At 48.1% G+C, this 57671-nt stretch carries 56 protein-coding genes (3 of these 56 only partly in view); 49 read left to right on the top strand and 7 right to left on the bottom strand.

Annotation, left to right across the window (positions count from 1 at the left end):
* Both I2H39_RS07395 and I2H39_RS07400 read right to left on the bottom strand, forming a co-directional pair.
* Positions 1 to 930, bottom strand: partial view of an argininosuccinate lyase gene (locus I2H39_RS07395; protein ID WP_195626146.1) — the beginning only. 948 nt of this gene lie to the left of the window's left edge; the window shows 930 of its 1878 coding nt (coding positions 1-930); it begins with the start codon at positions 928 to 930; its stop codon lies off the left edge, out of view.
* A 231-nt stretch (positions 931 to 1161) separates the two neighbouring features.
* The gene (locus I2H39_RS07400; protein WP_138307693.1) at positions 1162 to 2055 is read right to left on the bottom strand and encodes a LysR family transcriptional regulator; all 894 of its coding nucleotides are present in this window, start codon (positions 2053 to 2055) and stop codon (positions 1162 to 1164) included.
* Positions 2056 to 2271: 216 nt separating this feature from the next.
* On the opposite strand from I2H39_RS07400, the gene I2H39_RS07405 reads away from it, so the two are divergent.
* The 12 genes from I2H39_RS07405 to I2H39_RS07460 all read left to right on the top strand — a co-directional run bounded on the left by I2H39_RS07405 (position 2272) and on the right by I2H39_RS07460 (position 12960).
* Positions 2272 to 3360, top strand: coding sequence for a DctP family TRAP transporter solute-binding subunit (locus I2H39_RS07405; protein WP_195626147.1), 1089 nt, complete (start codon positions 2272 to 2274; stop codon positions 3358 to 3360).
* A 14-nt stretch (positions 3361 to 3374) separates the two neighbouring features.
* Entirely contained in the window at positions 3375 to 3866 is a 492-nt protein-coding gene (locus I2H39_RS07410) for a TRAP transporter small permease (protein WP_178332239.1), read from the top strand.
* A gap of 1 nt (position 3867) precedes the next feature.
* On the top strand, positions 3868 to 5154 hold the full coding sequence (locus I2H39_RS07415; protein ID WP_178332240.1) for a TRAP transporter large permease: 1287 nt from the start codon (positions 3868 to 3870) through the stop codon (positions 5152 to 5154).
* A 74-nt stretch (positions 5155 to 5228) separates the two neighbouring features.
* On the top strand, positions 5229 to 5672 hold the full coding sequence (locus tag I2H39_RS07420; protein WP_178332241.1) for an OsmC family protein: 444 nt from the start codon (positions 5229 to 5231) through the stop codon (positions 5670 to 5672).
* Between the two features lie 35 nt (positions 5673 to 5707).
* Complete coding sequence (locus tag I2H39_RS07425; RefSeq protein ID WP_178332242.1) at positions 5708 to 6088, top strand: cupin domain-containing protein; 381 nt, start codon at positions 5708 to 5710, stop codon at positions 6086 to 6088.
* A complete protein-coding gene (gcvH, locus tag I2H39_RS07430; protein ID WP_178332243.1) occupies positions 6088 to 6492 on the top strand; it encodes a glycine cleavage system protein GcvH in 405 nt (134 codons plus the stop codon). The genes I2H39_RS07425 and gcvH overlap by 1 nt, the downstream gene beginning before the upstream one ends.
* Before the next feature lie 100 nt (positions 6493 to 6592).
* Positions 6593 to 7972, top strand: a complete 1380-nt coding sequence (gene lpdA / locus I2H39_RS07435; protein ID WP_178332244.1) for a dihydrolipoyl dehydrogenase — start codon at positions 6593 to 6595, stop codon at positions 7970 to 7972.
* Between the two features lie 292 nt (positions 7973 to 8264).
* Positions 8265 to 8810 (top strand): nitroreductase family protein, encoded by a 546-nt coding sequence (locus I2H39_RS07440; protein WP_178332245.1) that lies wholly within the window; start codon positions 8265 to 8267, stop codon positions 8808 to 8810.
* Between the two features lie 111 nt (positions 8811 to 8921).
* Entirely contained in the window at positions 8922 to 9425 is a 504-nt protein-coding gene (locus I2H39_RS07445) for an effector binding domain-containing protein (protein ID WP_195626149.1), read from the top strand.
* A gap of 52 nt (positions 9426 to 9477) precedes the next feature.
* Complete coding sequence (locus I2H39_RS07450) at positions 9478 to 10302, top strand: helix-turn-helix domain-containing protein (protein WP_195626150.1); 825 nt, start codon at positions 9478 to 9480, stop codon at positions 10300 to 10302.
* 60 nt (positions 10303 to 10362) lie between these two features.
* Positions 10363 to 10869, top strand: a complete 507-nt coding sequence (locus I2H39_RS29130; RefSeq protein ID WP_227146931.1) for a pyridoxamine 5'-phosphate oxidase family protein — start codon at positions 10363 to 10365, stop codon at positions 10867 to 10869.
* A 609-nt stretch (positions 10870 to 11478) separates the two neighbouring features.
* Positions 11479 to 12960, top strand: coding sequence for a L,D-transpeptidase family protein (locus tag I2H39_RS07460; RefSeq protein WP_195626152.1), 1482 nt, complete (start codon positions 11479 to 11481; stop codon positions 12958 to 12960).
* A gap of 150 nt (positions 12961 to 13110) precedes the next feature.
* On the opposite strand, the gene I2H39_RS07465 is transcribed toward I2H39_RS07460, so the two are convergent.
* Positions 13111 to 14736: a diguanylate cyclase gene (locus I2H39_RS07465; RefSeq protein ID WP_195626153.1), complete on the bottom strand. Its 1626-nt coding sequence runs from the start codon at positions 14734 to 14736 to the stop codon at positions 13111 to 13113.
* Between the two features lie 244 nt (positions 14737 to 14980).
* Between I2H39_RS07465 and I2H39_RS07470 the strand changes: the two genes are divergently transcribed.
* From I2H39_RS07470 to I2H39_RS07520, 11 genes are all read left to right on the top strand, one after another.
* Entirely contained in the window at positions 14981 to 15526 is a 546-nt protein-coding gene (locus I2H39_RS07470) for an extracellular solute-binding protein (RefSeq protein ID WP_195626154.1), read from the top strand.
* A 289-nt stretch (positions 15527 to 15815) separates the two neighbouring features.
* On the top strand, positions 15816 to 16412 hold the full coding sequence (locus I2H39_RS07475; RefSeq protein ID WP_195626155.1) for a sugar O-acetyltransferase: 597 nt from the start codon (positions 15816 to 15818) through the stop codon (positions 16410 to 16412).
* Between the two features lie 136 nt (positions 16413 to 16548).
* Positions 16549 to 16767 (top strand): DUF4318 domain-containing protein, encoded by a 219-nt coding sequence (locus I2H39_RS07480; protein WP_195626156.1) that lies wholly within the window; start codon positions 16549 to 16551, stop codon positions 16765 to 16767.
* Positions 16768 to 17052: 285 nt separating this feature from the next.
* Positions 17053 to 17358 carry a hypothetical protein gene (locus I2H39_RS07485; protein WP_195626157.1) on the top strand — a complete coding sequence of 102 codons (306 nt, stop codon included), beginning with the start codon at positions 17053 to 17055 and terminating at the stop codon, positions 17356 to 17358.
* A 203-nt stretch (positions 17359 to 17561) separates the two neighbouring features.
* Positions 17562 to 18404 carry an HAD family hydrolase gene (locus I2H39_RS07490; protein WP_195626158.1) on the top strand — a complete coding sequence of 281 codons (843 nt, stop codon included), beginning with the start codon at positions 17562 to 17564 and terminating at the stop codon, positions 18402 to 18404.
* Between the two features lie 593 nt (positions 18405 to 18997).
* Positions 18998 to 20062 carry a TRAP transporter substrate-binding protein gene (locus tag I2H39_RS07495; protein WP_243281788.1) on the top strand — a complete coding sequence of 355 codons (1065 nt, stop codon included), beginning with the start codon at positions 18998 to 19000 and terminating at the stop codon, positions 20060 to 20062.
* A gap of 35 nt (positions 20063 to 20097) precedes the next feature.
* Complete coding sequence (locus I2H39_RS07500) at positions 20098 to 20613, top strand: TRAP transporter small permease (RefSeq protein WP_195626160.1); 516 nt, start codon at positions 20098 to 20100, stop codon at positions 20611 to 20613.
* Positions 20613 to 21896: a TRAP transporter large permease gene (locus I2H39_RS07505; protein WP_195626161.1), complete on the top strand. Its 1284-nt coding sequence runs from the start codon at positions 20613 to 20615 to the stop codon at positions 21894 to 21896. The genes I2H39_RS07500 and I2H39_RS07505 overlap by 1 nt, the downstream gene beginning before the upstream one ends.
* Before the next feature lie 18 nt (positions 21897 to 21914).
* The gene (locus tag I2H39_RS07510) at positions 21915 to 23195 is read left to right on the top strand and encodes an ester cyclase (RefSeq protein WP_195626162.1); all 1281 of its coding nucleotides are present in this window, start codon (positions 21915 to 21917) and stop codon (positions 23193 to 23195) included.
* A 103-nt stretch (positions 23196 to 23298) separates the two neighbouring features.
* Entirely contained in the window at positions 23299 to 24435 is a 1137-nt protein-coding gene (locus tag I2H39_RS07515; protein WP_195626163.1) for a cysteine desulfurase family protein, read from the top strand.
* Positions 24432 to 25868: a hypothetical protein gene (locus I2H39_RS07520; protein WP_195626164.1), complete on the top strand. Its 1437-nt coding sequence runs from the start codon at positions 24432 to 24434 to the stop codon at positions 25866 to 25868. The genes I2H39_RS07515 and I2H39_RS07520 overlap by 4 nt, the downstream gene beginning before the upstream one ends.
* A 115-nt stretch (positions 25869 to 25983) precedes the next feature.
* On the opposite strand, the gene I2H39_RS07525 is transcribed toward I2H39_RS07520, so the two are convergent.
* On the bottom strand, positions 25984 to 27030 hold the full coding sequence (locus I2H39_RS07525) for a LacI family DNA-binding transcriptional regulator (protein WP_195626165.1): 1047 nt from the start codon (positions 27028 to 27030) through the stop codon (positions 25984 to 25986).
* Between the two features lie 414 nt (positions 27031 to 27444).
* On the opposite strand from I2H39_RS07525, the gene I2H39_RS07530 reads away from it, so the two are divergent.
* From I2H39_RS07530 to I2H39_RS07560, 7 genes are read left to right on the top strand one after another with little or no spacing between them, the layout of a single operon-like run.
* Positions 27445 to 28512: an Ldh family oxidoreductase gene (locus I2H39_RS07530; protein ID WP_195626166.1), complete on the top strand. Its 1068-nt coding sequence runs from the start codon at positions 27445 to 27447 to the stop codon at positions 28510 to 28512.
* 28 nt (positions 28513 to 28540) lie between these two features.
* Positions 28541 to 29368 (top strand): SDR family oxidoreductase, encoded by an 828-nt coding sequence (locus I2H39_RS07535; RefSeq protein ID WP_138307719.1) that lies wholly within the window; start codon positions 28541 to 28543, stop codon positions 29366 to 29368.
* A 23-nt stretch (positions 29369 to 29391) separates the two neighbouring features.
* The gene (locus I2H39_RS07540) at positions 29392 to 30816 is read left to right on the top strand and encodes an L-fucose isomerase (RefSeq protein WP_207746782.1); all 1425 of its coding nucleotides are present in this window, start codon (positions 29392 to 29394) and stop codon (positions 30814 to 30816) included.
* 17 nt (positions 30817 to 30833) lie between these two features.
* A complete protein-coding gene (locus I2H39_RS07545; RefSeq protein WP_138307723.1) occupies positions 30834 to 31742 on the top strand; it encodes an SMP-30/gluconolactonase/LRE family protein in 909 nt (302 codons plus the stop codon).
* Between the two features lies 1 nt (position 31743).
* Positions 31744 to 32517 carry an aldolase/citrate lyase family protein gene (locus I2H39_RS07550; protein ID WP_138307725.1) on the top strand — a complete coding sequence of 258 codons (774 nt, stop codon included), beginning with the start codon at positions 31744 to 31746 and terminating at the stop codon, positions 32515 to 32517.
* 23 nt (positions 32518 to 32540) lie between these two features.
* Positions 32541 to 33455, top strand: coding sequence for a creatininase family protein (locus I2H39_RS07555; RefSeq protein ID WP_138307727.1), 915 nt, complete (start codon positions 32541 to 32543; stop codon positions 33453 to 33455).
* A gap of 40 nt (positions 33456 to 33495) precedes the next feature.
* Positions 33496 to 34935: a four-carbon acid sugar kinase family protein gene (locus I2H39_RS07560; RefSeq protein WP_195626168.1), complete on the top strand. Its 1440-nt coding sequence runs from the start codon at positions 33496 to 33498 to the stop codon at positions 34933 to 34935.
* A 72-nt stretch (positions 34936 to 35007) separates the two neighbouring features.
* Here I2H39_RS07560 and I2H39_RS07565 read toward each other — a convergent pair whose 3' ends face one another.
* The gene (locus I2H39_RS07565) at positions 35008 to 36090 is read right to left on the bottom strand and encodes a LacI family DNA-binding transcriptional regulator (protein WP_138307731.1); all 1083 of its coding nucleotides are present in this window, start codon (positions 36088 to 36090) and stop codon (positions 35008 to 35010) included.
* 341 nt (positions 36091 to 36431) lie between these two features.
* Here I2H39_RS07565 and I2H39_RS07570 point away from each other — a divergent pair, with 341 nt between their 5' ends.
* From I2H39_RS07570 to I2H39_RS07600, 7 genes are all read left to right on the top strand, one after another.
* Positions 36432 to 37211: an SDR family oxidoreductase gene (locus I2H39_RS07570; RefSeq protein ID WP_138307733.1), complete on the top strand. Its 780-nt coding sequence runs from the start codon at positions 36432 to 36434 to the stop codon at positions 37209 to 37211.
* Positions 37212 to 37229: 18 nt separating this feature from the next.
* Positions 37230 to 38048, top strand: coding sequence for a transketolase (locus tag I2H39_RS07575; protein ID WP_138307735.1), 819 nt, complete (start codon positions 37230 to 37232; stop codon positions 38046 to 38048).
* Complete coding sequence (locus I2H39_RS07580; RefSeq protein ID WP_195626169.1) at positions 38045 to 38980, top strand: transketolase C-terminal domain-containing protein; 936 nt, start codon at positions 38045 to 38047, stop codon at positions 38978 to 38980. The genes I2H39_RS07575 and I2H39_RS07580 overlap by 4 nt, the downstream gene beginning before the upstream one ends.
* A gap of 4 nt (positions 38981 to 38984) precedes the next feature.
* The gene (locus tag I2H39_RS07585; protein ID WP_195626170.1) at positions 38985 to 40445 is read left to right on the top strand and encodes a glycerol kinase; all 1461 of its coding nucleotides are present in this window, start codon (positions 38985 to 38987) and stop codon (positions 40443 to 40445) included.
* A gap of 34 nt (positions 40446 to 40479) precedes the next feature.
* The gene (locus I2H39_RS07590) at positions 40480 to 41877 is read left to right on the top strand and encodes a glycoside-pentoside-hexuronide (GPH):cation symporter (protein WP_138307741.1); all 1398 of its coding nucleotides are present in this window, start codon (positions 40480 to 40482) and stop codon (positions 41875 to 41877) included.
* A 380-nt stretch (positions 41878 to 42257) separates the two neighbouring features.
* Positions 42258 to 42728 (top strand): hypothetical protein, encoded by a 471-nt coding sequence (locus I2H39_RS07595; RefSeq protein ID WP_227146943.1) that lies wholly within the window; start codon positions 42258 to 42260, stop codon positions 42726 to 42728.
* A gap of 133 nt (positions 42729 to 42861) precedes the next feature.
* Positions 42862 to 44346 carry an AAA family ATPase gene (locus I2H39_RS07600; protein WP_138307743.1) on the top strand — a complete coding sequence of 495 codons (1485 nt, stop codon included), beginning with the start codon at positions 42862 to 42864 and terminating at the stop codon, positions 44344 to 44346.
* A gap of 38 nt (positions 44347 to 44384) precedes the next feature.
* Here I2H39_RS07600 and I2H39_RS07605 read toward each other — a convergent pair whose 3' ends face one another.
* Positions 44385 to 45269 (bottom strand): LysR family transcriptional regulator, encoded by an 885-nt coding sequence (locus I2H39_RS07605; RefSeq protein ID WP_171042578.1) that lies wholly within the window; start codon positions 45267 to 45269, stop codon positions 44385 to 44387.
* Between the two features lie 503 nt (positions 45270 to 45772).
* Between I2H39_RS07605 and I2H39_RS07610 the strand changes: the two genes are divergently transcribed.
* From I2H39_RS07610 to I2H39_RS07655, 10 genes are all read left to right on the top strand, one after another.
* Positions 45773 to 46984, top strand: coding sequence for a DUF401 family protein (locus I2H39_RS07610; RefSeq protein ID WP_171042579.1), 1212 nt, complete (start codon positions 45773 to 45775; stop codon positions 46982 to 46984).
* A 44-nt stretch (positions 46985 to 47028) separates the two neighbouring features.
* Positions 47029 to 47544, top strand: coding sequence for a C-GCAxxG-C-C family protein (locus tag I2H39_RS07615; RefSeq protein WP_138307749.1), 516 nt, complete (start codon positions 47029 to 47031; stop codon positions 47542 to 47544).
* Between the two features lie 35 nt (positions 47545 to 47579).
* Complete coding sequence (locus tag I2H39_RS07620) at positions 47580 to 49286, top strand: FAD-dependent oxidoreductase (protein WP_195626172.1); 1707 nt, start codon at positions 47580 to 47582, stop codon at positions 49284 to 49286.
* Between the two features lie 39 nt (positions 49287 to 49325).
* On the top strand, positions 49326 to 50567 hold the full coding sequence (locus I2H39_RS07625) for a Zn-dependent hydrolase (RefSeq protein WP_207671114.1): 1242 nt from the start codon (positions 49326 to 49328) through the stop codon (positions 50565 to 50567).
* 22 nt (positions 50568 to 50589) lie between these two features.
* Complete coding sequence (gene hydA, locus I2H39_RS07630) at positions 50590 to 51984, top strand: dihydropyrimidinase (RefSeq protein ID WP_195626173.1); 1395 nt, start codon at positions 50590 to 50592, stop codon at positions 51982 to 51984.
* A 135-nt stretch (positions 51985 to 52119) separates the two neighbouring features.
* Entirely contained in the window at positions 52120 to 53505 is a 1386-nt protein-coding gene (locus I2H39_RS07635) for a sigma 54-interacting transcriptional regulator (protein ID WP_171042580.1), read from the top strand.
* A 138-nt stretch (positions 53506 to 53643) separates the two neighbouring features.
* Positions 53644 to 54024 (top strand): cyclase family protein, encoded by a 381-nt coding sequence (locus I2H39_RS07640; protein WP_195626174.1) that lies wholly within the window; start codon positions 53644 to 53646, stop codon positions 54022 to 54024.
* A 33-nt stretch (positions 54025 to 54057) separates the two neighbouring features.
* Positions 54058 to 54240, top strand: coding sequence for a hypothetical protein (locus tag I2H39_RS07645; RefSeq protein ID WP_171042581.1), 183 nt, complete (start codon positions 54058 to 54060; stop codon positions 54238 to 54240).
* A gap of 106 nt (positions 54241 to 54346) precedes the next feature.
* Positions 54347 to 55042 (top strand): GntR family transcriptional regulator, encoded by a 696-nt coding sequence (locus I2H39_RS07650; protein WP_195626175.1) that lies wholly within the window; start codon positions 54347 to 54349, stop codon positions 55040 to 55042.
* Between the two features lie 51 nt (positions 55043 to 55093).
* Positions 55094 to 55633, top strand: a complete 540-nt coding sequence (locus tag I2H39_RS07655) for a methylated-DNA--[protein]-cysteine S-methyltransferase (protein ID WP_195626176.1) — start codon at positions 55094 to 55096, stop codon at positions 55631 to 55633.
* A gap of 147 nt (positions 55634 to 55780) precedes the next feature.
* On the opposite strand, the gene I2H39_RS07660 is transcribed toward I2H39_RS07655, so the two are convergent.
* On the bottom strand, positions 55781 to 56692 hold the full coding sequence (locus I2H39_RS07660) for a LysR family transcriptional regulator (RefSeq protein WP_138307761.1): 912 nt from the start codon (positions 56690 to 56692) through the stop codon (positions 55781 to 55783).
* 218 nt (positions 56693 to 56910) lie between these two features.
* On the opposite strand from I2H39_RS07660, the gene I2H39_RS07665 reads away from it, so the two are divergent.
* Positions 56911 to 57671: the 5' portion of an ABC transporter permease gene (locus I2H39_RS07665; RefSeq protein WP_138307763.1), read on the top strand. 13 nt of this gene lie beyond the right edge of the window; 761 of the gene's 774 nt are visible here — the first part of the coding sequence; its start codon is at positions 56911 to 56913; the stop codon falls past the right edge of the window.
* A protein-coding gene (locus I2H39_RS07670) for an ABC transporter ATP-binding protein (protein WP_138307765.1) crosses the window boundary here: on the top strand, positions 57654 to 57671 show its start. The gene runs 774 nt beyond the window's last position; only the first 18 of its 792 coding nucleotides appear in the window; the start codon lies at positions 57654 to 57656; its stop codon lies off the right edge, out of view. The genes I2H39_RS07665 and I2H39_RS07670 overlap by 31 nt, the downstream gene beginning before the upstream one ends.

A 57671-nucleotide genomic window follows, 5' to 3' on the forward strand; every position in this document is an offset into this window, starting at 1 on the left:
CTCAACGCTGTTGAAATACTTCCATGACTTTGAATATTTGTAATCAGCCGCCCTGCCCGTAATCACATCACTGTCGCTTACCTTTGAAATTGGATTATTCAAAAGAGATTGATAGGAGGCAACATGAGTGCCCAAATCGCCTTCATCCAGGGACCACTCCGCCACCATGGCGCCGTTCGCATCAAAGGCGTACTTTCTGCCGTTGATTGTTTTCTCCCTGGTACGCTCATCGTTATCCGAGTACACCTTCTTGCCGTTGCTTTTGAAATAGAACCAGCGTGTCTGGTTTTCATCATCATTAAAAGCCGCCGCCGTGTACTTATAATCATCCTCTGTTGCTTCGCTGTAAGTAACATCCATCTGCAGCCAGCCGACGGTCATAACACCGTCATCAGCCCCGCCGAAGTAGTAATCTCCATCCTTGAAGCCCTCGCCGCCGCTGTTGTCTACACGTTCTGCGCTTTCTGCATTGACCCAGCCGAAAAACATCCGGCCTTCTTCATCAAAGGCATACTTCCTGCCATTGACTGTTTTAATGGCGACTTTATCATTGTTTCCGTTGGTAAGAGCCTTTCCGTTAGATTGGAAATAATACCAGTAATGGTCCGGCTCGTCATCGGTACCGGCATCCTCGTTGTCAATTGCCACCCACTGATTAACAGCCATAAGACCATTGGCATCTACATAATAATAGTTATCGCCATCCTGGATTAACCGGTCCGCTGCCATCTGGCCGTCACTGTCAAGATAGAACCAGTTATCACCGTATTTCTTCCACTGGTTTGACGCCCTTGTGCCGTCGCTGTTGTAGTACACCCAGATTCCCTCTTCCTCAGCCCAGCCTGTAGACGCCAGGGAGATTGTGGATGCCCCCATAACCAACGCTGCTGCGGTCATTAATACAACCCCTGATTTTGTCAGCTTTCTCAAATTATGTACCCCCTTTTTTCGTTTGGAACTCATGTGTTTTCCGCCCTGGCCCTTTCCGCGATACGGTGAAGGGCCTGTTCCTCTTTCCTTAAAAACGCCGGACATCGGTCCCGGCCTTTCTGTTCTGATTGGATACTTACTCCTTTACCATAGCGGAAAAACGGGCAGTTTACAAGAGGGTGGCTTCAAACGGCAATTTTTGGCCGCAAAAAGACATATGGACAGCCCTTTTTAGTCATTTTCGTTCTGAAGCCAGTTTTCAAAAAACTCCAGGAAATGCCTGGCGGCCGGGGGCAGGTTTCGCTTTTTTAAATACATCAGGTTTACGTTGATGATAGGGGAGGTATCAATATCTGCCAGACAGATATCAGGGGACTGAATCCGCCGTGCAACGCTTTTAAGCATGACGGCAATTCCCAGCCCCTGTTTGACAAAGTCTATGACAGCGCTGATTGGCAGAGAGGTAAGCTGAGGCGTAAAAAGACATTTTTGGCACAAGCCCACAAAGAGCTTTTGCTCTACAGAGCTGTTGTCCTGTATGATGATAGTCTCGTTCTGCAACTTTTCCACCGGGATGCTTGAAAGGCTGCCGAAAGGATGGGAGGACGGAAGGACGGCGGTCAGTGAATCTCTCTCATATAATAGACGGGAAAATTCACTTTCCTTGAATTCATCCGATGTTTCACCAATCCAGACAAAGTCGGCAACACAGTCATATAACAGCTTCTTAAGATTGCTGTGGGATTCCACAATAACATTTAAGGTGCAGTCCAGGTTCTGACCCTTATAATGGGCCAGTGCATCGGTAATCCCGTAGTAGACCATCTGGGAGGTAGAGGCAATGGAGACAGAATTGCGTTTTTTGATGGAAACAGCTGCGGCTGCACGGTTGTAGTCGTTCATCAGCAGTGTAATTTGTTCTGCATAATGAAGGAGGAGATTGCCGTCAGCACTGAGCTTTACACGTCGTGTGGAGCGGTCAAAAAGAATGACTCCCAATTCCCGTTCTATGGACTGGATGTGCTTTGACAGGGATGATTGGGAAATGTAAAGGATGTCCGCTGCTTCCATATAGTTTTTGGTTTTAGCCAGAGTAACAAATTCGGAAAGATACTTGATTTCCATAGACCCTCCATGTTGGTATTTATTCCATTGGGGATAATTTATAAGACGCCGGATGATTTATTCTGTTATGGAATAAATGGTGGATTTATTCGAATTGCTTATGAATATTTCACAATGGTATAATACATGTATCAAATGAAAATGTCAAGTTGCTGCAGCAATAGTCATATAACAATGAAAAGGTGTATAAAAACAACTAAAAAGGAGCAAAATGCTATGAAAAAAATGTGGAAAAGCGCCATATCAATAATGGCGGCTGTAAGCATGTGCGCAGGGCTTAGCGCATGTGGCGGTTCCGGCGGAACGTCCACAACTGCTAAGATGCCGGCTGATTCTAGTGCTGAAAACAAGACATCTGAAACGTCTTCAGGCGGCGGCAAAGTAAAGATTAAGCTGAATACCAGCTGGGGTGAGAACAGTTCTGTCCAGGAGGGGGCGCTAAAGTTTAAGGAACTGGTGGAAGAGGCCTCCGGAGGGCGGATAGAAGTGGCGGTTTATCCCAGCAACCAGCTGGCCTCCGGCAACCAGCAGACAGCAGTTGAGATGGTCCAGAATGGCGATATCGAAGCAGCCCTTTTTGGAATGACAATCTTATCCTTCCTGGATGACAGGCTGGCGGTAGTAAACATGCCGTTTCTGATTCCGTCCCAGGAGGCCGCGGATGCCCTTATTTTTGATGAAAATGCTGAGAGCCGGAAAATTCTGGATAATGTGATTGGGGACAATGGTATGGTTTCCCTGTCATTTGGTGAAGCCGGTTTCCGCCAGATTAGTAATAATAAACGGGAGATAAAGTCACCGGAGGATATGAAGGGGCTTAAATTCCGCGTCCTCAGTACATGCCCTATGTTCTTTGACCTGTATAATGCATTGGGGGCCAATCCGACCGCCATCAACATGAGCGAGGTGTTTACATCTTTACAGCAGGGCGTGGTTGACGGACAGGAAAATGCGGTTGACACCTTCATGTCCTACAATTTAAACGAAGTGCAGTCCTATATTACCTGCTGGAACGGCGTGTATGACGCGGTGGCTTTTGTTGCAAGTCCCCAGTTTATGAGCGGGTTAAGTGAGGATGACCAAAAGCTGGTAAGAGATTGTGCGAAACAGGCCATGGATTTCCAGAGGGAGATATCACGGGCAGGTGAACAGGAAATTCTGACCAGAATGGGGGAGACTATGACGGTGACCTATCTCAGTGACGAAGAGATTGGGGTATTCAGGGACGCGGCTGCCGGTGTTTATGACCAGTGGTATGATGCAATCGGCGCTGATATCATGACTGCATTTGGTTATGAGAAATAAAAGGAGCAAACGCTATGAGTAAGATACTTGACCATATCGAAGAAATCATTCTGGTGCCTGGCTTTGCCCTCATGCTGATTATCAACTTTGGAAATGTGGTATCACGTTATATCCTGCGTTCCTCCTGGGCATTCACAGAAGAATTGTGTGTCATGATGTTTGTATACATAACATTTTTCGGGGCGGCGGTAGCGGTAAAGCGGCGCCAGCATCTGGGATTTACTTTGATTCTTGACAAGCTTACGCCGGTTTGGCGGATGATATTTGATACATTCATAACCATATGTACGGTTATCTTTGTGGTACTTATGATAAAGTACGGAATTCTTGTCTGTCAGAATCAGATGAAATTCAACTCCATGACAGCAGCTCTGCGCATTCCCACGGCTTATGCAGGCGCATGCATTCCCATAGGCGGTATTTTCATTCTGTTCCGGACTGCGGAGGTTTATTTTCTGGATATGAGGAGTCATCTGAGGGATTATTGCGGGAAGAAAGGAAACTGATATGATACTTTTTGCAGTGTTTTTTGCGCTGGTTTTTACCGGCATGCCCATTGCCTACTGTCTGGGTATCTCATCTATATTTTCCTTGATGAAGGACGGGTTTAACCTGACTACATTTGCAAGTACCATGTACAGCGGCACTGCCAAATTCAGTCTGCTTGCGATTCCGTTTTTCATTCTTACAGGCGTCATCATGGAAAAGGCTGGTATATCAAGACGGCTGGTTGAGTTTGCCAAGGTCATGGTAGGCCATATATTTGGCGGACTGGCTATTGTTACAGTTATTGTGTGCTGTTTCTTTGCGGCCATATCCGGTTCTGGTCCGGCTACCGTAGCGGCTCTGGCCCCCATCCTTTTACCGGCCATGGTAGATGCGGGATATGACCGGGAATGGTCGGCGGCTCTTATTGCCAATGGCGGGAACGTAGGAATCATCATTCCGCCCAGCGTGGTGTTTGTTATATACGGTGTCATTGCCGAGGTTTCCATCGGAAAACTGTTCCTGGCAGGTATTATTCCCGGTATCCTCTTTGGCGGCGGCCTTATAGCGGCAGCCCTCATATCCCTGAAACGTCAGGAAAAGAAGAGGCAGAGACTGACCCGTCTTCCAATGGCAGGCCGTGAGGAACGCATGGCGGCCTTTAAGGATGCTGTCTGGGGTATTGTTACTCCGGTTATCATCCTGGGCGGCATATACTCCGGCGTATTCACAGCTACAGAATCAGCAGGAGTCGCTGCCGTGTACGGACTTTTTGTGGGTATCTTTATCTATAAACAGATTAAGCTTAAAGATCTTTGGAATATATTTGTGGAAGCAGCTGTGTCGACCGCAGTGGTCATGTTTATCATTGCAACGGCGAGCGTATTTGCCTATGTTCTGACCACCAACGGTGTTCCGCAGATGCTGTCGGGCGCCATTATTTCCATGACAGCCAATAAAATCCTGCTTCTGCTTTTAATGAACATTATCCTGTTGTTTGCAGGCTGTTTTCTGGACAGCGGCTCCTGTATGTACATTTTTATTCCCATCCTGCTCCCTATTGTCAAGTTTATCGGCTATGACCCGGTGGTGTTTGGTGTTGTTGCCACGGTAAACCTGGCAATCGGTATGGCTACGCCGCCTGTAGGGCTGGATTTATATGTGGCCTGCAATGCCTCAGGCGTAACACTGAAGAGTATTTCCGTGCAGACACTGCGGTTTGTGGCGGCAAGCCTGGTGGTGCTGGTTCTTTTGACCTATCTGCCCCAGATTACTACTTTTCTGCCATCTATACTGAACATCAAGTAAGATAAATGTCCCTTCAGGGATACACGTGATAAAACATCATTAAAAATCGAAAACATATGAATGGAGATGAAGATATGCCGGATGTTACACATAGGGCGTCAGCCCGAAAGGGCAGGGACGAATTTGTCAAGGTTACTGCCCGGAACCATACGATTACCATTGACGAACCGATTGAAAAAGGGGGAACGGATACTGGCATGAACCCGGTGGAGATGCTGCTGGGAAGTATTGCCGCCTGCCTCACCCTGACAATCAGCATATATGCTGAGGCCATGGGAGTAAATGTGGAGGATATTCGGGTGGATGTGGAGGGAGACCTGAATTCCGCCGGAATGAAGGGAAGCGCCCGGGTGCGCCCTGGCTTTAACAGGATACGTCCCCACATTACCGTAAAGACGGATGTGGCCCCTGAGATGTTTCAGCAGGTCATTGACCTTGCAGTTCTGCGGTGTCCTGTGGAGGATTCCGTATCCAAGGGCGTGGAATTTGACGAGCCCTGCGTTACCATAGAAAAATAATATAAAAAAGAATGAAAATAATGGAGGAAATTATCATGACAAACAAACCTTTACATGGCTCAATCGTTGATTTACCGGATGCACCAGGTGTCTTTTTTCCGGGTGCCACAAAGAAAGTCGTATTCGGCCCAACTCATTTCTGGCCGGATTATGTGATGCGCTGCTGGATTCTGGACCCCAGCGGCGGTGAGGCTGATACCCACCATCATCCGTGGCCTCATTGGGTGGTATGTATAGACGGCCAGTGTGTCAATGTCATTGATGACGAGACTTTTGACATGAAGGCCGGTGACTGGATGTTTGTTCCGGGCGGTTCGGAACACCTGTTCCGCAATAAATCCGACAAGGAGAAATGCAGCGTACTGTGTATTGTTCCTCCGGAAGGAGATATTCCCATTGACGGAAAGGGGTGCTGATGCCGGTGGAGAGCCTAGTCATACCGGAGGGGTATTACTACACAAAGGGAGATACCTGGGTGTGCCGGAAAGAGGATGGATGCATACGGTTTGGGATTACGGACTATGCCCAGAAAAAGCTTAAGAAGATTGAGTATCTGAATCTGCCTGATGCTGAAAGTGAAGTGGTGCAAAACGAATCACTGGGTGAGGTGGAATCTCTAAAGGCGGTTTCTGAGATGGTTTCGCCCTTAAGCGGAAAGGTAATGTCAGTAAACAGTGAAGCAGTTGACAATCCGGAATTGCTGAATGAGGACCCATATGTGGGAGGCTGGATTCTGGAGATTGACTGCAGGGATTATGAACATCAGGTGGAGCGGCTTATGAATGCCGCCCAGTATGAGATGTATCTGAATGGAAGATAAAATCATTGGTTTCCTGAAATTGAAATGAAACAAATAAAATGACAAGCAAGGAGCGCAGTAGGCATTATTACTGCGCTCTAACTATACAAGGAGGATTGTGATGAATGATTATCAACTGCTTATAATCGGCGCGGGGCCCGGCGGCTATGAAGCCGCCATCCGGGCAGCGGAACTGGGAATGAAGACAGCTGTCATCGAGAAGGCTGAGATAGGAGGAACCTGCTTAAACCGTGGCTGTGTACCGACGAAAACCCTTTTACATACAGCAGAATTGCTTCAATCAGCCAGATATGCATCCAGGTATGGGATTCGCATACAGGAATCAGAACCGGATATGAGGGCTGTTTTCAGCAGAAAGGATGAGGTGGGGAAGAGTCTTAGAGATGGCCTTGAAAGTTTGCTGGAGAGCAAGGGGATAGTTATTATAGAAGGCACAGGAACAATCTGCGCAGAACACAGTGTGTCTGTGACAACAGGAGAAGGTGAAAGCATTGTCACGGGAGATGCTGTTCTCATTGCCAGCGGCAGTGTACCGGCAAGGCCTCCTATTCCAGGTCTTGATTTGGATGGTGTGATGACCTCAGATGATATTCTTAAGGGGACAGGTGAGCTGTACGAGTCCCTTGTAATCATGGGGGGAGGCGTCATCGGAGTGGAGCTGGCCACATTTTACAGCCGCCTTGGCACCAAGGTTACCATCCTGGAGGGAATGGGCCGGCTTTTGCCCAACATGGACAAGGAACTGGGACAAAACCTGTCTGCCATTCTGAAAAAGCAGGGCGTGGATGTATTGACCCAATCCATGGTGACACGCATTACAAAAGAAAGGGGGCTTATGAGTGTGGAGTATGACCGGAGCGGCGGGACCGGTGTAGTACAGGGAGAGAGGGTACTCTGCGCAATCGGGCGTATTCCTAACCTGGAGGGGGTTCTCGGTAAAGGGATAGAGCTGGATATGGAACGCCGCAGAATCAAAGTGGACAGCAGGTTTGAGACGAGTATGCCCGGAGTTTATGCCATAGGGGATGTATCCTCCCGGATACAGCTGGCTCATGTGGCTTCTGCCCAGGGACGTGCCTGCGTGGAGATGATGGCCGGCCTGGTGCCCTCCACAGACCTTAAGACGGTTCCGGGGTGTGTCTACTGCCAGCCGGAGATAGCCAGTGCAGGGCTGACGGAGGAAGAAGCAAAAGCCCGGGGAATATGGGCTGTCAGCGGTAAATATGTTATGTTTTCCAACAGCCGGACCGTGATTCGTGAGGCGCCCCGCTCCTTCATGAAAATTGTGGCAGACAGGGAAAACCACAGGATATTAGGCGCCCATCTTATGTGTGAACATGCCACGGACATGATTTCAGAGCTGACATCGGCCATAGCAAATGGTATGACCGCAGAGGCGCTGCTGACAGTTATGCGCCCGCATCCCACCTTTGAGGAGGGAGTCACGGATGCGTTAAGGGCTCTGTGCAAAAAGTTGTAGTCCTCCTGAAGGAGAATATTCATATTACAACGCCCGCTGTAATTTTCTCAAAGTCAGTATGGAAAATTTGTTGACTGGCAGGATGATAACCATAAAGATTGGACGGCAATGCAATTTACAGGTTTTATCTTGGTATATGAGTTGAGGTTTGTACAGAATCATAATATAATTATATACAGAGAACGGAAGCCAGAATTTTATAAAGGGTTTTAATACATAAAGCATGTTCCATTCGTTGCTGCCCAACAAAAAATACAGATAAATACAATAAAATGTTAAAGGAGAAAAGGATATGAAATTTGAGGATTTACAGTTGGCGAGAGAAAGCTGCAGGATTTACAGCGACAAAAAGGTTTCAAGGGAGACATTAACCCATTTGGTTGATGTTGCACGAATGGCTCCAAGCGGCTGTAATTCGCAGCCCTGGCATTTTATTGTTGTGGATGAGCCGGAGGCGCATGCAAAGGTAGTGGAAGCCTTTGACGATAATGGCCTGACCGGTTGCCCGTGGGGAGAAAATGTGCCTGCATTTATTATGATTTGCGAGGAAGAAGGACATTTGAAACCTGGAGTTGCAGAACATTATGGTTCTCAGCATTTCGCGCAGATGGATATCGGAATGGCAGCAATGGGCGTGTGTTATGAAGCCACATCGCTGGGATTAGGAACATGCATTATCGGCACAATGAATCAGGAAAAACTGCATAAGGCATTTGGGATTCCAAAAGAAAGGGCAGTACGTTTAATTATTACCGTAGGATATCCGGCCAAACAAAGCGGGCCCCGCAGAAAGATAAGAAAAAATTTGGACGAGGTATTAAGTTATAACCATTGGTAATGCGGAAATAAACAGCATCCGGCGGGCGTCGTTTTTTTTCAATACAAAATGGTACTCTGGGTTTATAATAATACCATTTATCTGTAAAGCATAATGAGCAGGAGGACAAAAATGGACATGCCATTTCGCATTGAAAACAAGGAGAGCTTTCGCATAGCCGGCTACTCAATACAGACAACAAACAAGAGGGGGGAGGGAAAAAAAGCAATTCCGTCATTCTGGACTAAGTTTAAGACCGGCAATCTTGAAAAACCGCTGCTGGAAGCGGCGAACCGGGAAGCCCGGGGATTGTTCGGCATCTGCATTTACAATACGGACCAGACAGACGCACGAAGGTTTGAGTATATGATTGGGATTTTATGTGACTGCGATGCACAGGGGGATTTGAAGGTATACACTGTACCCGCCATGACATGGGCAGTATTTCCCTGTACAAAGGAAACCATAGGAAAAACGGAGGTTCAGGCAATCACAAAATGGCTGCCCAAATCAAAATACAGACCGTTAAATAAAGGCTACATCACCGGCAGGATGAAATCAGGTGCGCCGGATATTGAATTTTATGGGAAGGACGGGCATATTGAGGTCTGGGTTGCGGTGAAGGAAAAAGGCTGAAGCCGTGGCGTTGTAAGCGGAATTTTAGAATCATTGGAGAGGGGAGGATACCATGCTTAAATTCCACAGGTATTACCATCCCCTGACCTCCCGCCCGTACCTTTCAGATTCCATCTACACGGAGTATCAGCCGTGCGAGGCGTTGAGACCATACATTGCCTGTTTTTGGGAGTCGGAGATACGTAAGGAGAAATGCGGGGAAAGGCAGGTATTAGTTATTCCTGATACCTGCACGGATATCATCATAGAGATAAATCATACCAGACATAAGATTACCGGGCGGGTGTGCGGTCTTTACGACCAGCCTGTTGTGGTAAATCAGGAACGTATGGAGGATGTGACCAGCTTCGCCATACGTTTTCATTTTTGGGCATTTCATCTATTCTTTCATGTGGATATGAAAGAGATATATAATCGGGTATGGGATATGGAGCTGATAGATGCAGGCATTGGCCGGAGCTGGGAGCCGCTTTTTTATATGGAATCTGCGGAGGAACGGATGGCCTGGATGGAGGGATATCTGTTTGAAAAGCTGGATAAGGGCCGGTACAGCCCTGAATTATACAATGCAATTGGTCTCATCATCGGGCAGGCAGGACGTTCACGTTTGAGGGACATTTGCGAATATAGCTGCGTGAGCCAGCGGCAGTTGGAACGCCTGTTCAATGAACGGATTGGTATGTCCGCCAAACGTATGTCCTGCCTGGTGCGGTATCAGAATGTATGGGGGGATATGGCAGGCAGCAGGGCGTTTTCCGTGCAGGAGGCTGTATACCGCTATGGATATGCGGACCAGGCCCATTTGCTCAATGAATTCAAGCGTTTCCACGGAGTGACGCCGGGGGAGGCCATGCGAATCGCTATGGATAACCGCTGATAGTTTGTCCGGGACATGGAAGAACGGCCGCTGGGGAGGAGTGACGAAGGAGGAATGATAATGGATAAAGTATCGCAGTTTTATGATATAATTAAGAAGAATATGGGGGTTACGCTTGCCACTGCGTCCAATCAAAATGTTTCAATGCGGACAGTCAGTCCTGTATATTATGAGGGAAATATTCTGATTTTTACCGACCCAAATTCCCGGAAATACCAGCAGCTTAAGGACAATCCCAATTGCTGCATTGCTGCCGGGGATTTTTTTGCAGAAGCCAAAGCAGAATGTTTAGGAGCCACCATGTCAGACGGCAATGAAAAACTGCGGCAGGTCTATTGCGGCAAGTTCCCGGGCGCTTTTGACGAAGGCATGGCTATGGGCGGAAGGGATGCGGAATTTATACTGCTGAAACCTGTTAAGTTAAAAGGCTGGGCTTTTGAAAATGACATACCGGGCCCGGATGGCATACCTGCAATTCCGTTTGAAATCAACATGGAGCCGGGGGATAATTGCAATGATTGGCTGGCTTCTGTTGAAAAAGAACTGGGGCAGAGGTTATGCAACTGAGATGACACACGCATTGATGGATTATTGCTTTGATGTGCTGAGTGTGCACAGAGTCTGCGCCTTGTGTCATCCTGATAATATTGGTTCATGGAGCGTATTGGAACAATGCGGTATGCGCAGGGAAGCGCATTTTATGCAGAGCTGCAGATATGTGAAGCATGGCAGTATTATGTGGGAGGATGAATTGGAATATGCCATATTAAAATCTGACCGGACAGGAAAGGGCTAAGATAAAAATTGCAGGAGTAGGGGTAAAGGATGGAACTGTCTCCAATGCCATTGTATAAAAAGGCTGGTAAAAGAGGTGTGAAAGCACTTACTTTTACCAGCCTTTTCTGCCTGCCGGCAAATCAAGCCGGGATATGTTCCTAAGCCGGTTCATGCATATTTTTATTACAGGCATTCGCGGGGCATATTACAATGCAGCTGGCTGTGCCGCCCGGCGGGGAGGGCACAAGTTAAGGAGTCAGCTGCACAGGAAATATGTAGGCCATACAATTCTCCGCTTTCCGTACAATGAGGGGATTGCTATAATACAGGCAGAAACCAATGCATGGAAAACATGGCGTGATAAATTAGATAGATAAGTGAAGGAATGGTGTTATCTGGATGGATGCAAGAGGGAAAAGCAGGAGAAGGGCGCTTCGAAAGAGGAGACAGAAAAGATGGGCAGCAGGTGTACTGGTAATGCTGACTATGCTGTCTGCCGGATGTTCCGCCGTCAGTTTGAAATACATGGCTGTGTCCCGGTTGGATACAGCGGCAGGCAAAATCCCGGGGGCCGGGATGGCGGCGGAGGAAGTCAGGAAGGATATACGCACAGGACTTGAGAGCTATGCCCAAGACCCGGAGGTGACTTTGCAGGAGAATAAGAGGCTTCTGGAACAGAAGGCAAAGCGGGAGAAGTATGCAAAGGTGAGGGTAACGTATTGTTTTGGCAGCCGGACAGAGGTGGTGGACGGCGGTATGATTTGCAGCTGGCTGGCTGAAGATGGGACCGGGGCAGTTACGATTGACCGGACTAAGGTGGCGGCATATGTGAAAGGGCTTGCAAAAAAGTATAATACTGCTTACTGTACAAAGGAGCTGAAGACCTCTTACGGTCCCACTGTGAAAATTACCCAGGGACATTACGGCTGGCTCATGGACCAAAAAACAGAGACGGATAATCTGATACGGATGATTGAATCCGGCCAGAGCCAGGAACGTGAGCCTGCTTATCTTCAGACCGCAGCCAGCCATGACGGTCCTGATTACGGCGATACGTATGTGGAGATGAATCTGACGGCGCAGCATTTATTTTACTTCAAGGACGGGAAACTGCTGGTTGAGTCGGATTTCGTATCCGGCAACAAGGCAAAGGGATGGAGTACCCCGGCAGGAGCCTATGAACTGACTTATAAGCAGAAGGACGCTACGTTAAAGGGCGCCAACTACAAAACCCCGGTTACTTACTGGATGCCGTTTAATGGGAATATCGGAATGCATGACGGATACTGGCGCACCAGTTTTGGAGGGACCATATATAAAAAGAACGGTTCCCATGGCTGTGTGAATCTGCCCCCGGCAGTTGCAAAGACTATTTTTGATAATATAGAGAAAGGAACGCCGGTTCTCTGCTACCATCTGGAAGGGACCGAAACTGATAAGACTACGAAGGATGCCTCCGGCAAGGCAGGAATATCAAATGGAAAAGAAAAGGAGACAGGTACAGCCCGGCCTGGGGAAACTGGTCCCGCAGAGAATGTGCCATCTGCAGCTGACCCCGCAGAAACTGCGCCATCTGCAGCTGCCCCTGCGGAAACTGCGCCATCTGCAGCTGCCCCTGCAGAGACTGCCCCTTCAGCAGCCATTCCCGCAGAAACCTTTCCTGCAGCGGCTCCGCCAGAGGCTTCGTCTGCGGCGCCGGGGAATGGGGGAGGTCAGACACAGGCGGCAGAATCTGTAACGGTAGAAGTGTTCCCGTCAGATTCCATACCAACGCCGGAGCAGGGAACAGGGGCAGCTGGTATGGCGCCGGAAACAGAGGTCATGCAGCTGGGACCGGGAGAGGATGCAGGCCGGATTATCATTCCCATACCGCCTGCGTAAAGGAGTTTTGTACATGGTGTGAGAGATGGATGGCGTATTCTCTGGACTGTAGGCTGGTATTGTTTTAACCGGGCCAGATTTGTCTTATGAAATGCCAGATAAAAGTCTTCCCTGTCAGCAACAGGGAAGCAGCCATACAGGATCAGGGAGTCACGAAAAATACATGGTAAATCTGTTTTTACCGTGGTATTTCGAGTAATATAATGCTTTGTCAGCGTATTTAATCACGGTTTGGAGCTCTATGCTGTCTTGGGGATAGACAGCACAGCCTATGCTGCATCCCACATGGATTACGTTTGCTCCACACAAAAACGGCCGGTTGATTTCTCTTATGATATGCCGGGCAGTTTCCTCAATCATGGAAGCAGTAACGCCGGCCGGAACAATAAGTGCGGTTAAGAATTCATCTCCGCCAATCCGGCAAAGTATTTCATTGCTGCGGACCACTGCGGCAAGACGGTTGGAAATCTCAACCAATAGCTTGTCGCCAATGTCATGGCCATACTGGTCATTCACAATCTTGAATCCGTCCAGGTCCAAATAGAGGATGGCCAGTGAATGAACTGAGGGGTCAAGGGTCTTGCTGCATTGGCTTATATAATTTTCAAACCCCAGTCTGTTTTTAAGACCTGTAAGCGGGTCGGTTGTCGCAATGGTTTTCATTTCGCTCAGTGCAGCATCGGTTACATTCAGGTCACTGAACAGATTGGACAGCGCTGATTCCAGATTTTCCAGTTCATAAATGCCGTTTGAATCAGGCATGGGCGCTTTGCGGCCGGATTTAAGGAGCATCGCAACTTCAGAAAGCCGGTTTAGCGGCTCGGTCAGCTTTTTCGATATGATTGAGCTGAGCATCATGAAGAGGAGCAGGAGAAATCCTCCGCTGGCAACCAGCAACAGCAGCAGCTGCACAATATTTTTATACGCAGTTTCGACAGGCTGGCGGACAACAACCGTCCATCCAAGCCCATTGTAGTCATCATATCCCGTTGATGTAATAAATCCTGTCAAATAAGTTTTATGGTCCGGCCAGGTTATGGATGCCCAATGGGGACCGCTGTTTTTGTCTATCTGAGCCATTGTCCGGGTAAGCGATTCACCGATAAGCATGTTTGGTCCAAGTAAAACATCAAAGTCTCTGCTAAGCACAAGAACCTCGATTTTCTTGCTGTCGCTAAAGGATTCCGTGGTCATGGCAACACGTTCCTGGGCCCAGTCCCAATTCAGGTGGGCAGCCAATACTCCTTTGAAGCTGCCTTCCTGATTGTAAAGAGGGGAACTGATATCCACAAAGCGAAGGGGCTCTTTTGACGGATTGGGCAGTAAATCCGAGAGCAGCATGCCTTCGTGGACATCTCCGATAAACTCGCCTTTTGCGCCTTCAATAAAGACAGGGCGCATGGAAATATCTGAATCCAGCAGAACGTCACCGCTGGAAGCCCTGACAATGCCGTCTGCATCAGTAACCCCTACCCAGGAAAAGGACGGAAATGAGCCCTGAAGCTGGTTTATCAGGAGGGAGGTGGTTTCATAATCGCCGTCGGAGACAAGGGAGTCCGCTGCCTCCAGCAAATCCAGCTGGTGATAATGGTTCCACATAAACTGGTCCAGCTGCATGGAAATTTGCCGGGCCATATCCGTCAAGTTCTCACCGGTTTCAGTCTTCAGTTTATAACTGGAGCACAGGCCGATAATGACCGACAGCGTTGTAATGATACAGATAGTGAATATGGTAAAATACTTGTTTATCTTTGTCTGCAGCTTTTCTGGTTTCATAAAATTCCAATCCCCATTACTTGTATGGTGTAATATCCCTTTTTATGTTTCGGCACATGATATAGAATTCCAATATCTTAAGACTAGTTTACCATTATAAGGAAGCAAAGTCATTAGCATTGGGATAAAATAATATAAGTGTCAATATTTCCATGCTGAAACTTTAATAATCCATGTATTTATGTTGGATTGGATGTTAAAGTAGGGTTACAGACATGATACATTCAGAAAAGGAGAAAATGGTATGAAAAAACGTTATGCAGGGTTTGCGCTGGCAGCCGTCATGTTAGGCGCATCAATTACAGGCTGCGGCAAAAATGCACAGCAGGCACCGGCGGAGTCTTTGGAAACAGAGGCAGCGGCCGATGGAAATGAACAGCAGCAGGCGGCTGCCTCGAAGGGAAAATGGGAATATAAGGAAGCTGAGCTGACAATGCTGATTGATTCTGATTATGTCCAGGAGGGTATCAAAGCTGTATGTGATTTGGCGGAACAGGAGCTGGGGATTACTGTAAAGATTGAGACGCGGGTCGGAGGAGCGGATGGAGACAACATTGTTAAGACCAGGCTTGCATCGGGGGACATGGCTGATATCTGCGGGTATAATTCAGGCTCCCTTCTTTCCGCATTAAATCCATCAGAGTATTTTATTGATATAACCAATGAACCATGGGCAGGTAATCTGGATGACACCTATAAAGGTTCTGTGGCAGTGGACGGCAGGACATATGGCGTACCCATTTCCTGTGCATATGCGGGAGCTGTTTATTATAACAAGGGATTCCGCTGACGCCTAATATGGTAACAGAGACAGTGACAGAAGAAATGATTGCTGTATTTGACGAGAGGGGAATCAGGTATCCGATATGTAACCTGCATCTTCAGAATTGAAAATACAACAAAAATATCTGTAATCTGCAAACTGGTTGGAGAACTGGCGGTATTGCCGGCAGAGGTAGTTGATGCACTGCTGAGTTTTTGAGTAGGCTGATATATCCAGATGAAAATCCCTCATGACATTCATCTATCCATATGGTACAATGTTACCCATAAATAACGGGAACCGGGAGGAAACCAACATGACAGAATGGGAAAAGGCGCAGAACGGATATTTATATGATGCAAATTACGATGAGAAAATTGTGAAAGCAAGGGAAACATGCGCGGACCTGTGCTTTGAGTTTAATAACTGCAGACCGTCGGATGCTGGGAGGCAGACAGAGATTCTCCATAAAATGTTAGGAGAAATAAAGGGAAGCCTGGTTGTTACAGCGCCTTTTTACTGCGATTATGGGTTTAATATTTCGGTCGGAGAGAATTTTTATACCAATCACAATTGTACGATTTTAGACGGAGCAAAGGTGACGTTCGGCGACAATGTTTTCATTGCCCCCAATTGTGTGTTTTCAACCGCGGGCCATGCAATCGACGCAAAGCAGCGCGGCAAGGGCCTGGAGATAGCAAGACCGATTGCCGTTGGCAGCAATGTGTGGATTGGAGCAAATGTTTCCGTGCTTCCGGGGGTGACCATCGGGGATAACACGATTATTGGGGCGGGAAGCGTGGTGAATAAGGATATACCGTCCAATGTCATTGCGGTGGGAAATCCGTGCAGGGTAATGCGCAGCATTACGGAGGAGGATAAACGCAGGTATCCTGTCTGGAAGGAAGAATAGCTTATATATTCAATGAAAGATACACTGGATAGTATAAAATGCCGGATAATTGATATACGGGCCTGTATCCGGAGCTATAAGCATTGCAGCATATAAGGCGCACTAAATAATTCATTGTATAAGGGAGGTTATTTTAATGTTTAAGAAAGCATTTGATGTTCCGTACGAGGATAGTGCAAGTTATCCTACACGTGCAGACGCAGTTGATGCAGTTACTAAGTATTGTGAAGCAAGCGGAGAGGCCTGCGTTTTTACGGGAGATGATGAAGTTGAAATATCCGGAAGAAAATATGAAATATGCAGAGGGGTCAGTCCTCTTAATCTGGGCTATGGCATTATGTGCAGAGAAAAATAAGTTCCGGTTCCGGGATATTGAGCTAGGACTTTTAAAAAGCGCATCGATGTCCCTCTGAATGATTCATATTATGATTCATTCTATGAATTTGCGGAACAGAATCAGATACCCATCTTATTTCATGTAAATGACCCGGCCAATTTCTGGGACCGGGAACATATACCGCCTCTTGCACTTGAACGCGGGAATTTTTACGGGGATGGCACGTATCCCTCCAAAGAGGAAATCTACGGGGAAGTGGACACGTATCCTGAAAGCAGATTTGATATTACTCCGGGGCCGGAAATGTATTTTGATTTTAGCCGGTATCCTGCAGAGTGGAAGGAGTTTTTGGAGACGGATTGCGGGGCAATTCCGTTTTTTGGGAAGACCATTCACGGCAAAGGCCTTTCAGAAACCCATTTAAAGAACATATATGAGGATAACTTTATGAGCTTTATAGGCGGAAAAGAGCCAAAGCCGGTGGATATGGAGCTGCTGGAGGAAGAATTCAGTCTGGTGGAGAAAATGGCGTACCGGTCCCGGCATAAGTCCGTGATATTGGATGAGCTGACGCAGCTTCGGAAATTACAGGCTGACTGCATCCGGTGATTCACTGTTGGGCATGGATGTTTTGCAGGAAATCCATGGATAAAGAAGAATAGGTATGGATAACATCCCCTGGTTTGAGTGTGGAGCCAGGGGGATTTTCTGTTTCTGCCGATGCAGGGAATACGGAGTGAGTGAATGAAACCGGCGACAGTATAAATATTCAGAGCTGTACTGTAAGAGGCGTACTGTAGGAGGGATACGATATGGGAAAATTAATATTCATTGATGTGGACGGAACCCTGGTTGATTATGAAAACCGTTTGCCAAAATCAGCTGTACATGCAATCAGGGCAGCGAGAAAAAACGGACACAGGGTCTATATCTGCACAGGACGGAGCAGGGCGCAAGTCTATGATTCCATCTGGGAAATCGGTCTGGACGGTATGATTGGCGGGAACGGAAGCTATGTGGAGGACCATGGGAAGGTGGTTATGCACCGGATGATTTCCGCCGGCCAGTGCAGGCATATAGTGGACTGGCTCCGCCATAAGGGACTTGAGTTTTATCTGGAAAGCAATAACGGCCTGTTTGGAAGCGAGGGATTTGAGGAGGCGGGAATCACTGCTGTGCGTGAATACTGCAAAAGAAAGGGAAGGGACGATGCCGGGAAAATGACGGTGAAGGATGTGTTTCCCGCTATGATGTTCGGGGCAGAACTGTACCGCAGCGATGTGAATAAGGCCAGTTTCCTGCTGCATTCCTACCAGGATTACCTGGACGCAGTACGGGAGTTTCCTGATTTGCAGACAGGCACCTGGGGCGGAAAGGGGGAAACCGCCCTGTTTGGCGACCTTGGGGTAAAGGATATCACAAAGGCGCATGCGATTCAGGTATTGCTGCGCTATCTCCGTGCACGGAGGGAGGATACCATAGCATTCGGCGATGCCAGGGTGGATATACCTATGCTGGAATACTGCAAAATCGGAGTGGCCATGAACAATGGCGGTGAGGAAATACGGCAGGCCGCGGATTATGTTACGGATGATGTGGAGAAGGATGGGTTGTATAAGGCGTTTGTGTATCTGGGGCTGATGGGGGACGTGTAATTGGGAGTGGGGGGATACGGGCCTGTACGGGACGGCTGGGAGGAGATGCTAATCGTAAACTATCCTTAGAACAAAAGCTTATTGTTATCATAAAATAAGGCGTAGTTGAACGTAAAGCTACTTTGGATAGATACAAACAAAAAACTCCCCTTGTTAAAAATGCTGAAATTATATATGATTTTAAAAAAAATATTGACTTTATTTAAATATAATAGTATATATTATATATGTGAATACGTATTCGTTGCAGGCAAACGAAAGAATCAAATATGTTTAGGCTCAATTAATTATTTTGTTAGCTTGAATTATGAAAGGTAATATAATAATTAAGACCATTTAAATAAAAATGAGGAATTATTTGAAAAATAGAATGGATTGTCTTGTGAGAATGCAGGCACCCGGATAAAAATATAAATTAAAAGGGCAGTTATACCCAGAAATGAATACGTATACATGCACGGAGAAAGTACATAGTAAAAATAGTGGATATTGAAGGGAGGTAAAATATACATCTGAAGGTAATGGGGTAACTTTGCAACCGAACTTATAAAAAATGTTAAGATGGAAAGGGGAGTATCGAAATGAAAAAAATAATGAAAAAGATTGCAATGTTTGGTTTGGCGGGAATGGCAGTTGTGTTAACAGCTTGCGGTTCCGGACAGTCCGGTTCTGCAGAAGTGGGAAACAAAGAAACAGAGGGGACAAGCGGGGCGGCAGAAAAGTCTTCAGACCATATTGAAATTAGAATTGCGCATCAGGCAAATGAAAAAGAGGCTACGCACCAGGGATTTCTTAAGTTCAAAGAGGTTATTGAAGGGGAAAATGTGGGGATTGAGGTCAAGATATTCCCAAATGCGCAGGTAGTGGGTTCAGACCGGGATAGTATTGAGGCGGTATGCCTGGGTGAGATTGATATGACATCCGTGGCAGAACTGCAGTTTGCTCCTAATGTAAAGGAGTTCTATGTATTTAATGCAGATTATTTGTTTGATAATCTGGAAGATGCAAAGAAGAAACTTGACGGTGAACAAGGAGAAATGTTAAAGAAAGCCGCAGATGACAAGAATATAGGAGCAAAGGTGGCAACATTTTTTGGAAGTTCAGGCAGGATATTCTGGAATAATGTCAGAGAAGTAAAGTCATTGGAGGACTTCCAGGGAATTAAGAGCAGGTCTCCGGAAAATCCAATCAACATTGCTGAGCTGGATGCCCTGGGATGTATTCCCACCCCGATGGCCTGGAATGAATTATACACGGGATTGCAGCAGGGAACCGTGGATGGCCTGGTGTCATCTAAAATGCCAATTATACAACAGGGACTGATTGATGTACTGGATTATGCTACAGATACAAATCATAGCTATTCCATCAATGTAATATTGATTTCCTCTGAAAAATACAATGCGCTGTCAGATGAACAGAAGCTTGCCTATGACAAGGCAATTGCTGCGGCTACTGAGGAAGAGTGGAAGATTGCCATGCAGGAGGAAGAGGATTCGGTTGCTAAGATTAAAGAACTCCAGGAACAGGGGAAGATTATTTACACTGAATTAACAGATGAAGCCAGGGAGAAGATTAAAGATGCAATGGTTTCAGCTACAGAACCCCTGGTAGAGGAAATGTGTGGTAATGAAATACTGGGGACATTTAGAAATTAACCATTGGTTTTGCGGATGGAGGGACGTGAAAAGACATGAAGAAAATAATACAGTGGATGGATGATAAACTGGAAGTATTCATAGGAGCGATATTTCTTGCGCTAATGGTCCTGTTTACATCTCTGCAGATTGCAGGAAGATATATCTTTACCGCGCCATTCCCGTGGACAGAGGAAATGACCCGGTACATGTTCGTCTGGATGGTGTTCATATCAATTGGCTATGCGGTAAAAACAGGTGAGCATATCAGAATAACATTTGTCCGGATGTTGCTTAAGCCGAAGTGGAGGCTTTATTTGGATATCATATGCAATACTCTGTGTCTGGGGTTTTCGGTTATCTGTATGTGTGAAGGGTATAAATTGTTAAGCACCATACGGCAGGGCGGACAGACCGCGGTTTCGCTGCCAATACCTATGTGGCTGCTTTATCTGGTAATGCCCTTGGGCTTTCTCTTGGTCTGTTTAAGGCTCATACAAAGTACTATGAAAACCATACAGGATATAAGAAAGAAAACATATGAGTCTGAGGAGATGGGAGGTAAGGCTTGATGTCAATTACTATTTTATTTGTCCTGTTTCTCGGCCTGGCTTTTTTGGGAGTTCCGATTGCTTTTGCCATTGGCATAGGGGTCCTGGGTTCTATTTTTACGAGTGAGATTATATCTCTGTCATACTTTATCAGAGCCATGGCTAACAGTGTGGATTCCTTCACATTGACTGCTGTCCCGTTCTTTGTGCTGGCAGGACAAATCATGTCGGAGGCAGGGATATCGGAGGGATTGTTTAAAGTTGCCAACGTATGGGTGGGGAGGATGAAGGGCGGAATCATGATGGTTACGGTTCTCGCCTGTATGGCATTTGGTGCGATTTCGGGGTCGGCATATGCTACCATAGCCGCCATCGGACTAATTGCGCTTCCGGAACTTCGTAAGCAGGGATTGAGCATGGGAGCTGCGGCTGCATTAATTGCCACGGCCGGCTGCTGCGGACAGATGATTCCGCCCAGTATGGGACTGGTCGTTTTCGGAAGTTTAAATAATGTATCTATTTCCAAATTATTTACAGCTGAAATCATACCAGGAATTTTTGTGGGCTGCTGTTTTTTGGTTTATTGCCATATATATGGAAAAAAGCATAATATCTGTTCTGGCGCTGATCCGGTTCCGTTTATGCAGAAACTAAAGACTATGTGGGATGCTAAATTCAGCTTGATTATGCCGGTTATTATCCTGGGAGGTATTTATTCCGGTATTTTCACTCCGACAGAGGCTGCTGTGGTTTCTGTGGTTTATGGTCTGGTATATGGTCTTGCTAAGAAGAACAGCGGACTTAAAGCAAAAATGCTCCCTCAGATGTTTTATAAAACCGTAATAACCACATGTACGATTTTGTTTATATTAGGCGTGTCCTCTGGATTTGGCAAAATCCTGACTCTGGAAGAACTGCCTACAAAATTGGCTGCATTGATACTTGGGAGCGTTTCATCCAGAATCGTGGCGCTTCTTATCCTGAATCTGCTGGTTATCTTTCTGGGAACCTTCCTGGATGGAATCGCAATCAATGTTATATTGAGCTCCATTCTGCTTGGTATTGCTACGCAATATGGCATAGACCCAATACATTTTGGAGTCATGTTCATATTTAATTCAACCCTGGGAATTATAACGCCTCCCGTGGGTGGGAATCTGTTTGTATCAGCGCAGATTTCCGGCGCGTCTTTTGAGGAAATTGTTAAGGAAATATGGCCGTGGATTATTACAATGACTATTGGACTAATATTTGTAATATTCATACCGCAGATGTCTACATGGCTGCCCAGCCTGATGAAATAACAGAAAGTGAGGTTACATATGAACGAGTCAAAAACAGGAAAGCCCGCAGCGGAGGAAACAGAAGAAACACTGAAGGAGGGAGTAAAAAACAGCAAAAATCCAATAGGAAGCGAGAACGGAGCGGTGAAGGATAAAAAAGAAAAGGAAATCCGATATCAGGGAAATGTATATCAGGATAATTTGGGACAATTGTCTGTGCCGATGAAAGATGATATTACGGTTGTCTGGAAAGAAGGAATGGAAAAGGAACATGAAGTGCCTATGCCTGGTTTTGGAAAGTGGCGTGACCCTGCGGACTTTATTATCCGTCACACATATGATATATGGGATGATAAGGGCATGGGTAAGATATATAACCACTATAAGCATAATGCACTGGTGCATACATCGGATGGTGTGACTTATGGCAGGGACCAGGTGATTGCCAATTCAGTGATGAAACTGGCAGGTTATCCGGATATAAAGGATTACATTGATGATGTAATCTGGGCGCCTGATGGAGATGGGGGATTCCACACATCCATGCGCTGGACATGGATTGCACACAATACGGGACATACGATTTATGGACCGCCTACCGGAAAGAAGGTAGTGGTATGGGGGGTCGCGAACTGTTATGTAAAGGGTGACCGTGTTGTGGAGGAATGGGTGGTATATAATGAAATAAGTTTGATTCGGCAGCTGGGATATGACCCCATGGATGTACTGGAAACTACAGCCAATAAAGGCGGCAGCGCAAAGGGGGATACAGGAACATGGGGAGAAATCGAACGTCTGAACGGTGAGTTTGCTCCGGAAGAATTTGGCGAGAATAATGGACGGTATAGTGAAATAGAGTACTTTGTCAGAAAAAGTTACCATGATATATATAATCGGAGGATGTTTAACCTGTTTAAAGAGAATTATGCCCCGAATTACAGATACCACGGCCCTTCGGACAGAGAACTGGTGGGAAGGGGAGATTTTCTTCAGGACCAGCTTAATATGTTCCAGGCATTTCCAAATCTTGCAATGCAGGTGGAAGATGTTTACTATCTGTATGATGAAAAACGGGATGAATACCGCTGTGCTACCAGATGGAATATCATTGGCACACATGAAGGCTTTGGCATTTATGGCCCTGCAACCGGCGCCCATGTTGTCATTTCAGGCATATCCCAGCATATCATTAAAGACGGAAAATTCCAGGAAGAATGGAATATATACGATGAGTTTGCCCTGATGAAGAAGATTGCTGCGGAGCGCAGAAAAAAGGAAGCAGAGCCGGTTTCTGCTGAGCAGCGGACGGCCGGACTTTAAGCACAGTCATTGCGGAATTGAAGGTAAAAGGTACTTGATGCAGATATAAGTACCTTTTATAACCCGAACAAATGTATACGTATTCATGAAAGGGGGGAGTGGTATGATATATCTGGACAATAGTGCTACCACGCAGGTGGATGAGGACACTGCCATGGCTGCGTATCAGTCCATGACAGAAACATACGGCAATCCGTCTTCTCCGTATTTGCTGGGCCGGGAGGCTCTGGGCTGCCTGACGGCAGCCAGGCATCAGGTTGCCCAGGTAATTGGTGCGCCTGCCAGGCGGATTTTCTTTACATCCGGTGGGACTGAGGCTAACAATCTGGCGGTCAGAGGAAGTATTTTATCATTGCGCAAGTGCGGAAAAACAAGAGGGAAGATTGTCACCACGGCGATTGAGCATTCTTCTGTTCTTGATTCATGCAGGTCCTTGAAAGAAGAGGGATATGATACAGAATACATACGGCCTGAAAGGGGACGGGTGACTTCCGGGGATATCATCGACGCAGTGGACAAGGACACGCTGCTGGTATCTGTTATGGCGGTGAATAATGAAACCGGGGAACGCCTTCCTGTAGAAGAGATAGCAAAAGGGGTGAAAGAGAAGAATCCGGATATACTGGTGCACTGTGACTGCGTGCAGGGATATGGAAAAGTTCTGTTCAGCCTGAATCAGGTGCAGGCTGATTTGGTCACTATGAGTTCCCACAAGATTCATGGTCCAAAGGGAAGCGGCGCGCTTTATGTCAGAGAGGGAGTGGAACTGTACCCTCTGTGCTTTGGAGGCTCACAGGAGGGAAAACTGCGGCCAGGAACTGAAAATGTGCCTGGAATCGTGGCATTTGGTTATGCCGCCCAAAAAGCACTGCGGGATATACGTAAGAATTGGAACCATGTGACGGAGTTGAACCGGTATTTAACGGAAGGGCTTTTACGGATGGACCAGGTTGTGATAAATTCGCCGGAAAACGCAGTTCCATATGTCCTCAATATATCCGTACTGCCATTTACCACAGAGGAACTGCTTCATGAGATGCGTATGCGCGGGATTTACCTGTCAGGAAGTTCGGCCTGCGAGAAAGGGGCCAGGAGCCATGTCATACAGGCTATGGGGATTGAGGGAAGAAGGGCGGACAGCGTTTTGCGCATAGGGTTAGGAAAAAAGAATACCCGGGAAGAAATTGAGATATTTTTAGACAATTTAAATAAATTAATTAAGGAGAGAGAAAGACTATGAGTAAAGTGAAAGAAATGAGTACATTGAATGTGAAACTGTCAGTAAAACCAATTTTATTTACCATGTATCATATACATGCGTATATGGGCCCATGCCGTTATGGAGAAGGGTATGCCCTTACAACAGAGGCAGATATGGAAACCACCCAGAAGGAATTCGAAATCTTTAAGCAGGAAATGAAGGAGGAGGCTGATTTACGAAACGTGGAATTCCTGGAGCCGGTCGTTATTTACTGGAATGAGGATTTTGCATTAAAAGAGGAACAGATGCAGAAGGCACTGGCGGATGATGAAAAAACAGATTTTTATTTGATACGTGGATTACGGATTTCTTCCTATTTTGCGGTGGAGCTGTCCAGGAGAACCAATAAGCCTATTGGACATACGCCCAATAAATCTGCTATATCCAAGTGCGACCATGTAGATATGACTGCCCACTTATATGCAGAGGGAAAGCCTGGCTATGCATTTCTGGACTTTGAGGAGATGAACCGGACATTTGCGGCTTTGAGAGTCAAAAAGGCGCTGGCCTCCACAAAGGTGTTCTTTCCTCTTAAGAGCGCCATGCTGACATTTGGATGCCAGAGTTCATATCTGAATCTGGAGGATATCACCCGAAAGTTTCATGTGAGGTTTGCGCATGTCAATTCGGATGAAGTATTCCAATGGCTGGATTCCCTGACTGCAGAGGAGAAGGATGAAGCAAAAAAACTGGCAGAGAAACTGGTGGAAGAATCCCAGGGCGTACATATGCCGGCTGAATATATTCGCAACGATACGGAATTTTATGAAACCATCAAAAAAATGATGGCACATTATGACTGCAATGCGTTTACGATTCCGTGTTTTGAGGTTTGCGCGACCAGGGAGCTGAATCGAAGACGGCTGACGTTCTGCCTGACCCATTCCCTGTTTAAGGACGAAGGGATTGCTTCCGCCTGTGCTGGTGATGTAGGGTCCGTGCTTACCATCACCATTTTGATGAATATTGCCAGAAAGGCACCCTATATGGGCAATACCATGGTGTTGGATAAGAAGTCCAATCAGTGCAGGACACTCCATGATGTGGCCTGTTCAAAAATGAAGGGTTATGATGAACCGGCACTTCCTACAGAGTTTGTGTCATTTACAATGGATTCCTGGGGAACTACCATGCGCTACGACTTCTCCAAGGATAACGGTGAAACGCTGACAATGATTAACCTCAGCCCTGATATGAAGAAGATTATGGTGGCAAAAGGAACTATAAATGGCTGTGACGATTATCTGACACCTGAATGTAAACATGCGGTGCGGTATACGGTAAAGGATGCCAAACGTTTTCATGAGTGCCAGAAATACGTGGGACACCATTTTGCCCTTGTATATGGAGACTATGTGGAAGCGGTAAAGGATTTCGCAAAAGAGTGCGGCCTGGAGGTATTAGAGGCTTAAAAAATAAATATATAAAGTAATAAACAAGGCTTTCTGGTCTGATTCCCGCAGAAAGCCTTGTTTTATACAAAAATAATCGGACGAGGTACACAAACTTTGATGCTGAAATGCTCCATCATGCGGTTTCTCTGGTTTTCAGTGTACAGGGGAACAGCGCAAGATTGGTAGGGTTCTCTGTATTGTCTTCTGCCAGCAGCAGTGCCAGGGCCTTTTCAATCATGCTGTCCATGGGCTGGACAAAGGAGGTTATGCTATATGCACTATAGGATGCCAGCTCAATATCATCGAAACCAATGATGGCTACATCGTCAGGTACTTTGAGCTCGTATTCATACCGGGCGCAGTCTAGGACACCGGCGCTTACCAGGTCACTGACGCAGAACAAGGCTTCCGGGCATTTCCCTTCCTGTTTCAGAAGCTGGCGGAATCCTTCTTTACCGCCTTCATACGTAAAGGCGGTTCCAATGACGGGACAATGCTGGATTCCTCTCTCCTCCAGACGGGAGACAAAACCCTTGCGTCTGTCGCGGCTGGTTGAAGCTCCGTCATATCCTCCGATAAAAGCAAAGCTTCGATAGCCTTTCATGAAGAAGTAGTCTGCGCAATCACGTCCGGCCTGTACATTATCACAGCATACAGCCTGGATGCCCGGTGTATTCATGTAGCGGTTGAATAAAACCACCGGAACTCCGAAATCAATACAGGTGTCGGCCAAATCCGAAGTCAGGGTGACAGATGTGATTAAAATTCCGTCAACACGATATTGAAGAATCTGGTGAATCAAATCCTGCATATGGTCGGCTTCATCTAAGGAGAAGTATAATACCTGCTTTCCCATGGAACGTAAGCGGATAGAGAGCTTGCTCAACACGGTTGCGTAAAATGGATTGGTGGTGTTCTGCATGATGACGGCAACTATATTTGTACTGTTGGATATCAGACTTCTTGCAATGGCGTCAGGCGCGTATTTTAACGTGCGTGCAGCATCCAGTACCCGCTGCCGGGTGGCCGGAGTCATCTTTGAGTTAGGCGTAAAGGCTCTTGAAACGGTTGCTTGTGAAACTCCGGCCAGCTTGGCTACATCAATGGATGTGTTGTGGCCCCTCCCGGTTCCATGCTTGCTCTTGGATTTACTTCTGACATCGGAATCAGAGCTGTTCATAAATATTATCCATTCCTTTCATTTTGTGTGCGTGCAGGCCGCACTAAATATAATTAACAATATCATAAAACCAGACAGTGTGCAAGAAAATGGTAAAGAAATTGCAAATGAATACGAATTATATTTGATATTTTCATATATGGGTTGTGAAAATGTACAATTTATAGATGAAATAATTGACTAAAATGCCTAAAATAGTGAAAATAAAAAAATTGCATTGACGAAATAGCAGTTATAGGAATATAATGAATCTGTAAATAAATGAATACGTATTCATAAAAACGCAGAATGAGGTTGCGCTCAGTGAAAAAAGTTTGAAAAAGATTTGTTTTTACTGTGTTGCAACTTAAATAATGACAGTAAATGAATAGGTATACATTTGGGATATACGTATAAGGTTAAGGAGGAAAAAAGGTGGGAAATACAGTATTAATGCGCGGCGAGGCCGTGACTGCATTTACACAGGAACTGTTCCGGAAGGCCGGAATGAGTGAGGAGGACGCAAGGTATCATGCGGAATGTCTTGTGAATACGAATTATTGGGGGATTGACTCCCATGGGGTTATCCGTGTACCGGCCTATTTCAAACGTATGCTGAACGGCGCCATAAACACAACACCCAATATCCGGGTGGTCCGGGGAGAGGGATGTCTGGAAGTCCTGGATGCGGATGCGGCAGCCGGTTTTATCGGAGGCAGGGCAGGTATGGAGCGCGCCATGGAGCACGCGGCGCGGACAGGGATTGGGGCCTGCGGCGTGATTAACAGCAACCACTTCGGCGCAGGCGCGCTTTACGCCCGTATGGCGGCTGAACAGGGAATGATAGGGATTGCCATGACCAATGTAAAGCCGCTGATTGTTGCCCCGGGAGCCAGCGTGCCGGTAACCGGCAACAACCCCATTGCCTTCGGCATTCCCACCTACGGGGATTTCCCCTTTGTATTGGATATGTCATTATCTGTTGTGGCAGGGGGCAAGCTTACGCTGGCAATTAAGAAAAAGGAGAGGATACCCATGGATTGGGCTACGGATAAGGAAGGGCGCCCCACCGACGACCCCCAGGCAGCCTTTGACGGATATCTGCTTCCCATGGGCGGACACAAGGGACTGGGACTTTCCTATGTGGTGGATATCTTGTCCGGCCTCATCACAGGCGGCGTGTTTTCAAAGGATATGAAGAGCATGTATGCCAACCCCAGGGACCCAAGCCTGACCGGACATTTCTTCATTGCATTGGATATCTCCAAAATCATCTCTAAGGAGCAGATGCAGGAGCGGATGGCCCGGTTCAGGGACCAGCTGAAGGCCACGCCCATGTGGCAGGAGGGAGCGGAAATGCTCCTGCCGGGTGAGATTGAGTACCGGAAGGAACAGGAACGCCGCCGGGACGGGCTGCCCATTCCGGTGACAACCTATGAGGAACTGGCAGCGCTTAAGAAGGAATACGGCATTCAGGCGCCGCTGGACATAATCGGAGAATGACAGACGGAAAGGAAAAGGAGAGGTTAATATGAAGCTGGAAAATAAGGTTGCCATAATCACCGGAGGAACCAAGGGAATCGGCTATGGAATCGCGCAGGAATATCTGAAGGAAGGCGCGAAAATCACCATTTGTTCCAGAAATCCAAAGGAGGGGGAGGCTGCTGCTGAGGAGCTTGGCAGACTGGGCCAGGTCCTGTATCTGCAGGCGGACGTTTCATCCATTGAGGATAACCAGAGGCTGGTGGACGAGACGGTTAAGAAGTACGGAAGGCTGGATATCTTTGTGGCCAACGCAGGCATCAATGACCCGGATAAGACCCATTACCTGCACATAACGCAAGAGCAGTACGACAGAATCCTGGGCGTAAACCTGAAGGGGCTGTTCTTTGGCGGACAGCTGGCTGCCAGGCAGATGGTAAAGCAGGGGCAGGGCGGCGCCATTGTAAACATTTCTTCGGTCAACGCGTACCTGGCCCTGGACAGCCAGATGTGCTACACCACCAGCAAGGGCGGTGTAAGTCAGCTGACCAAGGTGCAGGCAGTGGCCCTTACCCCCTATAATATCAAGGTAAATGCCATCTGCCCCGGCCCCATTGAGAGCGAGCTTATGAGACGTGTTGGTTCCGATGAACAGCTGTTCAACACGGTGATTTCCAGGACGCCCATCGGCAGGATAGGGACGCCTAACGAGTGCGGAAGGCTGGCCGTATTCCTGGCCTGCGAAGATTCCGATTTTGTGTACGGACAGTCCATATACATTGACGGCGGCAGGAGCTTCCAGGCATTTCCCGTACCGGGTTACAAGACGGTTACCGATGAACAGTATGAAAAGCTCATGGAGCTGGAGCACAAATAGAGGAGGAATGACCGGTGAAAAAAATGAATTTGCCCAAGGTGGGCATGATTACCTTCAGCGATCCCAGGGAACATGAATATAAGGTGCTGTACCAGGAAAAGACAGCTGCAAGGATGAAACAGGCCGTTGAATATTTTGCGGATTACGGGATGGAATTACATGCCTTTGAGACGGCAGCCAGGTCGCCTGAGGAGATTGACCGGCAGACAGGGGAGCTTAAGAAAATGGGAGTGGAGGTATTCATCGCGAACATCCCCTGCTGGACCTGGCCCAACGGCGTTGTGCGGGGCGTGCTGAATATGGGACTTCCCACCATTCTCCTTTCCAATGACGATCCCGGCACCCACGGTACGGTGGGACTTCTGGGCTCCGGCGGCGCGCTGAACCAGATTGGTTACAGCCACCTGAGGATTCAGCAGGATTTCACGGATGTACATCCCAACCTGTTCGATACCAAAATGATGCCCTACATAAGGGCTGCTGCTGCAGTGAGAAAACTGCAGGGCAGGGTCTTCGGCTTCATCGGAGGGCGCTCCCTTGGAATCGATACAGGAAGTTTTGACCCTATGCAGTGGAAGAAACGGTTCCAGATTGACAGCGACCACATTGACCATGAGGAAATCATACGCAGGGCGGAGGCTGTTGACGCGGAGCGGATTGAGGCAGCGTTTAAGTGGCTGACGGACAGCGTGGGAGCGGTCAGGTATGATGAGAAGCTGACGGAGGAGCGGTTAAAATACCAGGTTGCCTGTTACCTGGCCACCAAGGACATTATCGCAGAGCGCCATCTGGACTTCGGCGCCATTAAATGTATGCCGGACCTGACCAATTTCCGGGCGCCCCAGTGCATATCCACAGCCCTGCTCAACGGCGGATATGATGCGGACGGAGCCTTCGAACCCTTCCCCATATCCTGCGAGGCGGATGCGGACGGAGCCCTGACCATGGAAATACTGAAGCTGGTGTCCGGCGGAATGCCCACCATGTTTGCGGATGTAAGCCATATCGGCTACAAAGAGGGGCTTATATATCTTCCCAACTGCGGTTCCATGTGCACCTATTATGCGGGACGCTGCTGCGACGGATGTAAGAATATGAAGAACATTGAACTGCGCAGGGCCAACCGCCCTTCCGGCGGAGCAGTCACCTTCACGGTTCCCAGTGCAGGCCAGATGACCATGGCAAGGCTTTGCAGGGTGGACGGCAGATACCAGATGTTTATCATTGAGACGGAATTTGTGGAACCATCCGGTGAAATACTGGATGCCTTCGTAAAAGCCAGGGGCGTACACCAGCTTCCGGTGGCATTTATGAAAGCTGACTTTGATATTGAGAAATTCGTGGATGTGTTTAATTCCAACCACATCAGCGGTGTGGCGGGCCAATATAAGAAGGAGCTCATCCATGTCTGCAGCCTGCTGGATATTGAACCGGTTGTAATCCGGTAGAATACGGGGGGATGAACATGGGACTTACCTATGAGTGTTTTGATAAGCGGCTCCTGGATTTGGTGGATGTGGACCAGAATCTGGAGACGGTCTGCACAGGGTTTACCTTTATCGAGGGACCTGTCTGGAACCATGTTACCGGATGCCTCACCTTCAATGATATCCCGGTGAGCCGGACCTACCGGCTGGGCCCGGACAAATCAGTAAGGCTTTTGCGGGAGAATACCCATAAGGCCAACGGAAATGCCTATGATATGGAGGGCAACATCATTGTCTGTGAGCATGTGCGCAGCTGTATATCCAGAACCGACGATATGGGGCGGAATCCGGAGGTGCTGGTCAGCCATTATGGGGATAAGGAGCTTAACAGCCCAAACGACGTGGTGGTGAGAAGTGACGGGTGCATTTTCTTTACAGACCCGAGATTTGGAAGGAATCCGTCCAGGGTGGGCCTGGCCCGTCCCCAGGACCTGGATTTCCAGGGCGTGTTCTGTTTTCATCCGGAGAGCGGTGAGCTTAAGCTGCTGGCAGATGATTTTGAGAATCCCAACGGCCTCTGCTTTTCCCCGGATGAATCCTGCCTTTACGTCAACGACTCGCCCAGGAAGCATATACGCAGGTTCCGGGTGGGGGAAGACGGCGCCCTGCAGGGCGGAGAGGTATGGGCGGAAACCATTGGACCGGGGGAGGGACTGCCTGACGGGATGAAGGTTGACAGCCTGGAAAACGTGTACTGCTGTGCCCAGGGAGGCGTCCATATTTTCCATAAAAGCGGGGATTATCTGGGAATCATCAGGGTTCCGGAGCAGACCGGCAACTGTGCCTTCGGGGGAACGGATATGGATATTCTCTATCTGGCGGCCTCCACCACCCTTTACAGTTTCCGGATTAACGGCCATGCAGACAAAAACGGAAGGAAGATATGAAATGATTAGGGAAAATAAAGTAAAGCAGAAATTGAAAAACGGCGAAGCCGTCATAGGCACCTTTGTAAAAACCATTGACCCCAGCGTGGTGGAAATCCTGGGTTGTACCGGAATGGAGTTCTTTGTGATTGACAGCGAGCATGTTTCCTATAATCCGGAGACCATCACGGACCTGGTAAGGGCGTCGGACTTAACCGGAATCGTGCCCATTGTCCGGGTCAGGGAAGCCACGGCTGTGAATATTATGCAGGCGCTGGATACAGGTGCCCTGGGCTATCACGCCCCGAATGTGGATACGCCGGAGCAGGCCAGGATTGCAGTGGATGCAGGGCGGTACACCCCTCTGGGAAACCGGGGCTTCGCTCCCACCCACAGGGCTGCCAGCTACGGCATGATGGATAAGCAGGAATACATTGACAAGGCCAACCGGGAGGTTTTAAGCATTATTCACTGCGAGACAATGGAGTCCCTTAACAATCTGGATGAAATCCTTAAGCTGGAGGAGCTGGACGTGGTCTTTATCGGCCCCATGGACCTGTCCCAGTCCCTTGGGCGGGACGTGATGGGACAGAGAAACCATCCCAGGCTTCTGGAAGCCATAGACCAAATCATTGATAAGGTAAACAGGGCCGGCAAGGCAGTGGGAACGGTAGCGGATAATGGGCGGATGGCCCGGGAACTGATGGATAAGGGAGTGCGTTACATACCCGTCAGCTCCGACCAGGGCATGATAGGAAACATGGCCAGAAATATCATGAAGGAATTAAATCAATAAAAACATAAAAGGAGATTAGAAAAATGAAAAAGCAGACAGAATTTAAATTAAACAAGAGGGATTCCGTATGGTTCCAGGACAATACCGCAGCCGTAAACTGCGCTTATGCAAAGGAGGTCTGCGATTTGGCCATCCTTCCCATCGGGGCAATCGAACAGCACGGACCTCACTGCCCATGCGGCAGCGATTCATTTAATGCAATGGGCATTGCGGAGGCAGTTGCAAAGAAATCCGGCGCCATGATTCTGGCCTGCCCTATGTACGGCTCCCATCCGGCCCATCACTGGGGGATGCCCGGAACCATCCCCCTTACATTTGAGACACATGTGGGCCTTCTGACCGACATCATCCGGGGGGCAGCCAATGCAGGCTACAACAAATTCCTGATTATTTCTGCCCACGGCCAGACCATGTCCATGTTTGAGGCAGTGCACAAGGCGGGAATCGAGGGTTACTTTACCATCGGAAGCACCTGGTATGACTTCCTGAGGGACAATAAGACCACGCTGGATACCTATATGTGGCATGCGGATGAGGCTGAGACCTCGGTTGCCCTGTCATTGTATCCGGATAAGGTACATATGGATTTGGCCGTGCCGGGCACAGCCCACGGACTCATTGATTCCAAGTGGAAGATAGCGCCAGGCCAGGCAGCCGGAGAGGGTATGCTGTATCACTTTGAGGGAACCTTCTCACTGATGGAAAAGGACGACCTGGATACAGGCGTAATCGGAGATCCCACAAATGCCAGCAAAGAAAAGGGCGACAAGATTGTGGAGCGGTGCGCGGACCTTTACTGCGAGCTGGTGGGTGAAATCATGACCAAGTATCCATGCGGCGTGAATCCGCTGGGCTTCCGCAATCCGCTGGGATACAACGGCACCAATAACATTTGCTACGACGCGATGCACGATGAACACGGCAATCTGAAAAAGTAAGGCATGGCGGTACGTATAAAAACAGACAGGCGGGATGAATATGGCAGAAACCACCAGATTATCAGCAGGACAGCTGGAACGGAAGGCTGACCGGGATGAGGAGCGGATTGACCGGCTCCTCAAGGAGGTAATCCGAAAGAGCAGAAGGAAAATCGTGGTGCTGGACGACGACCCCACAGGCGTCCAGACCGTACATGACGTATCTGTATACACGGACTGGTCCGAGGAAGCCGTGCTCAGCGGTTTTAAGGAGGAAAACAGCCTGTTCTACATACTGACCAACTCCCGGGGCTTCACGGCGGCTGAGACAGAAAAAGCGCACCGTGAGATTGCCTGCCGCGTGTTAAAGGCCGCCGGGGAGACGGGGCGCGGATTCATCCTGATGAACCGGGGGGATTCCACGCTCCGGGGGCATTATCCCCTGGAAACGGAAGTTCTGCGGGAGGTGCTGTGGAAGGAAGGCGGAATCCAGGTGGACGGCGAGGTCATCTGCCCCTTTTTCCGGGAAGGGGGACGGTATACCATCGGTAATGTACATTATGTCCGGTATGGCAGTGAGCTGATTCCGGCAGGAGAGACGGAGTTCGCCAAAGACAGGACCTTTGGGTACCGTTCCTCGAATTTGACAGAGTATGTGGAGGAAAAGACGGAAGGCGTTTTCCCGTCTCAGAATGTGGTCTGCATCGGACTGGATGATTTGCAAAAGGGCGATGTGGATAAGGTGGCGGGCCAGCTCATGGAAGTCAGCGGTTTTAATAAAATTATAGTGAATGCCATTGGATACGGCGACCTTAAGGTGTTCTGCCTTGCCCTGTACCGCGCCATGGACCAGGGAAAGCGGTTCCTGTTCCGCACAGCCGCCTCCCTTGTAAAGGTGATAGGGGGGATTGCAGACCAGCCCCTGCTTACCAGGGAGCAGATGGTAAGGTGTGAAAACGGACACGGCGGCGTTATTGTGGTGGGCTCCCATACGGCCAAGACCACCAGGCAGCTGGAGGAACTGAAAAAGATTCCCGGAATTGAGTTCCTGGAATTTAACTCAGACCTGGTGCTGGACCAGGCGGCTTTAGAGGAGGAGACAGAACGGATTGTCCGCAGTATGGGGGCCATCATTGCAGGCGGCAGAACCGCGGCAGTCTATACGAGAAGGCGTCTGCTGGAGCTGGAAAATGACACCAGGGAGGCTGCTCTTAAACGTTCGGTGAAAATCTCAGACGCAGTGCAGACCCTGGTGGGAAGACTGGAAGTGGTTCCGGCCTTTGTGGTTGCCAAGGGAGGAATCACATCCTCCGACGTGGGGACCAGGGCGCTGCAGGTAAAGAAGGCCACTGTCATGGGCCAGGCTGCTCCCGGCGTACCGGTGTGGAAGACGGGAGAGGAAAGCAGGTTTCCCGGCATTCCCTATGTTATCTTTCCCGGGAATGTGGGGGAGGATGGTACGCTGCGGGAGGCAGTGGAGGTTTTGATTGGGAAGCAGTGAATGATGGAAAGAACTTATACCATATAGAAAGAAAGGGCCGTATCGTCGTGGTACGGCCCTTTTGGAATTTAGCTATTGTCTTTTAGCCGATTGTCTTTCCGCCGATTTTCTGCCCACCGATTCCCGCACAATCAGTTTTGTACCAATGCGGATTTTCCTGGAACGGGATTCCCAACGTTTTTCCGGACCGTTTTCCGCTGCCTGGCGGTCCGCGTCCTGTATCAGGCGCATTAATTCATCCACAGCCTCAACGGCAAAGGCCCGTTTGGATACATTGACTGAGGTCAGGGGAGGACTGGTGACCTCACAGGTAGGACGGTCATTGAAACCAATGATGGATATATCCTCCGGAATACGGATTCCCTTCTCCGAACAGGCGCGGATGAAACCTACTGCAGTGGTATCATCATCGCATACAAAGGCATCCGGCAGCGTCAGGGAAGGCGAATCCAGGATTTTACGGATATCACGGTAGCTTCCTTCCTCTGTGTAATGGACCGTCCAGATATGTTCCGGCAGGAATGCCAGACTGAAATGCTTCAGCGCGTTTTCATATCCTGAATGCCTCTCCCGGAAGCTGCTGATACGTGTCTGGCTTTTCAGATAACCGATGTTGCGGTGTCCGTTCCGTACCAGATAATCAATGGCTTGGTAGGTTCCCATCTGGTTATTGATGGATACGGAATTACAGGACAGACGGGTGAAATCATTGTCCAGCGCCACAAAGGGAATCTGGATGGCTGAAAATGCATCCATATCCTCATCGAACATTTCCGTAGCAAAAATAATGGCTCCCTGGGAGTTCAATTCATTGATTCGTTCTATCTGCGGTTCCACCGGCCGCCGTTTGTCAATGGTGGACAGGAGGATATTGTATCCGTAGCTTCTGGCCCGGGATTCAATGTTTTCCATAAGTAAAAGAAAAAAAGGGTGCAGGTCAAGAATCTCTCCGTGCCTTTTATAAATGATAAAACAGAGATTATTGCTGGGCTCCGCTGCTGCGGAGCTCTTTATCAGATGTTCATATCCCAATTCTTTCAGTTCATTTAAGACCCTGGAACGGGTGGCCTCCGAGACACCTGGCTTGTGGTTGATAATCAGCGACAGAGCCGCAGGGGATACGCCTACCTGGCTGGCTATTTCTTTATTTGTCATGGATATATCCTCCTAATATCATTGAAAAATCTGTTTCTAGTGAATATTATAAAAGATTTCAGCTTATATGTCAAATGATTTAGTGAATGGTTTAGAAAATATTCAGCGTATTTTTACGAAAAACCATGTTTGTATTTTATAAACTCTTTTTAAAAATGTCTTGATAAAGAAGATATAGTCACATGGTCTGAGGTAAAACGGTAAAATTTCATGAGATTAGTAGAAGTACACAAAATCATGAAAGAAAAAATAGTAAATATTCAGTATTTACAAACTAAATATTTAGAGATACAATCTAAATATAAAGAAACAAAAAACTAAATATTTAGGAGGAAAACAGAATGATTCAGTACGAAAAGGTAAACGGAGATTTTGATTTAACAGGCAAGGCAGCTATTGTTGTAGGCGGGGCAGGCGGTATCGGGGAGGCAACCGCACAGATGTATGCAAGGAAGGGAGCAAAGGTAGCCATTGTGGACTGCAAGGACAACTGTCCGGAGGTGGCAGAAAAAATCGCTGCTGCATACGGGGTTGAGACAATCGGCGTCAGATGTGACGTCACCAGCCAGGAGAGCGTGGATGCAATGATGAGGGCGGTTACAGATGCCTTTGGCGAGATACATATCCTGGCAGCCATGCCCGGGTTTGTAGACCTATACCGTGCGTCAGAGATTGAAATCAGCACCATTGAAAAGCATATGGCAATCAATGCAGTGGGCGTATTCCGGGTCTGCCAGGCAGCAGCCAATCAGATGATTGCCCAGGGAAAGGGAGGCAAGATTGTGTGCGTAACATCCCAGGCGGACTTTATTGCAATCAATAAACATGTGGGATACACCATGAGCAAGGCAGCTGTGGTGGGCATGATAAAGGTATGTGCCCTGGAGTGGGCTGAGTACGGCATCAATGTCAATGGCGTTGCTCCTACCGTGGTAAATACATACATGGGTGAAAAGGCATGGCAGGGCAAGGTGAAAACCGACATGATTGAAAGGATTCCGGCCCGCCGTTTTGCAGAGACAGACGAAATTGCGGCAGCCGTACTCTTCCTCTCATGCAATGAGTCCAACATGATTACCGGTGAGGACCTTGTTGTGGATGGAGGCTTTACAATTTATTAAATCAGGGGAGGACATGGTATGGATGCATTGACAAGAAAATCGTATGAGCTGCGCCGGGACATCATAGAAATGGTGTACAAATCAGGGGCCGGGCATGTGGGAGGCGACCTGAGCGTGGCGGATATATTGACTGTCTTATATTTCAGGGTGATGAATGTGTCGCCTGAGAAAATGGAGGATGAAAACCGGGACCGTTTTCTGCTCAGCAAGGGACACTGTGCGGATGCGCTGTACTGTGTCCTGGGGGAACGGGGGTTTTATGATGTGAAAGAGGCAATTGAGACCTTCAGCGGGTTCGGAAGCAGATTTATCGGCCATCCCAACACAGAGGTGCCTGGAATAGAGATGAATTCAGGCTCCCTGGGACACGGGATTTCCGTGGGTGTGGGAATGGCGCTGGCAGCAAGGATGGACCGGAAAAGCTACCGGACCTATGTGGTTTTGGGGGATGGGGAGATGGCAGAGGGCTCCAACTATGAAGGCATGATGGCGGCCGGCCATTACCGTCTGGATAATCTGTGCGCGACCGTGGATTTAAACCGTCTGCAGATAAGCGGGACCACGGAACAGGTGATGAACAGCGCCAGCCTGGCTGCCAAATTCAGGGAATTTGGATGGAATGTTATTGAGGTGGCAGACGGCCATAACTGCGGCATGCTGGCAGAGGCATACGAAAAGGCGGAGGCATTCAAGGGAAAACCATCGGCAGTGATTGCCCATACAGTGAAGGGAAAAGGCGTATCCTTCATGGAAAACCAGATATCATGGCATCACGGGGTTATGACGCGGGAACAGTACGAAACAGCCGTAAAGGAAATAGAGGAGGTGCTGCAATGAATCAAGTTACAAACCGCCAAGTGATTTGCGAGACCCTGTTAAAAGCAGCGGAAACCCAAATGGATATTGTGGTCCTGTGCTCGGATTCAAGGGGCTCTGCCTCCATGACCCCTTTTGCGAAACAGTATCCGTCCCGGTTTGTTGAACTGGGAATTGCGGAACAGAATCTGGTGTCGGTGGCAGCCGGTATGGCTGCCTGCGGAAAAAAGGCGTTTGCCGTATCCCCGGCCAGCTTTCTTTCCACCAGGAGTTATGAGCAGGCCAAAATTGATGTGGCCTATTCAGGGACTAATGTGACTTTGGTGGGAATCAGCGGGGGAATCAGCTACGGAGCCCTTGGAATGAGCCATCATTCCTGCCAGGATATTGCTGCATTTTCAGCCCTTCCCGGCATGAGGGTATATCTGCCCAGCGACCGGTTTCAGACCCGGCGGCTGATGGAAGCCCTTTTGGAGGACCAGGAACCTGCTTATGTGAGAGTAAGCAGGTCGGCCACCGAGGATGTTTATGATGAGACAGCGGAGCTTAAGCTGAATCAGGCAATGGTACTTTCCCGGGGAACCGATGTGATGCTGATTGCATGCGGAGAGATGGTGCCTTATGCGGTCAAGGCAGCGGAAATCCTCCAAAGAGACGGCATCAGCGCCGGAGTAATTGACATGTACTGCTTAAAACCCTTTGACGGGGAGACTGTGCTGAATTTTGCAAAGCAGGTAAAATGCCTGGTGACAGTGGAAGAACATTCTGTTTATGGAGGATTGGGAAGCCTGACAGCCCAGGTGACAGCCGGGAGGTGTCCGGTTCTGGTAAAACAGATTGCCCTGCCGGATGTCCATCTGATACCTGGAACCAGCCGGGAGGTGTTCCGCTATTACCATATGGATGAAGAGGGGATTGCTGAAACGGTAAAGAATACATTGGCGGGGGTGTGACAATATGAGGTATGTATTGGGAATTGACCAGAGCACCCAGGGTACCAAGGCGGTACTGGTGGATGAATATGGAAAGATTGCCGGGCGGGCGGACCGCGCCCACCGGCAGATTATCAACGGACAGGGATGGGTTTCCCACGATTTAAATGAGATTTATGAAAATGTGCTGGCCGCAGCAAGGGCTGTTCTGGACGAAACAGACATCCTGCCGGAGCAGGTAGCTGCAATCGGAATCAGCAACCAAAGGGAAACCACGGCAATCTGGGACAGGAACGGCGCACCCCTGACCCACGCAGTGGTATGGCAGTGTGCCAGGGCAGAGGGGACGGCCCGGAGCCTGTCCGCTTACAGTGAAATCATACGGGATAAAACAGGTCTTAAGCTGTCTCCCTATTTTCCTGCGGCAAAAATGGCATGGCTTATACAAAACCTGGATATACAGGAGGATGATTTAGGGCAGATATGCCTTGGTACCATTGACTCCTGGCTTATATTCCGCATGACCGGAGGCGCCTCCTTTAAGACAGACTATTCCAATGCATCCAGGACCCAGCTCTATTCAATCAGGGATTTAAAGTGGGATGAGGAAATCTGCGGACTGTTCGGCGTGCCTTTAAAGTGTCTGCCGGACGTGTGCGACAGCAACAGCGTGTTTGGAATGACGGATTTGGGCGGTATTTTCCCTGAACAGATACCCATTCACAGCGCCATCGGAGACTCCCACGCCGCCTTATTCGGGCAGGGCTGCCACGACAGCGGAACAATCAAGACCACCTATGGCACAGGTTCATCCATTATGATGAATGTGGGGGACGCCTTTGTAAAGAGCAGCCACGGTCTGGTTACCTCCCTTGCATGGGGAATTGACGGAAAGATTGATTACGTACTGGAGGGCAATATCAACTATACGGGAGCTGTAATCAGCTGGCTGAAGGATGATGTGAAGCTGGTGGCCTCGCCGGCAGAAACAGAATGTGCGGCAGCTATGGCTAATCCGCTGGATAAGACCATACTGGTGCCTGCTTTTTCCGGACTGTCCGCGCCGTACTGGAAGGCGGATGCAAAGGCTGTTTTATATGGAATGAGCCGCACCACAGGGAAGAATGAAATCATTAAGGCGGCGCTGGAAAGTATTGCTTACCAAATCAACGCGGTACTGGAGTCCATGGAAAAGGACAGCGGCATTCCCATCCGGGAACTGCGGGTGGACGGAGGACCTACAAGGAACAGCTATCTGATGCAGCTGCAGAGCGATTTGTCCAATGTGGTGGTGCAGATTGCCAATACAGAAGAACTGTCGGCAATCGGGGCAGCCTATCTGGCAGGATTGGGCGCAGGAATCTATGAAAAGGCGGCCCTGTTCGGACGGGAGGAGCGCAAACAGTATGTGCCTGCTATGAAAGCGGAGCAGCGAAAGGAAAAACTGGCGGATTGGAATCATGTTATTGACCTTCTGTCGAGATAAGAGGAGACTGTAATTCGTGAAGAAGGAGTGTGCAATGGGGACTACAAAAAAACAATACCAGGCAGGGGTGAATCTGGCAACCTACCGCCTGACGCCGTTAAAACGGTTTTATTATGCACTGGGAGATTTCGGCTACAATTTCATGTATTACTGGCTCAGTACGTATCTGACCATTTACTATACAGATACCATTGGAATTCCGGCGGCAGCTGTGTCGGTTATGATGCTGGTTATACGCATCTTTGACGCATTTAATGACCCGGTTATCGGTTCGCTGGCCGACAGGACCCACAGCAGATGGGGAAGATACAGGGTCTGGTTTTTACTGGGGTCCATTGCCATGGCGTCCTTTATTGTGCTGATTTTCGCTGCAAGCCCGGACTGGTCCTATCGTGGAAGGCTATTATGGATGTGGGGGGTCTATGTGCTGCTGACCATTGCTTCCACATGCAGCAATATGCCCTATGGGGCGCTCAACGGCTGTATCACCCCGGATTCGGAGGACCGTGCAAAGGTGTCCGGGCTGCGGATGATGTTCGCCAATGTCAGCTCTATGGTTACGGTAATCATTGCGGTTCCGCTGATGAGGCTGTTCTCTTCAGATGGTACTGCCAGCAGCGCCAGGGGATATTTCTGGGCAGTGCTGATTACATGTGTCCTGGGACTTCCCACCATGGTCATCTGCTGTATGAATACAAAGGAGGTACTGACGCCGCCGCCCACACAGACCAGTATACCGCTAAAAAGCCAGATGCATTCCCTGGTAAAAAACCGCCCTGTCATTATTCTGATACTGGGTCAGTTTATCCTTGGATGCGTGATTTACGGCAGGGCGGCCATGCTTGCCTATTACTGGGAGTATAATGCAGGGGATGCAGGCTATGCCACTACCTATGGAATCATCAGCCTGTTTGCGGCAATTGCAGGAACCGGCTGGTTTGGCAATGTTTTGTTCAGATGCCTGAACCACAAGGGCAAGGTTTGCTCGGTCCTGAATTTTGTCACGGCAGGCGCTTATTTCCTCATGTACTTTGTGACTGCCCCGGCCGTATCTTTCTGGGTCCTTACTTTCATAGGAAGCATGAGCTTTTATGCCTATATGGGCGTGCATTTCGGCGCAATCGGGGATGCTGTGGACTATGGGGAATACATAACCGGGGTGCGCTGCGACGGATTTCTGTCCTCGTTTGTGTCGGTGGCCAATAAGGCCGGCGGCGCCATCATGCCGGCTATCGGAATTGCGGTGCTGGCAGCCTTCCGCTACGTGGCAAGAGGTGAACAGCCTGCTGAGATTCTGAATGCAATCAACTGGTTCATTACCCTGATTCCGGCAGTCATCAGCGCGGTCAACGGCGTGCTGTACCTGTTTTATCCTATCAGCACGGAAAAGCATAGGGAAATCATGAAGGAACTGATTGGGAGAAGGGCGTAGGCTGGTCATGAATTTTATTGGTATGGTATTTTGTTAATCCTATTCTTTCGATTGTAATCTCATACGGAATGATATAAGAAAGCTGGACCAGCCGGCTTATTCCATAACCGTACTTTAGGAGGAAATATTTATCAATTGTTTAGAAAGAAGTCAGAGTTTTTTAAATATAAATGCTGCGCAGTCTGCTATACTGTAGAAAACAAATGAAACGGACTGGACAATAAATGAAATTCTGGGCTTACTTTTTAATTCCTGTATACACGGTTTTATTTACAAGAGGATATAACTGGTTTACCACCAATTTTTCTGTTATAGGCAATTTTTTTGACAGGAAGAAGTCGTTTTTCCTGTGGGGCGTTTTGGTGGGGAGTTATTTTTATATGATACACAGGAACATAAAATCCCGGATTGCGCTGCATCCAATCTGCGCCGGATTGGTTCCGGCTGCGCTGGTGCTGCTGTTCTGTGCCATTACGACCCCGTATCTACCGGAGGAGTTACCCCTTAAATCTGTATTGCATATCATATTTGCATTTTTATCCGCGGTGCTGGTGCTTTTGTATCTGCTTTGGATAATAGGAGCCCGGTACCGGATATCCCCCGGGGCATACAGGCGTTTTCTGTATGGGTGGGGAGCCATTGTGGGTGTATCCGTATTCCTTTTGGCAGCGGCCGGAATCATCAGCAGTGCGCTGGAGATTTATGTGACCCTGACATCCGTTGCCATGGCGGAACGTCTGGTTTGCCGGATTGCCGCACAGAAGGAAATGCCGGACGGCGGGGAAAAGGTATCCGAAGAGGATTCCCAGGGGAACTGCGGGGGAAAACACCGCAAACAGCTATTGACATAAAATAGGGATTTACATATAATAGGGCTAGAAAAAACGTGCTTTTCCAGTGGACATACACGTAAATCAGCCACAAAGAGAGAGTATATGGCACAGAGGTGTTATGACTCTCTCTTTCAATATCAGGAGGATTCTTATGCCAGTATTTGATTTCAGCGACAGACCTAAAACAGAAGAGGCGCCCCAGTGCACCTACCGTGTATTTTACTCCGGTGAGGCCGCTGCTTCCCCGGAGAAGCCCATGCTTGTCCTGGACAACAGCAGCCGGACCTGGAACCACCATTCCTGCGGGGTGTTCGCCAATCAGGCCAGGCGGACGGCTTTTGAATTCAAGGAGGAGGACGGGACTGTCAGCGCGGATATCCTGCAGGTTGACGCCCGCTTTATCAGTCTGCTCCGCTGGCTGGGGGAAAACCATATCAGTGTCCGGCTGTCCGGTCAGAACCGCGGGGACGGGTATGCGGTCTATAAGATACGGGAGGTGGCCTTTGGCGGCGGCACCAAGCTGTCTGCGGAGGACGGATTTCTCCAGTTTATGATTGAACGGCTGCTGGCAAGCAGCGCGCCCGAGGCAGAGCTGGCAGAAGAGGACCAGGAGGAAATCGGGGATGACATGAAGCTGACCAGCCTTCAGAGTCTCTCTGATTTCATGAACTGCGCCGGTCGGACGCTGCCGGACAATATACGGATTTGGGCCCGCAGGAACCTGGCTGTGGCCCGCTCCCATGAAGTGACCCCGGAGGAGAGGCGCCACGCGCAGCGCGCCCTTTCCATCATGATGAACATTCAGTGGAAGAACCACTATTTTGAGTCCATTGACCCTGTGGAGGCCCGCCGGATACTGGATGAGGAGCTGTACGGTATGGAGCGGGTCAAACAGAGAATCATAGAAACCATCATACAGATTAACCGTACCCATACCCTTCCTGCATACGGTATGCTTCTGGTTGGTCCGGCAGGCACCGGAAAGTCACAGATTGCCTATGCGGTGGCCAGGATTTTAAAGCTTCCCTGGACAACCCTGGACATGAGCTCCATCAATGATTCGGAACAGCTTACCGGCAGTTCACGCATTTATTCAAACGCGAAACCTGGTATTATCATGGAGGCATTTTCCATGGCGGGAGAATCAAACCTTGTGTTTATCATCAATGAACTGGATAAGGCATCATCAGGTAAGGGCAATGGAAATCCTGCCGATGTGCTGCTGACCCTCCTGGACAACCTGGGTTTTACGGACAATTACATAGAGTGTATGATTCCCACCGGCGGCGTGTACCCCATTGCAACTGCCAATGACAAGTCTCAAATCAGCGCGCCCCTTATGTCACGTTTCGCGGTGATAGACATTCCGGACTATACGCCGGAGGAAAAGAAAATCATATTTTCCAGGTACGCCATGCCAAAGGTTTTAAAGCGCATGGGGCTGCATGAAGATGAATGTGTGGTGACAGCAGACGCCCTTGACGCGGTCATAGAAAAGTACGCGGATACCACGGGCATCCGGGATTTGGAACAGGCCGCGGAGCATATGGCTGCCAACGCGCTCTATCAGATAGAAGTGGACCATGTACCTGCGGTGGTGTTTGACGGGGGGATGGTGCGGGGGCTGCTGGGGTAAGGCGACTCAGGGATACTGCGGCCCAGGCAGTATTTTTACTAAAACTTCTTTATCTCATCTGCCAGGTAAAGCAGAAACTGCTGCTCCCTCTGATTCGGTTTGCAGAGCCGCGATTTAATGAAGCACACTGCCATATGGTCACCGTCCGCAATAGGCCTACACAGGCAGCTTTTCATATTCCGGTTAGCTGAATTTATTATGCCTGGCAGCAGGTAATTGTGGCGGAACAGGGCTTCATAGGTGGTTCCGCGGTCTGAGACATACAATGCCCCTGCTGGGTGAACTGAAAAATCAACCCGGTCATCTGTGACCAGGTTGATATTTATTACAACGGGATATTGAGCCAGGTCATCCTTTGTGACTGTTTCTGAGGCAGCCAGGGGATGACTTTTTGCCATATATACCCCCATGGCAATTCCCAGCCTCAGAACATAAAAATCCAGTTTATAATTCTCTGCAACCTGTCTGTATTTATCTATCTGTTTTTCTTCCATCATAAGAATTCCTATTCTGCATGTCTGATTTAATATATACCCCATTACTTTCTTTAATCCTCCCTCTAAAAAGACATCGTGGCTTTGGGTCGTATACATTTTTTTATAATTAAGAAAACATTGGAAAATGGAAGCTGAAGGCGTACAACAGACCAACAGGGATTCCCGGTCCCCGGAACGGTCAGGAATTTCCAGTATGGACTGCCAGTTTGCCACGATTTTTTCTGCTGCATCTAAAAAGTATAATCCTTCTTCAGTGGCGGTCAGGCCAGCTGCTGTGCGGATAAAAATGTTGTATCCGACCTCTGTTTCCACGTTTTTGATAATACTGCTTAGATGCGATTGGGAAATAAATACGTTCTGGGCGGCCTTATTGATGGAATGGCATTTGTTTGCCTCTAAAATATACATGAGATTTTTAATGTCCATTTGTATCTCCCCAGCCAGACGGCTCATTATCCTATCTGTATTTGAGATAAGGTATCCGATATACCTATTAGTAAATCAAATGACCGTATGATAGTATCAATTATATACAATTACTTTATTATCAACAAGTGGGGGCATATAATTGTCGAAAATCACGAATCGCAGCAATGCTTCCGCTTTTGAGGATTGCCTTAAGCAGGTGATGATGGTTTTCATTAAGTTGATGAGAAAAATCATCAATAGGCAGCTGCTTACGGATACAGAGGACAGGAATACTGGATAAATTTGGGAATCCGAGGGGGGCGGAGGATGGAAAATTGAAGGAAAATAAAGCATATTTCAACAGAAAATAAGAAAAACGGGTAAAAAATTAAAAAAATACGGAAAAAAGAGAAGTTGGCACCTAAGTTGCTTATATTAATTGTGTAAAGGTTGTGCACAAACCGAAACATAAGATACAGTCAAAATCACTGAAAGTGAAAAAATTTATGGGGGGTACACTTATGGATTATAACTTAATCAAACTGGTTGTTATTTTCGCCATAATCGTGGCAATTATATGGGCGAAAAAACCGCTGCACTGGGCTTTTATTGTAGGTACTGTCGCCACGGCAGTCATCTGCATGATTCCAATCAAGGAATGCGGGGAAGTAATTGTCGGTGTTCTGACCAGCTGGGGTAAGATGGCCATTGTACTTGACATCTACCTGATTACATTTCTCCAGAGATTGCTGGATAAACGCAAGCAGATTCAAAAGGCCCAGGTTGACATGATTAATCTGTTTAACAACAGGATTGTTAATGCACTTTTAATTCCAATCATCATTGGTTTCCTTCCGTCGCCTGCCGCCCTGGTTTTATGCGGGGAAATCGTGAATGAGGCTACAGGGGATTACATGAATGCAAAGGAGAAAGCCATCATTACATCCTATTTCCGCCATATACCGGAATCTTTTCTCCCTACATACCCTGTTATCCTGCTGTTATGCGGATTTTCAGGACTGCCGATATCCAGTTTTGTAATTGCAATGCTTCCGCCGGTTACCATATTGTTTGTGGTGGGATACTTTATTTTCCTCAGAAAGCTTCCTACTAAAACCGGCATTGAGATTACTGTCAGCAAAAAGGATGCAGCAGTCAGTCTGTTCAAACATATCTGGTCATTGGTACTGATTATGGTATTAATCATGGGGGTTGGATTGTCAGTCGAAATTTCAATTGGAATCGTATTACTTATCAGCTTCTTTGTCTATAAGGTCACGCCAAAGGAAATAGCCCAGCTGCTGCCCAAGGCATTTGATAAGGTAATGATTCTCAGCACGCTGATGATATTCATCTTCCAGGGATTTTTATCACATGCCGGTGTGCTGGCATCTCTGATTACAGCGTTCCAGACATTACCGATTCCCGCCTATATTATGTTTGCTTTGCTCATCTTTGTGGGCGGTGTCCTGACAGGGGCGCAGGGAATCATAGCAGTGGTTGCCCCGCTTGCATTTGCGGCAATTCCAAACTTCGGGGTACCTCTGGTTATGCTGCTGGGCTGTTTTGCATGGGCATCAAACCAGTTATCCCCCACACATGTATGCGTGGTAGTTGCAGCCAATTACTTTAAGGTTGATTTCAGCGACATGGTCCGTCAGGTTATTCCCTGCCTGGCAGTATATCTGGCATTTACATTTGCCTATTATCATGTTCTGCTGCTCTTTATGTAAGATAAAACAAATAAACTTAAAACACCAAATCGGAGGAAATTATTATGGCTATCTCAATTGAAAAAATAGAAAAAATTAAGGAAGCAGCTCTTTGGAATTTTTATAACGGGTTAAACTGCTGTGAAAGTGTTTATGAGGCAATTATTGCCAGCGGGGAGCTGCCGGAGACAGACGCACCTTACCACACCTGTTCCATGTGCGCCGGATTTGGGGGAGGCGTGGGCATGAGCGGCCTTACCTGCGGCGCATTATCAGGAGCCATCATGGCAGTCAGTGCAAAGCATGGCCGTAAAAATCCAAAGGGTGAGAAACCGGATGGGCTGTATGATGTGGAGTACCGCCGTTATAACAATATGGTCAGTGATTTTACAGAGGCCATGGAGAGTCCCCTCTGCCGGGAAATCTGTAAAGACAATTTAGACCGGTGGGGCAGCCCGGAGCGTAAGGACCACTGTGCAAAGGCTATTATTGCAGGTGTGGAAATCGCATGTAAGTATTTAGACCTGACCACGGATGATATCGCAGGATTCTCATGGAAGAAGAATGTTGCTGGTTTCTAATTTCATCTGTCTTTAAGGAAAACAGGAGAATATAAATGTCAAAAAAGATTGTTGTTGTGGGGGGAGTGGCAGGAGGCGCGTCGGCTGCAGCCCGCGCCAGGAGGCTTGATGCCCAGGCAGAGATTGTCATCTTTGAGAGGGGAGAACATGTATCCTTTTCCAATTGCTGTCTTCCGTACCATTTAAGCGGAGTGATTAAAAATAGTGAGTCCCTGGTGCTGATGACGCCAAAGGAGTTTAAAGAAAAGCATGATATTGATGTCTTCACGGGCAGGGAAGTGGTTGCCGTCAACCGGGCGGAAAAGACCATCTGTGTAAGAGATGGGGAGACTGGCCGGATTGATACGGAAAGCTATGACAAGCTCATACTCTCTCCGGGGGCCAGTCCTCTCCGTCCGGGGAGCATAGAAGGGGTGGATAAACCGCATGTATTTACGGTGCGCAATGTTACCGATGTCCGCGCGCTGAATGCATTCATTCAGCGTGAGGATGTGAAGGAAGTTGTTGTGGCCGGAGGAGGCTTTATCGGTGTTGAGGTTGTGGAGAATTTAAAAGAGGCCGGAAAGGATATCACCCTGGTTGAAGGGCTGAATCAAATCATGGCATCCTTTGATTACGACATGGCGCAGATGCTCCATAAAGAGCTGATGGACCATGGCGTGAAGCTTTTGCTGGATTCCACGGTTACCTCCATTGAAGATGATAAGGTGATTGTAAGGCAAGGGGGGAGGGATACATGTGTTTCGGCTCAGGCGGTGGTGCTTTCCATCGGAGTCAGGCCGGAGACAAAGCTTGCAGAGGATGCCGGATTGAAAATTGGGATTACCGGCGCCATTGAAGTGAATCATAATTATCAGACCAGCGACCCGGATATTTATGCAGTGGGGGATGCGATTGAGGTATACAACAGCCTGACCCGCAGACCGGGACGCCTGGCGCTGGCAGGACCGGCCCAGAGGCAGGCAAGGGCAGCTGCGGACCATATAAATGGAATTCCGTGTGTGAATAAGGGTGTGATTGGCTCAAGCTGTCTGCGGCTGTTTGAACAGAATGCTGCCTGTACAGGACTAAATGAAAAGGCCGCAAAGCAGGCAGGGATTCCATATGATTTTGCGTATGTACTTCCGCCTGACAAACCAGGACTTATGCCGGACAGCAGGTACATGTGCTTCAAGCTTTTGTTTGAAGTTCCCACAGGCCGTATCCTGGGAGCCCAGGCCATTGGAAAAGGAGGGGTGGATAAAAGAATTGATGTCATTGCGGCAATGATTGCCATGAATGGAACATTGGAGGACCTTAAGGAGCTGGAGTTGTGTTACTCCCCTGTGTTCAGCACGGCAAAAGATGTTGTGAATATTGCAGCCCTTGTAGGCCTCAATATCCTGAATGGCCGTTACCGTCAGGTCCATGTGGGCGATGTCCGCCGTCTTGTGGAGGAGGGAGCTTATATCGTAGATGTCAGGGAGGAAAGAGAATATAATGCGGGCCACATTAAAGGAGCCCATAATATACCCCTGAGTCAATTGCGCCAGCGTATGACAGAGATTCCCAAGGATATTCCGGTGTATCTCCATTGCCGCACAAGCCAGCGCAGCTATTATGCATTGATGTATCTTCAGGGAAATGGGTATAAGAATGTAACCAATATTTCCGGTTCCTATCTGGGAATCAGTTTATATGAATATTTCAATGATAAGACCCTCTGCAGGGACCGTATTTTAACAGAATATAATTTTGCGTAATGACTGCCGTTACAATAGCTAAGGAAAGGATGTAGGGATATGGATATGGAAGTGAAACGGGACAGACTCATGAGCAGAATTAATTCGTTGGCTAAGTTTAACGAGACGCCTGGATGCGGGGTTACCAGGTATTCCTATAGTACCCTGGACAAGCAGGCAAGGGCATATATCCGGGAAATCTGCGAGGAGATAAGTCTGAATGTATATGTGGACCAAATTGGAAACATACGGGCCCGGTACCAGGGAATGGATGATTCCCTGGCGCCTGTATGGATTGGCTCCCATATAGACAGTGTCCGAAACGGCGGCAAATACGATGGAATCGTGGGGGTCATATCAGCCCTGGAGGTGTTGAATGTATTTTTTGAACATAATATCAGGCCGGTACGCCCGGTGGAGCTTGTGATATTTGCGGAGGAAGAAGGCTCTAATTTCGGCACCACCATGCTGGGAAGCAAGGCTCTGGTTGGGAAATGCAGCAAGGACTATTTGAAAAAGCTGAAGAACGAGGGCGGAGAAACTGCTTATGAAGTAATCAAGGGATTTGGGCTGCAGCCGGATGAGGTTGAAAAATGCCGCTTGAATCCATCGGATGTGTATGCCATGGTTGAAATGCACATTGAACAGGGAGCAGTGCTGGACAAAGAGGGGCTTACCATAGGAGTGGTTCAGGCAATTGCGGGGATGTATACATACAGAATCATCATCCATGGTTCTTCCGACCATGCAGGCTCCACGCCCATGGATATGCGCAGGGACCCCATGACAGCTGCCGCAAAGCTGATTTGCGACATTGAGGAATATGTAAAAAGGAATGTATACCATACAACGGTGGCAACCATAGGGGAAATTGAATGCCAGCCCAATAAGCCCAATGTGATTCCCCAGAAGGTGCAGTTTAGCGTTGATATCCGTGATGTGCATCAGGATGGAATGGAGCGTGTCATCTCCTTTATCAGGGAAAAGGGTAAAAAGATAGAGGCGGAAACCGGAGTGGTAATTGAGATTGCTGAAGTCGGCAAATCTAAGTGCATCCAACTGTCCCAACGGATTGCGGGAATTATCGAAGAAGTGACTGTGGAAAAGGGCTATCCCTATAAATGCATGAACAGCGGCGCGGTCCATGATGCAGCCATGATAACAGAAGTAACGGATGTGGGAATGATATTCGTGCCAAGTGTGGATGGCAGGAGTCACACGGTAGAAGAGTATACAGAGGCCGGGGATATCAAAAAAGGAGCGGACATTTTGCTGGAAACAGTAAAACGGCTGGCGTTATAAAGAAAGGGGCGGAAGGCTTACCATGAAAAAAGTAATTAAAGGCGGAACAATTGTCACGGCTTCCAATGAATATGTGGCGGATATCCTGATTGAAGATGAGAAGATTACCAATATCGGTGTAAATCTTGAATGTGCAGATGCAGAAGTGTACGATGCTTCCGGTAAATTTGTACTTCCGGGAGGGGTGGACCAGCACGTACATTTTTCATTTGAGTTCAATGGAACAAAGGTAAGGGGATTCGAGACATCAAATGCGGCAATTGCAGGCGGAACCACAACCGTGATTGAATTTGTGAACCAGGTAAAGGGAAAAGGGCTGATTGATTCCATCGAAGACTACCGCAGGGAAAACGCAGAGAATGTTGCCATGGCCGATTATTCCTTCCACATTGTCATGACAGACCCAAGGGAAGAGGTCATTGATGAAATCCCCAGACTTGCAGATGCAGGTTACCCGACCATGAAATTATTTATGGCGTATAAGGGAATGTTCTTCCATGCAGATGATGATGCCATTTTAAAGGCGTTAAAAAAGGGAAAAGAGGCCGGTGTCACGGTCATGGTTCATGCTGAGAATGCAGACATGATTGACGTGCTTCAAAAAGAGCTGGTGGCAAAGGGATGCACGGAGCCGTACGGACACGTCTTGTCCAGGCCGCCGGTCGTTGAGGCGGAGGCGACCAGAAGGGCTGTTTACCTGGCGCAGCTGGCGGACGCGCCCTTATATATTGTGCATGTTACCTGCAAAGAGGCATTGGAGGAGATAGCAAGGGCGTACGACAAGGGCATGGCGGTGATGGGAGAGACCTGTTCACACTATCTGGTGCTGGATGAGTCCAATCTTGCAAAACCGAATTTTGAGGGGGCAAAATACGTATGTTCCCCTGCACTCCGTACACCGGACCATTTTGAGGAACTGTGGAAGGGTATCAATAACGGATGGCTGAATGCAGTAAGCTCGGACCACTGCGGCTTTGACTTTAAAAACCAGAAGCATATGGGACAGGATGATTTCCGTAATATCCCAAATGGGGCCCCGGGCCTTCAGAACCGTCTGGCCATACTCTGGACATACGGTGTGGAAACAGGAAAGATTACCCGGCAGAAGCTGGTAGATATTTATGCATCAAGACCTGCCAGGAATAACGGGCTTGATTACTGCAAAGGATTCATTGAAGTAGGATATGATGCGGATATTGTTATCTATGACCCGGATTACACGGGTGTGATTTCCAATAATGATTCCCTGCATGGTGTTGACTATAGTCCGTACGAAGGTATGGAACAGAAGGGTAAGGTGGATACTGTATTTCTTAGAGGCAGCATAGTGGTAGAGGATGGGAACTATATTGGAAATAAGGGTGATGGAAAACTGATTAAAGGTAAACCATTTGGTACAATGTACCGTGACAGATAAGGACAGATATAGAATCACAGGAAAAAGAGAAAGGGGCAGGGCCGGTCAAACGCCCCTTTGTCTTTTTTCGCGCTTATAAAATTTCATTGGATTCCTGAACCATGGCCATGATATCGCACGATGAGGTTATTACAAATGGAAAAAGACTTACAGTACTATAAGGATATATGCAGTGAGCTTGAAGCCATATTTGAGATGGCGTTTGACCAGATTACGGTGGCGGACGGAAATGGTATATTTTTGAGGGCCAGCAAGGCCTGCGGGCTTAATTTCGGAGTGCCCAATGAGGAAATTGTGGGAAGCAGCGCGTATGATTTTGAACGCAAGGGTATTTTTGACAAGTCGGTAACGGTTGCTGTGCTGGAGAAAAAGAGAGAGGTAACCCTTGCGCAGACAACGGCCGGCAATAGAAAGCTCCTTGTCACGGGAAAGCCTATCTTTGACGGGGAAGGGAAGATTAAACGGGTCATTAATATATCAAAAGATATTACAGAAATAGAAAATTTAAAGGAAGAGCTGAAGAACAAGGAGGAGCTGGTAAAGACGGTCCGCGACCAGCTCCGCCACCAGAATGGAAATCAGGAAATACTGATTGGCTCCAGCGCTAAAATGCAGGAGGTGGTCCGCCTCATGGAACACATTGCGCCGCTGCAGACAACCATACTTCTGCAGGGGGAGACTGGCGTTGGGAAGAGTATGTTTGCACGGTTTATCCACAATAATTCGCTGCATAAGGAGATGCCCTTCATTCAAATCAACTGCGGAGCCATCCCGGAAGAGCTCCTTGAGTCGGAACTGTTCGGATATGTTCCGGGAGCGTTCACAGGAGCTTTAAGGGAAGGAAAAAAAGGACTGCTGGAATCAGCAGGCGAGGGTACCGTGTTTTTGGATGAGATATCCGAGCTGCCCCTTCATCTGCAGGTAAAGCTTCTGCATGTCCTTCAGGAACGGGAAATCATGCGGGTGGGCGATACAAAATCCGTAAAGATAAGCGCCAGAATCATTGTTGCAGCCAACAAGGATTTAAAGGAACTGGTTAAGCAGGAAAAATTCCGCGGGGATTTGTATTACAGAATCAGCGTGGTACCCATTCATATACCGGCCCTCAGGGACCGTGAAGAAGATATCATTCAATACATCCGTTTTTTCCTGAAAATAATGAACGGGCGCTACGGCATGACAAAGGATATCACCTATGAGGCCACGGAGCTGCTGCGCAGATATGAGTGGCCGGGAAATGTACGGGAGATGGAGAATGTAATTGAACGCCTTGTGGTCAGCACGTTTCACGATACAATTTCGGAAACAGATATCAGGAAGATGATGCCGGCTTTTAAAAGAGAGGAGAGCGAAGAAACGGGAACCAATGATATGAGCCTGACCGAACGGCTGAATCAGGTGGAAAGGTCCATACTGGAGGAATACCACAGTATGTATAAGACTACACGGGCCATTGCGGATAAACTGGGCATCGACCAGTCGACCGTGGTTAAAAAGTTAAAAAAATATGATATAAAATAGACATACGCATCCCTTGATTATTAGATTCCTTAATCAGGGGATTTTTTATTTTGCCCAAACCCCTTGACGGTATACCGGTATACTGGAATACTGGTTTCAACAAGAAAAGAAAGCCATTAAAACCAGGAGGTCACGAAGATGTGTGTTTATGAAATGGGGAACTTAAGAATCGTGGATTTGACCAGCCATCTGGGGACGCACTGCGAGTGTCCGTATCATCACAGCGATGACTGGCCAAGTGTGGCGGAGCTGCCTCTCACCAACTTTTTAGGAAGAGGCGTGTATCTGGATTTTGGAGAGATGGTCTTGCCCGGCAGCCACATTACGGCAGAGGATTTGGAGCAGGCGGCCAAAGGAAGGGTGCAGGAGGGGGATGTGGTAATCATTGATTCCGCATACTTCCTGCCGCTGATGGTGGCAGTTTCTGCCTCCAAGCGTTTGAAGGTCAATTCTTTTGTGGCCCTGTCCGTTGTTGGCGCCCTGCTCTCAGGACTCAGCATTGGATTTACCGTTGTATGAGCGTATACAATTGTGGGCCCCGGCCTTGCGTCCATGGCAACCTTCATTGACCCTGAGGGAATCAACGCTATGAATATTGTTTGGGCGTTTGTGGGATTTGCCTTTTTCGTATCCTTCCCGGTAACCCTGTTTATATTCAGGGATGAGGAGAATGCAGAGCTGACCCTGTACTTTCTCCTTTATGAGACATCCTGTTATCCGGTGCCTGGTTGTTGACGGGTAAATTTTTTTAGGGTATGATTAGACGTGAAAACACGCTCTGGAACAGACGTGAAAATAAAGACTGCAGGGTGTGTACCAGATGCAGGAGGAGGAGACAGTCATGGTCAGTAAGAGTCCATTGCAGATACAGGCATATGATTATTTGAAAGAGATGATACTGTCCGGCAGGCTGGACCCGGATGTGCTGTATTCAGAGACGCGCATGTCGGCGGAAATCGGGATATCCAGAACGCCCATGCGGGAGGCTATCCAGTGTCTGAGCCAGGACGGCTATATTACGGTGGTGCCCAGCAAGGGTTTCATGCTGAGAAAGCTCAATGAGCAGGACATGGAGGAGAGCATCCAGATTCGCTGTGCAATCGAAGGGTTCTGCATCCATATGGCGGCTTCGCAGACCAATACAAAGAAGGGACAGAAACTGCTGGTGACCCTGGAGCGGCTGCTGGATAAACAGGAAAAGGCCCTTGGCAGCAGGAACGGACCCAGCCGGGAGAATCTGGAGAGCGGAAGCTGCAGCAGCGCGGGCCTGGAACAGTTCATAGAGTATGACCACCAGTTCCATCTGGCGCTGGTAAATTATGTGGATAACCGTGAGTTCCGGCAGATGTTCCAGCGTCTGATGTATCTTATCCATCTCACCACAAAGGGCGCCTTGTCCGTGCCGGGGAGGACAGAGGATACGCTTAAGGAACACCGGGAGTTTTTTTCCTGCCTGAAATCAGGGGACGGGGACATGGCATACAAGCTGATGATTAGACATCTGATGATGCCTCTCACCATGCATATTGCGGAGTAAACGGGGAGTAAGCCCTTCCTGGACAGGCAGGGAGAACAGAGGGGGTATAATATGTACTATACAACAGATTACGCATCGCCGGTTGGCCGGATTAAGCTGGCTGCGGACGGAGAAAACCTGATTGGGTTGTGGCTGGAAGGCCAGAAATATTTTGCCGGTACGGTAAAAGAAGAGATGACGGAGGACAGGGGACTGGATATATTTAAACATACAGAGGATTGGCTGGACCGTTATTTTGCAGGTAAGAGGCCCTGCGCATCGGAACTGCGGCTGGCTCCCATAGGCGGAGCGTTCCGGCAGGGCGTATGGGAAATGTTATGTCAGATTCCCTATGGTCAGCTGGCTACATACGGCGGCATTGCAAGGAAGATGGCAGAGAAAATGAACAGGGAAACCATGTCTGCACAGGCAGTGGGCGGAGCAGTGGGCCATAATCCCATTTCCATCATTATACCGTGCCACAGGGTGGTTGGCACCACCGGCAGCCTGACCGGGTATGCTGGAGGCATCGATAAAAAAATATGGCTGCTGAAGCATGAAGGGGTGGATATGGAGGGCCTGTTTATGCCAAAAAAAGGGACTGCGCTTTGATTTTGACTGCTTGCCAGGGGAATTGGGGGTTGATTTGATTCTCTGGATTTAATTACAATGAGGGAATAGAAGGGCACTGAATAGATGTGACTATTCAGGAGCCCTTCTTTCATTTGCTTAAAAATTATTCTTATGGTTTTCGCCGGTTCAGACTGGCGAATAGAGGGAGTAAGATAATTTCTCTGCTCTTTCTGCTTCAGATAGAAAGTATGCATAAAATGCTTTAAATGCATGCGTCTGGTACTTATTCCTTCTGTAGATGATTGAAAATGGCCGTTCAAATTTCGCATCGCAGATATCCAGCATTATCAGTGTACCGGCATTGATATAGGAGGAGACAAGGGAATAGGGAAGTACCGATATGCCGATACCGATGCAGACCGCGTCAATAATGACCTGGGATGCAGAGCTTTCCCAATAAGGCTGAATGTTCAGTCCGTGTGACTGAAACACATTATCTACCACCATGCGGGCGCCGCTGAATTGCTCCCGCAGTAAAAAACGTTCGTCAATCAAATCAGACAGGTGCAGGTTTTTTTGATTTTTTAATGAATGGGAGGGCGCTGCGATGATGACCATGTTGTCCTGGGCAAACGGTACGCATTCTAATTCCGGAAAGGTGGTGATGCCCTCTATGGTTCCAATATCAAATTCATTGTTGATGACCAGTCTGATAACAGTAGAGGTGTGGTCTGTAATTACATTGGGCTGTATGTTTGGAAATGTCTCCTCAAATCCTTTCATAAGTGTTGTAAACAGAATACTGCCAACACTGTTCCCTATTTTTAACGTTTCACGGGCCGTCTGCTGTAGTATGACCTGCTCCATCTCTTCAAACTGATGAAGAATACTGTCCGCATAATCCCGCATGACACAGCCGGGGGCAGTCAGATATAAGCGGTGTGATATGCGGTCAAATAACTTCACACCATAATAATCTTCCATTTCACGGATGGCCAGACTGACTGCGGGCTGCGATGTATATAGTTTTTGGGCTGCCTTGGTAATGGAGTTCTCACGGCAGACAGTCAGAAAAATCTTTAAATGCTTCAATGTCATTTCACACACCACCAATTGAGATTAATAATATAAGACGGACAACATGAAATAAACAACATGTGACAAATAACATATGAAAAACAGTATGTTTAGTATAATAATTATATCTCTACACAAATGAAAAGTAAAGTGATATACTAAAAATGTAATAAATTTCAACAAAAAAGTGCACTAATTTCAACAAATATTACAAAAATCAACGGAGAAGGAAGGAGCCTATGAAAAAGAAGGATAGTTCAAAACTGATATGGTGCGCTGTATCAGTCACACTGTTCCTGCTGGTCTGGCAGGCTGTGGCAATGACTTCGGGGGGTAGTATTGTAATGGCAAGACCAGCGGCAGTATTCAGAAAACTGATTGAAAAAATAGCGGACGGCACGTTATGGCCTCACGTGGGAAGCAGCCTGTTCCGCGTCATTGTGGGATTTACCATTGGATTTACATGTTCTATCCCAGTTGCATTCCTTATGGGATGGTATGGTCCGGTCAGAAATCTGTTTGCTCCATGGGTACAGTTTATAAGAAACATTCCGCCGCTGGCCTATATACCCCTTGTGATTCTAGGAGCAGGAGTGGGGGAAAAAGCTAAAATCATTGTGATAGTCATTGCTAGTTTCCTGGTATCGGTTGTAACGATATATCAAGGTGTCTGTAATGTGGACGTGACATTGATAAAGGCGGCAAGGGTGCTTGGGGCAAGCAGTAAGGATATTTTTCTCACCGTGGTCATACCGGCATCCACCCCGTTCATACTTGTGGCCGCAAGACTGGGCTTATCCTCATCCCTGACAACCCTGATTGCTGCTGAACTTACAGGGGCTTCCAGAGGACTTGGCATGATGATACAAAAAGCCCAATCCTATTATGACAGGGAGACTATGCTGTTGGGAATCCTGGTTATCGGTGTGATTGGCATCATATTTGAGAGGATAGTATATTTCCTGGAAAGGAGGCTGACCGGATGGCAGGAGACACAGGG

This window comes from Clostridium sp. 1001283B150225_161107_B6 (assembly GCF_015556325.1).
Classification (GTDB): Bacteria; Bacillota; Clostridia; order Lachnospirales; family Lachnospiraceae; genus Enterocloster.

Excerpts from the sequence above, each read along its gene's own strand:
- I2H39_RS07400 (WP_138307693.1), bottom strand. The coding sequence starts at position 2,055 with ATGGAAATCAAGTATCTTTCCGAATTTGTTACTCTGGCTAAAACCAAA.
- I2H39_RS07405 (WP_195626147.1), top strand. The coding sequence starts at position 2,272 with ATGAAAAAAATGTGGAAAAGCGCCATATCAATAATGGCGGCTGTAAGC.
- I2H39_RS07410 (WP_178332239.1), top strand. The coding sequence starts at position 3,375 with ATGAGTAAGATACTTGACCATATCGAAGAAATCATTCTGGTGCCTGGC.
- I2H39_RS07415 (WP_178332240.1), top strand. The coding sequence starts at position 3,868 with ATGATACTTTTTGCAGTGTTTTTTGCGCTGGTTTTTACCGGCATGCCC.
- I2H39_RS07420 (WP_178332241.1), top strand. The coding sequence starts at position 5,229 with ATGCCGGATGTTACACATAGGGCGTCAGCCCGAAAGGGCAGGGACGAA.
- I2H39_RS07425 (WP_178332242.1), top strand. The coding sequence starts at position 5,708 with ATGACAAACAAACCTTTACATGGCTCAATCGTTGATTTACCGGATGCA.
- gcvH (WP_178332243.1), top strand. The coding sequence starts at position 6,088 with ATGCCGGTGGAGAGCCTAGTCATACCGGAGGGGTATTACTACACAAAG.
- lpdA (WP_178332244.1), top strand. The coding sequence starts at position 6,593 with ATGAATGATTATCAACTGCTTATAATCGGCGCGGGGCCCGGCGGCTAT.
- I2H39_RS07440 (WP_178332245.1), top strand. The coding sequence starts at position 8,265 with ATGAAATTTGAGGATTTACAGTTGGCGAGAGAAAGCTGCAGGATTTAC.
- I2H39_RS07445 (WP_195626149.1), top strand. The coding sequence starts at position 8,922 with ATGGACATGCCATTTCGCATTGAAAACAAGGAGAGCTTTCGCATAGCC.
- I2H39_RS07450 (WP_195626150.1), top strand. The coding sequence starts at position 9,478 with ATGCTTAAATTCCACAGGTATTACCATCCCCTGACCTCCCGCCCGTAC.
- I2H39_RS29130 (WP_227146931.1), top strand. The coding sequence starts at position 10,363 with ATGGATAAAGTATCGCAGTTTTATGATATAATTAAGAAGAATATGGGG.
- I2H39_RS07460 (WP_195626152.1), top strand. The coding sequence starts at position 11,479 with ATGGATGCAAGAGGGAAAAGCAGGAGAAGGGCGCTTCGAAAGAGGAGA.
- I2H39_RS07465 (WP_195626153.1), bottom strand. The coding sequence starts at position 14,736 with ATGAAACCAGAAAAGCTGCAGACAAAGATAAACAAGTATTTTACCATA.
- I2H39_RS07470 (WP_195626154.1), top strand. The coding sequence starts at position 14,981 with ATGAAAAAACGTTATGCAGGGTTTGCGCTGGCAGCCGTCATGTTAGGC.
- I2H39_RS07475 (WP_195626155.1), top strand. The coding sequence starts at position 15,816 with ATGACAGAATGGGAAAAGGCGCAGAACGGATATTTATATGATGCAAAT.
- I2H39_RS07480 (WP_195626156.1), top strand. The coding sequence starts at position 16,549 with ATGTTTAAGAAAGCATTTGATGTTCCGTACGAGGATAGTGCAAGTTAT.
- I2H39_RS07485 (WP_195626157.1), top strand. The coding sequence starts at position 17,053 with ATGTATTTTGATTTTAGCCGGTATCCTGCAGAGTGGAAGGAGTTTTTG.
- I2H39_RS07490 (WP_195626158.1), top strand. The coding sequence starts at position 17,562 with ATGGGAAAATTAATATTCATTGATGTGGACGGAACCCTGGTTGATTAT.
- I2H39_RS07495 (WP_243281788.1), top strand. The coding sequence starts at position 18,998 with ATGAAAAAGATTGCAATGTTTGGTTTGGCGGGAATGGCAGTTGTGTTA.
- I2H39_RS07500 (WP_195626160.1), top strand. The coding sequence starts at position 20,098 with ATGAAGAAAATAATACAGTGGATGGATGATAAACTGGAAGTATTCATA.
- I2H39_RS07505 (WP_195626161.1), top strand. The coding sequence starts at position 20,613 with ATGTCAATTACTATTTTATTTGTCCTGTTTCTCGGCCTGGCTTTTTTG.
- I2H39_RS07510 (WP_195626162.1), top strand. The coding sequence starts at position 21,915 with ATGAACGAGTCAAAAACAGGAAAGCCCGCAGCGGAGGAAACAGAAGAA.
- I2H39_RS07515 (WP_195626163.1), top strand. The coding sequence starts at position 23,299 with ATGATATATCTGGACAATAGTGCTACCACGCAGGTGGATGAGGACACT.
- I2H39_RS07520 (WP_195626164.1), top strand. The coding sequence starts at position 24,432 with ATGAGTAAAGTGAAAGAAATGAGTACATTGAATGTGAAACTGTCAGTA.
- I2H39_RS07525 (WP_195626165.1), bottom strand. The coding sequence starts at position 27,030 with ATGAACAGCTCTGATTCCGATGTCAGAAGTAAATCCAAGAGCAAGCAT.
- I2H39_RS07535 (WP_138307719.1), top strand. The coding sequence starts at position 28,541 with ATGAAGCTGGAAAATAAGGTTGCCATAATCACCGGAGGAACCAAGGGA.
- I2H39_RS07540 (WP_207746782.1), top strand. The coding sequence starts at position 29,392 with ATGAATTTGCCCAAGGTGGGCATGATTACCTTCAGCGATCCCAGGGAA.
- I2H39_RS07545 (WP_138307723.1), top strand. The coding sequence starts at position 30,834 with ATGGGACTTACCTATGAGTGTTTTGATAAGCGGCTCCTGGATTTGGTG.
- I2H39_RS07550 (WP_138307725.1), top strand. The coding sequence starts at position 31,744 with ATGATTAGGGAAAATAAAGTAAAGCAGAAATTGAAAAACGGCGAAGCC.
- I2H39_RS07555 (WP_138307727.1), top strand. The coding sequence starts at position 32,541 with ATGAAAAAGCAGACAGAATTTAAATTAAACAAGAGGGATTCCGTATGG.
- I2H39_RS07560 (WP_195626168.1), top strand. The coding sequence starts at position 33,496 with ATGGCAGAAACCACCAGATTATCAGCAGGACAGCTGGAACGGAAGGCT.
- I2H39_RS07565 (WP_138307731.1), bottom strand. The coding sequence starts at position 36,090 with ATGACAAATAAAGAAATAGCCAGCCAGGTAGGCGTATCCCCTGCGGCT.
- I2H39_RS07570 (WP_138307733.1), top strand. The coding sequence starts at position 36,432 with ATGATTCAGTACGAAAAGGTAAACGGAGATTTTGATTTAACAGGCAAG.
- I2H39_RS07575 (WP_138307735.1), top strand. The coding sequence starts at position 37,230 with ATGGATGCATTGACAAGAAAATCGTATGAGCTGCGCCGGGACATCATA.
- I2H39_RS07580 (WP_195626169.1), top strand. The coding sequence starts at position 38,045 with ATGAATCAAGTTACAAACCGCCAAGTGATTTGCGAGACCCTGTTAAAA.
- I2H39_RS07585 (WP_195626170.1), top strand. The coding sequence starts at position 38,985 with ATGAGGTATGTATTGGGAATTGACCAGAGCACCCAGGGTACCAAGGCG.
- I2H39_RS07590 (WP_138307741.1), top strand. The coding sequence starts at position 40,480 with ATGGGGACTACAAAAAAACAATACCAGGCAGGGGTGAATCTGGCAACC.
- I2H39_RS07595 (WP_227146943.1), top strand. The coding sequence starts at position 42,258 with ATGATACACAGGAACATAAAATCCCGGATTGCGCTGCATCCAATCTGC.
- I2H39_RS07600 (WP_138307743.1), top strand. The coding sequence starts at position 42,862 with ATGCCAGTATTTGATTTCAGCGACAGACCTAAAACAGAAGAGGCGCCC.
- I2H39_RS07605 (WP_171042578.1), bottom strand. The coding sequence starts at position 45,269 with ATGGACATTAAAAATCTCATGTATATTTTAGAGGCAAACAAATGCCAT.
- I2H39_RS07610 (WP_171042579.1), top strand. The coding sequence starts at position 45,773 with ATGGATTATAACTTAATCAAACTGGTTGTTATTTTCGCCATAATCGTG.
- I2H39_RS07615 (WP_138307749.1), top strand. The coding sequence starts at position 47,029 with ATGGCTATCTCAATTGAAAAAATAGAAAAAATTAAGGAAGCAGCTCTT.
- I2H39_RS07620 (WP_195626172.1), top strand. The coding sequence starts at position 47,580 with ATGTCAAAAAAGATTGTTGTTGTGGGGGGAGTGGCAGGAGGCGCGTCG.
- I2H39_RS07625 (WP_207671114.1), top strand. The coding sequence starts at position 49,326 with ATGGATATGGAAGTGAAACGGGACAGACTCATGAGCAGAATTAATTCG.
- hydA (WP_195626173.1), top strand. The coding sequence starts at position 50,590 with ATGAAAAAAGTAATTAAAGGCGGAACAATTGTCACGGCTTCCAATGAA.
- I2H39_RS07635 (WP_171042580.1), top strand. The coding sequence starts at position 52,120 with ATGGAAAAAGACTTACAGTACTATAAGGATATATGCAGTGAGCTTGAA.
- I2H39_RS07640 (WP_195626174.1), top strand. The coding sequence starts at position 53,644 with ATGTGTGTTTATGAAATGGGGAACTTAAGAATCGTGGATTTGACCAGC.
- I2H39_RS07645 (WP_171042581.1), top strand. The coding sequence starts at position 54,058 with ATGGCAACCTTCATTGACCCTGAGGGAATCAACGCTATGAATATTGTT.
- I2H39_RS07650 (WP_195626175.1), top strand. The coding sequence starts at position 54,347 with ATGGTCAGTAAGAGTCCATTGCAGATACAGGCATATGATTATTTGAAA.
- I2H39_RS07655 (WP_195626176.1), top strand. The coding sequence starts at position 55,094 with ATGTACTATACAACAGATTACGCATCGCCGGTTGGCCGGATTAAGCTG.
- I2H39_RS07660 (WP_138307761.1), bottom strand. The coding sequence starts at position 56,692 with ATGACATTGAAGCATTTAAAGATTTTTCTGACTGTCTGCCGTGAGAAC.